Source organism: Pseudoalteromonas sp. S3776, assembly GCF_005886915.1.
Taxonomy (GTDB): domain Bacteria; phylum Pseudomonadota; class Gammaproteobacteria; order Enterobacterales; family Alteromonadaceae; genus Pseudoalteromonas.
In genome coordinates, this window is the sequence record NZ_PNCU01000001.1 from 115343 (window position 1) to 173013 (window position 57671).

The window sequence follows — 57671 nt, forward strand, 5'->3', positions numbered from 1 at the left end:
CGCAGAAGAAGCCGTTCAAGGCGCGCACATTATTACCACCTGCACAGCCGATAAAAAAAATACCACTATTTTAACCAGCGATATGATCCCACAGGGTGTGCATTTAAATGCCATTGGTGGCGATTGCCCTGGTAAAACAGAGCTTGATTCACAGTTACTAGAGCGTGCCACTGTGTTTGTAGAGTACGAGCCGCAAACCAGAATAGAAGGCGAAATTCAGCAAATGAGCGAAACCTTTGCCGTAACAGAGTTTCATAAAGTAATTAATAAACAAACACCTGGGCGTATAAGTAACAACGAGCTTACTATTTTTGATGGGGTAGGTTTTGCAAGCGAAGACTTTACCGCACTGGTTTATATTAAAGACGCGCTGGTGGCTGCAGGTGAGTTTGAACTGCTTGATTTAATTACACAACAAGCCGATCCGCGTAATTTATTTTCGGTACTTAATAGTACACAAACAGCAAAAACGCCTAAGCAAGAGCAAGTGGCATGAGTTATATAAAGCAAGCACCCAGCGCTGTGGTGATGGTACGACCGCATCACTTTACATCTAACCCACAAACTATGTTAGACAACACGTTTCAAAGTACCTGCAACTCACAAAATCAGAGTCAGCATGCCTTTGACGAAGTAACCAATGCGGTTAAATTATTGCAAAACGAGGGCGTAACGGTTCATCTTTTTGAAGACGAACATACACACACGCCCGATTCTGTGTTTCCAAATAATTGGTTTTCTACCCATCAAAGTGGCGAGCTAGTTATGTACCCAATGTACGCAGAAAACAGAAGATTAGAATATCGAAAAGATATAATTGATTTTTTGACTGATCACTATAGAGTGTTGTCTGTGACTGATTATTCATTTTTAGCGAAAGAAAATGCATTTTTAGAAGGCACCGGTTCGCTTGTTATTGACCACCCACATAAGCTTGCTTATGCAGTAGAATCTAAGCGCACTACTAAAACTGTGGTTAATACAGTATGCGAGCAATTAAGGCTGAAACCTGTTGTATTTAATGCCTACGATAAGCAAGGTACTGCGGTTTATCATACTAATGTATTAATGTGTGTAGCCACAGAGTTTGCCATGATCAGCCTAGATATGGTACCAAATAGTCAGCACAAACAATTAACTAACCATTTTATACAAAGCCATTTAGAAGTAATAAACTTAACTAATGCGCAAATAAGTAGCTTTTGTGGCAACGCAATAGAGTTACAAGGTACAAATGGTCGTATTTTAGCACTCTCACAAACGGCGTTTAATGCACTTACAACCGAGCAAAAAGCAGCAATACAAAAAACAGCTAAACTTGTTCCGTTACCTATACCAACCATAGAGTCGGCGGGAGGTTCGGTTAGATGCATGATTGCAGGCATTCATCTGCAAAGTAAATAACCTACCACTAAGTCAACATACTAAGGCAGCATAGCTGCCTTACTCTATGGCTAATATGCATAATTAAATGCCATTTACTCAACCACTTGCTGAGTAAAACATAATAAATACAAAAGGATTAGCCCATGTTCGATACCGTAGTAAAAAGTGTAAATGGCCTATTATGGGGAGAAGGCCAAATACTGATCTACATACTACTGTTTGCAGGTATTTGGTTTTCGGTACGTTTAAAAGCAATTCAAATAGTAAAATTTAAACACATGTTTAGCCTGTTAAAAGGCAGTAGCAAGTGTAAAAAAGACGATATTTCATCATTTCAGGCATTGTGTACTGGCCTGTGTGCCCGGGTAGGTACAGGTAATTTAGCCGGGGTAGCTGTTGCTATTTCACTAGGCGGAAGCGGCGCTATATTTTGGATGTGGGTTATAGCCATACTTGGCATGGCAACCGGCTTTGCCGAAAGTGTATTAGGGCAGGTGTATAAAGTACGCGATAGTAGTGGCGAATTTAGAGGCGGCCCCGCCTATTATATTCAACAAGGTTTAGGCAGCCGTGCCTTTGCCATTGTGTTTGCGGCGTGTTTATTTTTAGGTTATGGCTTTACCTTTAGTGCCATGCAAACCAATACTATAACTGATGCACTTAACTATGCATTTGAAGTACCCACCTTTTATTCAGGATTAGTAATTACGGTATTAGCAGGCTCGATTATACTTGGCGGCTTTAAAGCAATAGCCCGCTTTGCAGAGCGAGTAGTACCATTTATGGGCATATTATTTGTAGCAGCTGCCGTAATTATAACGCTTATAAATTTACCGCAAGTACCAGCCATGCTTAAAGATGTGTTTTTATCGGCCTTTGGTTTACAAGAGGCTGGCGCAGGCGCAATGGGCGCTGCCATTAAAAATGGTATACAACGCGGATTATATTCTAACGAAGCTGGTGCGGGTAGTGTGCCCCATGCCGCAGCAAGTGCAAGCCCTATCCCTAATCACCCAGTAACACAAGGCTACATACAAATGCTTGGCGTGTTTTTCGACACCATTGTACTTTGTAGCTGTACTGCTGTTGTTATTTTGTTAGCCGATGTAGATATAAGCGGCGAAATGGAAGGTATACGTTTAACGCAAAGCGCTATGACTGCGCATTTAGCACAAGGCGGCGTATATTTTGTTGCTGCAGCCATAACCTTATTTGCCTTTACTTCGGTAGTGGCCAACTACGCTTACGCCGAAAGTAACCTGCATTTATTTAAGCTCGATAACAAAGTAGGGCGCACAATTTATACATTACTTTATTTATCAATGATGCTGTGGGGCGCATCAGCGTCATTAAAAGAAGTCTGGGATTTAGCCGATATAGCATTAGGGTTAATGACAGTGGTTAACGTAATCGCTATTATATTGCTCACGCCTACTATTGTAGCTGTTAATCGCGACTACAACACACAAAGAGAAAAAGGCATAGAGCCTGAATTTAAAGTAAAAGACGTAAAAGTACAGGGTAAATGCGAAAGTGGCATTTGGGATTGATTCCCGTATTTTAAGCAATTTTAACGATAAAAAGCGGTTTTATGGCAACATAAAATCGCTTTTTAATTTTGCATAATTATTCAAAATTAGGTTTTGTAAATAGCACAAAAATATAAAAACAATAAGGTAAACTGATTTAATGATCGACATTCATGCAGGGAAAACAGCAGCAAAAATTATTAACGAGCAGGGCTTTAAACCGGAATTATTTACCTCTTTTTTAGGGGCAAGTGGCGGGCCAAAATGGTTTACCTTATTCGGGTTAGACAAATATATTTTTGGTGAATTTTTTAAAAACCGCACCCAACCACTTAACTTAATTGGTTCATCTGCTGGGGCATTTCGATCTGCTTGTTTTGCACAAAACGACCCCGTTGCTGCCATTGAGCGTTTAGCAAAATCGTATTCGCAAACACGCTATTCTAGTAATAAACCAACACCCGCTGAAATTACACTAAAAGCCCGCGCATTATTAGATGATGTATTTGGGGAGCACGGCGTAACCGAAATTTTAAATAACCCTATTTTTAAAGCGCATTTTATAGTGGCTAAGTCAAATGGGTTTATTGCCAACGAAAACAAATTAATTCAGCTTTTAGGTTTATCAAAAAGTTATATGCTCAATCGTGTAAACCGAAAATTATTAGGTTCGCAGTACGAGCGATTTATTTTTGGCACACCAAACAGTAATTTATCAATAACCGATAGTTACAATTTTAAAACCCAAAACATAGCACTTAGCCAAACAAATTTAAAAGATGCCTTACTTGCATCCGGCTCTATACCCCTTGTTATGCAAGGCATAAAAAATATTGCAGGCTCGCCACAAGGTATGTATCGCGATGGCGGAATAATTGACTACCACTTTGATTTAAAAATTAATAACCCAGGCTTAATTTTATATCCGCATTTTAATAGCGAGCCAAAAGCAGGGTGGTTCGATAAAAATTTAAAACGTAAAGTAGCACCACAAAATTACGATAACGTGGTGATGGTTACTCCATCAAAAGAATTTATAGCCGGTTTACCTTACGGAAAAATTCCAGATAGAAACGACTTTACTAATCTCGATGCAGACACACGCATAAAATATTGGAATACCGTGTTTAGAGAAACTGAAAAGTTGGCTGAGGCGTTTGATAATTTATATATGATTAAAAATAAAATATAAATAACAGCATATTAAGGATTAATAAAATGAAAGATTTCAAGGGAAATTTAAGCACCATCTATTGCTATGTATTATTAACTATTGTATTTGCTATTACATTTATTGTAATGATTGGATTAGTACAATTAATATTTACTGGGACTGCTAATATGGAAACAGTTGCTTCATTAATATCATCTTTTAGCAATTTTATCGTAAGTATTTGTAGCATCTTGTTAGTTTGTTATGCTGTGAAAACATATAAAAAATGGAAAGTTGATAAAACAATCAATGAATATAAGCAGCTTATATCTCTTACATTCTGTATTTACCATACAGCAAGGCAAATTTATAATTCATTAAATATATACCAAGGTAATAGTGATAAAATTATACATGAGTATGAAAAATGCAGTAGAGATGAACTAAAAGGGTTTATGGTTAGAGAGTTTAATGAAATTCAAAAGTCATACTGTAAATTATCAGAAATCATAGATGTTTTAGGTGCGATTCATTCTATAGAACAGGAAGAAGAACTTATTCGGCTAAGAGTATATGCTGCTAATATCATGCTTAAAATACAAAAAGACATCTCAAAGCCTGAAAAAACAATGAAGGAATTTAAAGAAACAGATAAAAATAAAGTCTTTATAGATGAAATTTTAAAAATAAAAATTTTTAACATAAATAGTAAAGAAGATTTTTCATTATCAGATTTTAAAAATTCTATTGATCTAAACGTAAGACATCTTTTAAAGTAGTATTGGTAGATTTAAGAGATACTTAATTTAACAACCCATAAATTACGGTACGTAATATTAACGAAAAGGGCAAAAAGCCCTTTTTTATTATCAAGTTATCATCACTGTCACTATTGACAGCTTGGCATTGCCAACCATTTAATTTGAAGATATAGGCAATAATCTCTTATTTTTAATCTATTAATTTCTGTTGGATCTTTACGATATTCGTTTAGAAAAAACTTACAAACTTTGTCGTCACATTTAATTATTGCTTAGTCGGCGGTTTGAATGAAGGCTTATAAGTAGAAATCTGAACATTCTTATTCTGTGAAACTTGGCTAAAGGTTTTAGATGTAATATCTGAAACCAGTTTAAGTTGATATATTGTACATGCTTGGTTTACAAGCCAGTTAGTAAGGCCTGATAATGCTAAGAAAACATATAATTTTAAATAGCCTAATCACATAACTAGTCGTAAAAGCTTTATGATATAAGAATGCATTAAAATCAAAAAGAATATATTGAACTTAAAGATATGTTCTAAAAATTAAGAAATCAATAAAAATCAAATAAGGAAGTTTATGCAAAAATATATTTATTACATGGTTAAAATCTTTGATAAAAGTGAATACGCAGAATCATTTCTAGATGGTAATTTACACTGCAAAAAGCTCTCTTTTTTTAGAAATTTTGATGATGAAACAGAAGGAAATAGAGGTGATAAACATGAAGGTATTATCAACTGGCATAAAACTGAAGATGTAATTATTGAAATAAATGGAATGATTATCAAAGATGTTATTGGAAATGTGGGTATAAAACTGAATAGTCACGACAATATAAATATATTTTGTATTTACGCGTCATACAGTAATGAAGAAATTGTTATTACAGAAGAAACTATTCCTAAATTACTGGAAGAGCTAAAAATTTCTAATAGCTGCTTTGGTCTAGGTAATGAAGCTGTCATTATTACTAATGTAGAAGAATTTGTTAATCGAGTCTGCAATGCTTCTAAAGGTCAAAAAATAGACTTGAAAGCTGAGCTAATTGAATACTACGATCCTGATATGTTCTCAGGAAAGTTTGATGAAGATGAAGCGATATTCAAAAAAAGAATAGAATATTCACATCAAAAAGAATATCGCTTCGCTTTTTATCCTAGAGAAATTACAAATGACGCAATGAATTTAAACATTGGCTCTATTAGGGATATAGCACTTAAAATTGCCCCTAATGAAGTAAACAGTACTATGAAAATCGAAATTGAATAAATCATATTGCCCATTTCCTTACTTAACTGATATATCAGCAATTATGTCTAAAAGTTGGCTTTGTAGGTCAGATAAATATTCATCTTGTGTTTTATTTTGCTCCTTAAGTATTTTGTACATATTTTCAGATTTCCTTGCCGACCATTTATATCGGTGAACTAGTTGTACATCGGATGGTTTAACTTTGCCCCATGGTGTAGTCATTGTGTGGTCGTGATAGGAAATTCTACAATCTGCCAACGGGCCAGTTGGAGGAGATAGGCTAAGTGACTTATTAAAGTTAGCAAATAAATAATAGCTCATAAGTTATGTTATGTTAAATTTAATAATTAATAAGAAAGCGAGCGTGATTATACAAACCAGCCCGCTTTTAGGAGAGTAATTAGGTGTTAATTTAGCTCAGAATCTACCCAAAATTTAGTGCCTTTTAGTACAGCTTGTAGTGCAAGGCCATTTTCGGTTAAAGAATATACGGTAACTTGGTCGGCAATCGCTTCTGCAACCAGTGCTCCACCTTTATCTTCGTATTTTGCTGCTGCATCTGCGTTTCCGCCAAAGGCCCAACCGTGTTCAATAAATCTATTTACTGCCGCTTGGTTATGAAAAACCATAACAACGTTAAAGTCTTTCACACCTAAACCAAGCCCTAAACCGGCTTCGCCCATATTCATGTAGGTTGATTTACCCGTTAAGTTATTTTTTACTACACCGTACCCGCCACCAAAACTAGCTAAAACTACATTTACGTTTGCGTTATCAAAAACGGCGTAACCGGCAGAATTGGTAATTTGTTTTTTAACGTCGGGTTTTTGTGCGTATAATTTGTCGAGGGTATTGTTTTTCATGCTTTGCACTAAAGAGCGTTTTTCGCTAGGTGAAGCACTACCGGTCGTAGCACAACCTGTTAGTAATACACTTATTGTAAGTAGGCCTAACACGATAAATTTTTTCATAAAACTTTCCTTAATACGATTCATACCAATCCACAACAATGTTTAAATAAATCCACTTTCACTATGTCCAATACTAGACAGTATCGGACTTTAACGTTAAGCTGTAAGTCTATTATTTTATTGAATATTTATACATTATGCTTGTTGCTTTAGTTGATACGTTAAAACAATTAAGATATCAAATTGCTCATCTTGACGATGGTACTCTAAATTCAGAATACCCAGAACTTGCATCCTTTATACAGCAAGTTGGCTTGACTGTAACTGAATCAAAGGACGATCTAAAATTTTTATACCAATTTTTATATGTATACGGCCGAAAATCTGAAGCGACATTTAATCGTTTTCGTAATGAGCTTGAACGATTTTATTTGTGGTCTTGGTTAATTGCCCAAAAATCAGTGTTCGATTTAAAACGCGAAGACATTGAAGCGTATGTTGATTTTATGGCTGAGCCAGATAAAAAATGGGCATCAACTTCGGTGCAATGGCGTTACAAAGACGAGCAAGGTATTCGTCGATTAAACCAAAATTGGCGCCCTTTTATATTAAAAGAGTCAATTGCGAGTCAGCAAACATTAGCGGCTATGTTTACTGCGCTAAATGTATTTTATAAGTTTTCTATATTAGAAGAAAAAACGTTTGCGAACTTTATTCCTGTAGTGAAAAAAAATAGTCCCTATTTGGTTGTTCAATCTCAAATTCAGATCCCAGACACTTTAAGTGACATACAATGGGAATATGTATTTGGCGTAACACGCGATTTATGTGAAAAAAAACCAGAGCTTGAACGTAACCTATTTACGCTTGCGTGCTTAAAAGGGCTATATTTACGTATATCAGAATTATCAGAGCGCCCGCAGTGGTCGCCGGTTATGTCACACTTTTGGCAAGATAATGACGGTTTTTGGTTTTTACGAATTATGGGCAAAGGTAATAAGCTACGAGATGTTACGTTAAGTGATGATTTTGTTGAGTATTTAAAGCGTTATAGATTATACAGAGGGTTACCCGCCCTACCACGCGTTGATGAATCTGAACCATTGGTGCATAAAATTCGGGGGCAAGGTGGGATGACCGTTAGGCAAATTAGGCGTTTAGTACAACAAAGTTTTGATTTAGCACAGCAATCTTTACTTGATGATGGGTTTAAAGATGATGCAGAACAACTTGAAGCAGCCACTGCCCATTGGCTTCGTCACACGGGCGCAACACATGATGCGCAAACACGACCGCTAAAACATTTATCGGAAGATTTAGGCCATTCAAAAATTGCCACAACCGATCAAATTTACATTCAAACAAATATTAAAGAGCGAGCAAAATCAGGCGTTAAAAGGAAAATTTAATGGAATACTTAGTAATAGCATTTATTGGTTTTTTATTTTTAGTTTATTCAATTTCAATTAGACAACTAGAGCGCACAGAAATAACAGGGCCTATGTTTTTTGTTATTGGCGGCATGTTTTTGGCGTTTTTACTTCCTAATGAAGGCGAAAAATTAAAAACAGGAATAGATTATTTATTACCACTGATAGAGCTAACGCTAAGTATATTTTTATTTTCTGATGCGGCTAAATCTAAGTTAGGTGTATTGAGGCATAGTTTTCAATACCCTAGCCTATTATTATTCGTTGCCCTACCCTTAACTTTACTATGTGGAATTGGTGTTAGCTTATTTTTATTTGCAGAGTTGTCGTTAATTCAATCAGCACTACTGGCAATTATTCTTACGCCAACCGATGCAGCTTTGAGTAAAGGGTTATTGCAAAGTACACAAGTTCCCGAAAAAATTAGGGAAGGTATAAATACCGAAAGCGGATTAAACGATGGCTTATGCGTACCAGTATTTTTAATTTTTATTTTACTCGCAAAAAATCCTGACTCTGCTATTACTGCTTCACATACCTTAGGTGTGTTTTCAAGAGAGCTTGGCTTAGCATTGTTGATTGCTAGTTTTTCTATTGCGGTATTTATACCGGCACTAAATTTTGCAATGAAACGACATTACTTTGCTAAAAACACTAGCCCATTTTTATTGCTTGGGTATGCGATGGCTGTGTTTTCTATTACACAATATTTTCATGGCAGCGGATTTATAGCTGTATTTGTAGCGGGTTTGTTATTTGATAAATTTTCTAAAACCGATATACGCGCTGAGCTAATAGAAGATTCTGAGCACATAGCTGATTTTACTTCGTTAATGATTTGGTGTTTATTTGGATTTGTTTGTGCGTATTTAGTAATACCAAAATTAAATACAAACATAATTGTGTATGCCCTACTAAGCACTACATTAGTTAGAATAATACCAGTTATGTTATCGTTACAATTTACAGCACTTAATTGGAAAGAACGTTTTACTTTTGCGTGGTTTGGTCCGCGAGGTTTAGCATCTATCGTTTTTACTTTGATGGTAATAGACACGCAAATAGAAAATAAATACGATATTGCCACTATTGCAATGACCACTATTTTATTTAGCGTGTTTATACATGGTATAAGTACAAAGCCAATTGCAGATAGCTTCGTTAAAAAATCTAAATAGCGTTTATAAAAATTAGCGAATTTATTGCTTTGGTATAAACACGTTTTTTAGCTTTAAAATAAATCACTTAACTAAGCGAATTGGTATTAATAAAAAAGGCGTAACTTATTTTTAAGTTACGCCTTTTTTATTTTTAACTTTTACTAGCTAAGTACCTGAGCGAGCAACTCTATTGGGTGCTTTGGTTTAAATTGCTCAAAACGTTTTACTTGGCTGCGACACGAAAAACCGGTAGATAAAAGTTGCTCTGGTTTATTTTTATCTACTATTGGTTTCCAACTCATTTCGTACAGTGCACGGGAATTTTCTTGGTTTTGTGCTTCATGGCCATAAGTACCGGCCATGCCACAACACCCGGTATTGGTTGTATTTAGGGTTAAACCAATATCAGTAAAAATTGTTTTCCATACGCTTGCCGCTTTTGGTAAAGCGGTTGTTTCTGTACAGTGGCTCAGTAATGTAAATTCAGTATCGGTTTTTTGTTTAGCCGATAGAGATTTAAACGATTGAGTTTGTAACCATTCATGGGCAAGTTGTACATGAAACTCGCCGCGATTATTTTCCAAAATTGTATTGTATTCATCGCGATAACACATAACTAACGATGCATCTAAACCAACCAAAGGCGAATTAATATCAGCAAGTTTATTTAAAAACTCTGCGGCATTTTTTGCGGTTACTTTAAACTCATGCAAAAACCCTTTTACATGTTGGGCTTTACCATTAGGTTTAAACGGTAATAGCATCGGCTTTTTACCCAGCGCGATGATAAGTGTTATAAAACTTTGCACTAACTCGGCTTCATAAAAGCTGGTAAACGGGTCTTGCACTATTAGCACATAGTCATTTTGTTCTTCGCTTGAAAGTGAGTTTAATAACTCAAAATCAAATTTATGTGCTTTTGCTACGCGTTTTTCAAGTGAAGGCACACTTAATTGAGGGGTATCGACATACCCTACTGTTTTTTTAATTAAACTACTTACTAAGTTTGTTTTAACAATTGGGTTGATCACGCGTGCAAATTTAGACATTACAGGCGCCGAACTTTCAATGTTAGCGACTAAATAATCTTTAAGTGGGCGCGCGTAATAACTGTGATAATAATTTAAAAAGCGTGCTCTAAAAGTAGGTACATCGACTTTAATTGGGCAAGATGTTGTACACGCTTTACACGCTAAACATTCATCCATTGACTCTTTTACTTCGTGAGAAAAATCGTAGACACCTTTGTTTTTTTCACGGCTATGAACAAAACGCTCCCACCAGGTAATAACTTCGCCTTTGTTAAGCTCTTTTTCTACTTCGAGCAAATCTACATTTTTAGACTCTTGAAGTCGTAACCATTCTCGCATTAATGTTGCGCGGCCTTTTGGCGAATGCCTGCGGTCGCCGGTTACTTTATATGAAGGACACATGGGTGAATTTTCGTCGTAGTTAAAACAAATCCCGTTACCATTACAGGTCATTGCATTGTTAAAACTTGTTTTTACATCGATAGAAATTTGCTTATCGAAGTACGAACGCTTTTGTCCATCTACACTAACTAGTGAGTCTTCACTTTCTATGGGCGTACATATTTTGCCAGGGTTTATTCTATTATTTGGGTCGAACGCGGTTTTTATTTTACGAAGTTGTTTAAATAAATGCTCACCAAAAAACTCAGGGCCGTATTCACTTCGGTAACCTTTACCATGTTCGCCCCACATTAAGCCGCCGTATTTAGCGGTGAGTTTTACAACTTCGTCCGAAATTGTACGCAGTAGTTTTTCTTGTTCTGGGTCGCACATATCTAGCGCCGGGCGTACATGTAAAACACCCGCATCAACATGGCCGAACATACCGTATTGTAAATTATGACTATCGAGTAATGCTCTAAATTCTACAATGTAGTCGGCTAAGTTTTCTGGCGGTACAGCGGTATCCTCAGCAAAGGCCAATGGCTTTTGGCTGCCTTTAACATTACCGAGTAAGCCAACAGATTTTTTACGCATTGCATAAATCTTTAAAATGTCACTTTTACTGCTGGTTAATTGATAGCCAATGACACCATTGGTTTGATTTGCTACGCACTCGTCTAATAATGTACAGAGTGTGTTTACTTTGTCTTTTATATCTTCAGGTGATACTGCATTAAACTCAACCATGTTGAGTCCTTGCATATCTTTATTTGGTACATCGGTTATTAAGTCCGATACTGAATGCCAAATAATATCTTCGCGAGCCAGGTTTAATACTTTGCTATCGACTGTTTCTACCGATGTTGCACGCGCATCAACTAAAAAGGGAGAATGGCGAAGTGCCGAATCAAAACTGTCGTATTTAATATTTATCAGTGTTTTAAATTCGGCTATGGGCGTTAGGTTTAATTTAGCTTCAGTAACTATACCTAGTGAGCCTTCTGATCCGGTAATTAGCCTACTCATATCAAAAGTTTGTAAGTCATCACTTAGCACATGTTCTAGGTCGTAGCCGGTTAAAAAGCGATTTAAGCGTGGAAATTTTTCTAAAATAGCTTGGCGCTCATTTAAAGAAATTTCCAATACTGTTTTGTAAAGGCTACCGATTAATGATTCTTGCTCGGCTATTACTTTAGCTTTTTCTATGTCTATTGGTGATGTCACCATTGGGCTGCCATCGACTAAATAGGTAGTAAGTCCTAAAACATGGTCGCTGGTTTTACCGTACACTAATGAACCTTGGCCTGATGCATCAGTACTGATCATTCCGCCAATGGTTGCTCGGTTACTGGTTGATAAGTCGGGTGAGAAGAAAAATCCGTACGGTTTTAAAAAGTCGTTTAATTGATCTTTAATTACACCTGTTTGTACTCTAACCCACCCTTCTTCAACGTTAATTTCGAGTATTTCGCGCATGTAGCGAGACAAATCAACCACTATTCCTGGTGTGAGTGATTGCCCATTAGTACCTGTACCACCACCACGTGGGCCAAAAGTAAGCGACAAAAATGGGTCGCGAGATGCTGTTTGCAATGCCAGTTGAATGTCTTTTTCGGTTTTAGGAAAAATAACACCTTGTGGAATTTGCTGATAAATACTGTTATCGGTAGAGGCGGTTAAACGTGTTGCATAGCTTGCATCGGTGTCTCCACTAAACCCCTGATTATTAAGTGTACTTAAGTAGTTTGCGACAAGGTCGGTCGCTGCATCTTGCTGTGTAATTGTTGCTATCATGACGGCGATAATTTAAGGCATTTGTGTAATTATATCATGGTGATGGCTAATAGAAATTGAAGATTTTACAGTTTGTAACACTCTTTTTATCGTATTTTGAGCTGCTGTATTTATAATCAAGTTAAACCATAGTGTAGAGCTTTATATGAAAAAATTACTATTACAGATCATAGGTGTATTGTTTATTTTGCTTGGGCTGTTTTTTGCAATCGTGCCAGGCCCGTCGCTAATATTTTTTATGGCGGGGTTACTGTGCTTTTCTTTTTACTACCCAAAAGCCAGGCATTATTTAAAGCTTTGCCAAAAAGCCTTAACTAAATCGTGTAATTATTTAGATAAAAAATTAGCACGGTAATTTAGCCCACACACAAAAATGCCAGCATAATTGCTGGCATTTTTATTTGTTACGGGTACTGATGATTATTTAGCAAGTTTGTCTGCTAGGTATAACCATGTTTCTAGTACTGTATCTGGATTTAGTGAAACAGAATCAATGCCCTGCTCTACTAACCATGCTGCAAAGTCTTCATGATCTGAAGGACCTTGACCACAAATTCCTACGTATTTACCTTTTTCTTTAGCTGTTTTAATTGCCATAGAAAGTAGCTTTTTAATCGCAGGATTACGCTCATCAAATAAATGTGCGATTAGGCCTGAGTCACGGTCAAGACCAAGTGTTAGCTGAGTTAAATCGTTAGAGCCGATAGAAAAACCATCGAACATCTCTAAAAATTCATCGGCAAGTAATGCATTTGAAGGAAGCTCACACATCATGATTACTTTTAGACCATTATCACCACGTTTAAGGCCATGCTCTTCTAGTAATTCTATAACGCGTTTACCCTCTTCAAGGGTACGCACGAATGGGATCATGATTTCAATGTTTGTCATACCCATGGTGTTTCTTACGCGTTTAATTGCTTCACACTCAAGGGCAAAACAATCACGGAAGTCTTCTGAGATATAACGTGCAGCACCACGAAAACCAATCATTGGGTTTTCTTCTTCAGGCTCGTATTGCTCACCACCTACTAAGTTGGCATATTCGTTTGATTTAAAATCAGACATACGCACAATGACACGCTCTGGAGCAAATGCACAGCCTAGCGTTGAGATACCTTCTACTAATTTAGAGATATAAAATTCAACTGGCGACTCGTAACCGGCGATAATGTCGGTAATTTCAGCTTGCAGTGCAGGTGACTGGTCGTCAAAATTTAATAGCGCTTTAGGGTGAACACCAATCATGCGGTTAATTACAAATTCAACACGTGCAAGGCCAACACCTGCATGAGGTAAACGTGCAAAGTCAAACGCGCGGTCTGGATTACCCACGTTCATCATTACTTTCATTGGTAGTTCTGGCATTTTATCAACGCGCGACGTAAGTATTTCAAAATCTAAAATACCTTCGTATATATAACCTGTATCGCCTTCAGCACATGATACGGTTACTTCTTGCCCCGCTTTAATTAAATCGGTTGCGTTACCACAGCCAACTACCGCAGGAATACCAAGTTCACGGGCAATAATTGCTGCGTGACACGTACGCCCACCACGATTTGTAACAATGGCTGCGGCGCGCTTCATGATAGGTTCCCAATCTGGGTCGGTCATGTCGGTAACTAAAATATCGCCTTCTTGTACTTGATCCATTTCTTGAATTGAATCAAGAACACGAACAACACCACTACCAATTTTATGACCAATTGCACGGCCTTCAGCAATGACATTGCTTGTGCCATTTAACTGAAAACGCTCCATAACATTGGCATCTTCGTTTGAGCGAACTGTTTCTGGGCGCGCTTGTACTATGTACAATTTGCCATCGTTTCCGTCTTTTGCCCATTCGATATCCATAGGACGACCGTAGTGCTTTTCGATAATTACAGCTTGTTTTGCAAGTTCTTGCACTTCTTCATCTGTAATTGAGAATTTGTTTGAAAGGCTTGGCTCTACGTCAACAATTTCTACTTGTTTACCGTGTGCCTCATCTGCAGAGTAAATCATTTGAATGGCTTTAGAGCCAATGTTACGACGTACTACCGATGGCAACCCTTTTTGTAATGTTGGTTTATGAACATAAAATTCATCAGGGTTTACTGCTCCCTGTACAACCATTTCACCTAAACCGTAGCTTGAAGTTACAAATACAACGTCTTCAAAACCAGACTCTGTATCAATACTAAACATAACGCCTGACGCTGATTTATCTGAACGAACCATGCGTTGAATACCAGCAGACAGCGCTACACCACGATGATCGTAACCTTGGTGAACACGGTACGATATGGCGCGGTCGTTAAATAAAGAAGCAAATACGTGTTTAATGGCGACCATGACTGAGTCGATACCACGTACGTTTAGGAATGTTTCTTGTTGGCCTGCGAATGATGCATCTGGCATATCTTCAGCGGTAGCTGATGAGCGTACTGCAAATGAAACATCGGCTGATGTATCGCCATGTAGTTGGCTATATGCGTCGCGGATGGCTTGGTCTAGGTTAGGTTGGAATGGGGTATCGATAATCCATTGGCGGATATCGGCACCGACTTTAGCGAGTGTATTTACATCATCAACATCGAGTGTATCTAAAATGTCGTGAATTTTTGCATTGAGTCCAGATTGCTCTAAAAACTCATTGAAAGCGTCGGCTGTAGTGGCAAAACCACCCGGAACCTGTACACCTGCGTTAGCGAGGTTTGAAATCATTTCACCGAGTGAGGCATTTTTGCCGCCAACACGTGGAACATCTTGCATACCAAGCTCTTGATACCAGAGAACGTATTCTTGCACGGGTCTTTCTCCAAAAAAACAAATTGTAGTTGTAACTGTGAGAGTTAAGAAAGAAAACCTTTTATAAAGGTCACCTTCATTCTACACTGGCATTAGACCTCACGTAAACCGTGAGTAAGCCATTTTAGGGATTAAACGTAATAAAAAGGTAAACTATGAGAACTGCTTTTTATATATCAGACGGCACTGCAATCACCTCAGAGGTGTTTGGTCACGCGACTCTGTCGTTGTTTCCGGTTGAATTTAACCACAAAACTATTCCTTTTGTAGAAACAGAAGAAAAAGCAAATGAAATTAAAGCGTTAATAAATGCAACTGCCGCAAAAGAAGGTGAGAAGCCATTTGTATTCTTTACCTTCGTAAATCATAACTTAAGTGAAATTATTAAATCGGCCGATGCAATCGCGTATGATTTCTTGTCTACTTACAGTGAAAAAATAGAAAAAGAGCTTAATGTTGCGCCAGTGCCAAAAATGCATCGTACCCACTCTATTCATGAAAAAAGCTATGACTTTAGAATAGATGCGGTTAACTATGCTCTTATGAATGATGATGGCGGCAATATTAAAAACTTTTCTGAGGCTGATATTATTTTAGTAGGCGTAAGCAGAAGCGGTAAAACACCTACTAGCTTGTACTTAGCGTTACAGTACGGAATTAAAGCTGCAAATTACCCAATAACTGAAGACGACTTAGAGAGCGAGGGATTACCTAAATGTTTGCTCCCTTACAAACATAAGTTATTTGGATTAACGATTGACCCTGAGCGTTTAGCTGCAATTAGGCATCGTCGTATGGCAAATTCTAAATACGCATCAATAAGACAATGCCGAATTGAAGTGCGTGAAGTTGAAATGCTTTATAAGCGACATAAAATTGCATACTTTAATTCTACTCACCATTCTGTAGAAGAAATATCTGCTAAAATCTTAATAGACAGCAACCTTGAGCGACGTAAGTACTAACAAACTAATTTACTATTTTGCTAAAAAAAGCCGCAATATGCGGCTTTAATTTTTTACTTATTACTTACGAGCGTCTTTTAATAAATCAGCTACTAAGAAACCAACTTCTAATACTTGGTCTGCATTAAGACGTGGGTCACACTGAGTTTTGTAACGCTGAGCTAGGTCATCATCTGATAAACCGTAAGCACCACCTGTACATTCTGTTACGTGCTGCCCTGTCATTTCTAAGTGAACACCACCTGCGTATGAACCTTCAGCTTTGTGTACTGCAAAGAATTGGCTAATTTCACGCATGATGTTATCAAAGCTACGTGTTTTGTAGCCAGATGTCGCTTTTTCAGTATTGCCATGCATTGGATCTGAGCTCCAAATTACCTTACGGCCTTCTTGTTGAACACGGCGAACAAGAGCTGGTAGTTTCTCTGGCAGTACGTCTGCGCCCATACGCGTGATTAGTGTTAAGCGACCCGGAATGTTATCTGGGTTAACTGCATCAATTAAACGAATTAGATCGTCTGGGTCCATTCCTGGGCCAACTTTAACACCAATTGGGTTTTTAATACCTTTGAAAAATTCAATGTGTGCATGGTCTAACTGGCGTGTACGCTCACCAATCCACACAAAGTGCGCAGAACAGTCATACCAGTCACCTGATAGGTGATCGCGACGAGTAAGCGCTTCTTCATAGCCTAGTAATAACGCTTCGTGAGACGTGTACAAATCGGTTTCTTTAAGGCTTGGCGCAATAGTAGAATTGATGCCACATACTTCCATAAATTCAAGCGCGTCTTGAATTTTGTCAGCAAGCTGTTGGAATCGTTCTTTTTGCGGATTAGCGGCTACAAAACCCATGTTCCAGCGATTCACTTGGTGTAAGTCTGCTAAGCCACCCTGTGCAAATGCACGAAGTAAGTTTAATGTAGCGGCACTGTTGTGGTATGCCTTCATTAAACGTTGGGGATCGGGAATACGTGCTTCTTCTGTAAATTCAAAGCTATTTACAATATCACCACGGTAAGATGGCAAAGATACACCGTCAATAGTTTCTAAATCAGCAGAGCGTGGTTTAGCGTATTGGCCTGCCATACGTGCAATTTTAACAACTGGGCATTTACCGCCGTATGTTAAAACAACAGCCATTTGTAAAAGGGTTTTAAATGTATCGCGAATATTAGCTGCATTGAAGTCGCTAAATGATTCGGCACAGTCACCGCCTTGAAGTAAAAATGCACGACCTTCACATACATCTTCTAATTGTTTAAAGAGGCTTCTTGTTTCTTCTGCAAAAACAAGTGGTGGAGCACTCTTTAACTGGCTTTCTACTGTTTTCAGTTCTTCTTGATCTGGGTACTGTGGCTGCTGCAGTATCGGCAGTTCTCTCCAGCTATTTGGGTTCCACGATTGCATGTTCTTTCCTCATTCCTACTTTACCTGATATAAAGAAATTAACGTATGCATAGCCCTAAGTTCAAGGACTATATTCACTATTTACCAACTAATTTGTTATGAGTTAAGTATTTATAAGGTTTTTTGTGATTTTATGGCTCTAAAGGCTTAGACCTAAGCGTTGTTTAACGTGGTTATTTTTATTTAAATACAACAAGTTAAACATGTGGAGGTGTTTTTTTAACCATCTCAAACCAAATTGAATTAAAAGCTTTAAAGTTAACAGTTTTATCAGGAACACATCATACTTAAATCGGGTTGATTGTAATCTTGACTTTACAGTGTGCTTTTAATTAAATCAAACAAGCGTATAGATATTCACTCTAAGATATGGTAGTGCGAGATGGGTTGTTAAAAGTAAATAGCTATGAATCCACTTTTTATATGCGGCTAAACAGCTGGGAGCAGATTGCTAGACAATGTAAGTACTGTAATTAAGGCTACTAAAGATAATCTGTACAGACATCGACTATTTTTAATATTAAATTGTAGTAGAGTTTATTTTCACAAAGCTGCCTTCCCCATAACAGGAGCTTGGTATTTTATTAAAAGTACCACTTATAATTACTATACAGTAACTGCGTGCCCACTCAATATTGACTTCAGGCCTTAAGATAAAAGCATTTCACAAAGGTTGATAATATATAAGCATATATCCCCACAGACAATTAGCTGCGTTAAATCAAATTTCTTCATCTAGATAAATATTCACAAGTACATTGATTACACATGGGTTCACTAATTCCTTATATTTTGGATCTCATTAGCGTAATGAAACAGCAGTAAGAACACATCATACCTTAATTATTTAAGTATAAACTTGGCTGCGTCATTATAAATAGACTATTAATAATCAAAGGAAAAGGTTAAACTTAGTAAATAGATAAGTAAGATGTGTTCTTAAGGTGATTATGGTTTCTAAAGTACAAATAAGAAGTCAGTTTGATTTAATGAATGAGTTAACGTCGTTGTTGATTGATGAATTACGTGTCTGTGAATATTCAAAGGCTGAATATTATCAGCTCCCAGATATAACAAGTGTTGATGAAAATATTATTCCCGAGTCAATTCCTGTAAAAAAATTAACCGGTGAAATTGCTCATAGGGCAATTTTAAATTCGTTTACTGATATTTATAAAAAAGAAAGTTTAAGTAGTAGAGTATTAAAGCGCCATCCTGGTCTTTTGGTTCTAAAAAATGCAGATGTCATGGCATTAACAAACCGCATAAAACAAGTTAATAAAGCTAAGGCTGCTTTTAAAGAATGTGTTTTGGCCATCGATAATAATGATGCGCGATTTGAAGCCGTTCATAACGCGGTGCCAAATTTAATCACTCTTGCAGCCTATCGAAAAATTCATTTTCAAAGTGAATCCCCTTTTTCAGTGAGATTTACGTGGATGCATAAGCATGCAACTAAAACTCTAACTAAAAAAATGGCGCTTGAAATGCTCGATAAATCTGCTGGCTATAGAAACCCAAGAATGATCGACCAACAAAAATGGCAAGCCCTTGTTGCACAAGAGCAATTGCGAGTAGCGAGTTTAGGTGATAAAGAAAAGTTAAGAATTCGCCGCCCTACCCGAGTAAGCCCCCAAGTTAATGTTAGGTATACCGCAGAAAATAGGTATCACGTAAGTGCAGCATTGCCGTTCATTTTAATTAATCCACAGCCTGACGTTAAGTTAGGTACTTTGCCAGATTATCAAAAACCTGAGTCTCATCCGAGAAAAAAAGAGTATGACTTTTTAGTTGATAGACTTTACTTAGAACAAGTAGATAAATAATTATGTTAAAAAGGCCACATAGTGTGGCCTTTTTGGTAAGTAGCTTATTATTTTAACTGAAGTTATTTCTCGACTATTTCTTCTATTTTATCTTCGTCAATTAAAACTGCGTTTTCGACAATTCGTTTGCCGCCTTGAATCTCGATACGCTTATTTTGCTTGTTAAGGGTGAGTATCTCATCACAAAACTGATCAGACGGATGCATTTCGTAGGTGTAATCAATAATATTTCCGGTTTTATCATCTTTTACATTAGTAATGCTGTATTCCGAAATAGCCCCTTTTTCAATTAGATCTTTCATTGTTGTGGTCATATCGCGGCGTAAAGCTTTTAGTTTGTTTTCTGTTATATCGTCGGTTGAATAAATTGAGCCGTATTTTTCCATAATAGATAACAATCTGAAGTGATACGTTTTACCAGGCGCGGCATAACGCCAAAGATGGTATAAACGCAACATCATCCAACGTGATAAACCACGTTTTAGTTCTTGTGCACTGTTAAAGTAATATCCTTTGTATTCAAGGTTATCAATCATGTTATGAACAAATGCATTTAAACATGCAACACATTTAACATTGCCGCCTTGGCCTTTTTTACCACTAAAATGAAGAGATGATAAAAAGTTCATATTCGACTCGTAAAAAGAATCATCAATGTCTGTATTTTTAGTATCAGTAGCCGAGTATTTAAATGAAAGCTTAGAACCTTGAAGAGCCTCAAGTGATTCTTTGATTTGTGGATATGGCATTGATTGCCCAACCGCTTTAAGTTCTTGGGCTAATTCGTTCATCGAAAAAACCACAGCATATTGAATACCGGACTTAAAATTGATTTTTACAATTTTACCTTTCGATGCCAAACGAATTAACGCGCGTTCAACTTTTTCTTCTCTATCTGACGGCCATACTAAATATTCTACGTCTTCACCATCTTTACGGGTACTTACAACAGCCGGTGTAATTTTTATTTCGCCGTCATATAAAATACCATCCACTTTTTCGGATATTTTACGCGTAACAATTGTTTTTTTAGGTGCTTCTTCTAATGGCAGTTTTTTATGCCCAGAACGTACAAAACGCCCCCATAAATCATAGTGGTTAAACGTGTTTGAATAAGCACGTAACCCATGAGCGGCATTTTCGATAGAAATTCGCACATCTTTGTTATCTGTAAATAGTGCTAAGCTTTCATTATCTATAGCACTTTCCACCCCGTGTATTTGGCCCCTAAGTGTATCGGGCAAGTTATCTACCGAGATGTTGACCTTTCGGCTCATTGTTCTGATTTCCATTTTTTATTGCGACAGCTAATAACAACACATTAAGCAACAAAAGTTAAATGTTTAAGTTAGTATAAAAGTGATCCATCACTAAATAAACGCATTGGATCATTATTATACTAAGTTACGAGTGATAACCTTAAATTTGGATCACAATTTTACTAAGCTTTGCTTCACAAGTTAAAGTTTTACTAACTCAATTATATTTTTGTCCACTGAAAGCGCTAATTTTAAACTTTTCACACGACAAATATTCGTAAAATATATATCTGCTGTGGATAACAGCAACTCGAGTTAGCATAGATCTGATCTGTACTTACTACAGATCAGATCTATACCAATTAGATGAGCCGTTCTTCGCAAGATTAAGTGTATAACTTTATAATTTACTTAGTAGAAAATTGATCTCACACAGTCATTTTGTACATAACTTTTTGAGTAAGTTGTGTATAACTCTAATATTTAAATTAGGCTTAGTAAAAAGCTGATCTGCATGTAGATATAGATCTGATCTTAACCAAGTATAAAGGTGATCTGCTTTTTTTTACATTATTTATTAATATCATATAGTTACAACACTATTATACACCCTTAACCTTTATTACCTTATATATTTAACCACTTTTAAACTTCTTTATTTATACTAAGCAATCTTAAAGGTGTAAAAATATTTTTAGATGTCTTCTTATTAAAATGCATGTCGTCATAAATAGTTATTTACAGCTATTTGAATGGACATTATACTAACTGCCTAACTTTGAGGAAGAAAGTATGTCTATCAATAATAATGCGCTAAGTACTTACCGGCTTTTAAAAGCAACAGCCGAAGTTGCTGAAAAATCTCTAAAAGGACGCATACAACATTATCGCGCTCACCTTAAATCAGAAGAAAAAGAATTAAGAACATATACCCAAAAAGCAGCAGCTGATTTACTAGGGTGTAATAACCGTACCTTAAAGCGTCGTCATGACAATGGTGACTTTGATGATTTAAATATCAAGCGTGGTGCAAATGGGCACTATGCGTACACCTTGGTTAATATTTTTGCTATGGCTGATATCATGGATATTCAGCCAGATCACCGTACTGCTAACGATAAGCTTCAAGTTATTGTTATTAATTCACTCAAAGGTGGCTGCGGTAAAACAACGAGTATGGTTAATATTGCTGCTGCGTTAGCTACCACTAATATTAAACGTTACCGAATTGGTATTATTGATTTAGATCCTCAAGGGTCGTCTTCAAGCTTTTTCCCATCAAACGATCATGACCCTGTTACGGTAGGCGACTTAATGCGTGATTGCATTGATTTAGATGAAGGCGAAACATGGCCAGAGTTTGTCTCGAGTGCTTTTGTGACTACGCATATCCCAAATATCCGTGTTTTACCCTCAGGTATGGATGACTTTTACTTTGAGCATGAAACCGCTACGCTTTTAAAAGATACCTCTAATTATGAACAAACACGTCATTATCATAAACTGTTAGAGAAAGTTATTGAGCCGGTTAAAGATGAATTCGATATTATTTTAATTGATACTGCTCCTACTCTTAACTTTATGTTTTACAACGCCTTAATGGCCTCTACAGCAATGCTTATTCCAGTTCATCCAGAAGCTGTAGATTTTGATGCTAACAACAAATATTTAAAGCGTTTAGGCGAGATTTACCACACTGTTGCAGCTCTAGGTCATGAAGGTTGGGACTTTATGCAGTTTTTAGTAACCAACTACGTTAAGGGCAATCATTCACAGCGCGATATTGTTAAAGATGTACGCAGTGCGTTTGGCCGCCAAGTAATGAGCTACCCTATTAACCACAGCTCAGCAATTACGGCTAGTTCATCATCTTTTAATACCATATTTGATCAAAAAGCATCGGATAGTTTAGCAAGTCGCGAGTCTTTATTACGCGCGCAAGAAAATATTAAAGATGTTGTAGACGAATTAGAAATGCTTATTCGTTCTAATTGGGAGTCAACCCAATCATCACTTAACAACACTAAGTAAGGATGTTAAATAAAAATGGCTAAAAAACGTAAAAACGACACCCGCTTAGATCCATTTGCAACTGTTGTAGGCAATAGCAGTCTCGATGCATTACTTGAGCAAGCAAACGCTGGCGATGTAATTAGAATGCCTGCGCCTAGTGACCCTACACGCGAAATTACTTTAGTGTGTAAAGTTATAGCCCATGCAGATATAGAATCTAGCACCACGGTTTACGGTAAAAACCGCCGTGTTCAAGCACTTTTAAACGAAAAATCGGTTTCTGACATTTTACCTGCAATTACTGAAGATGGGCGAAATCAGCACCCTGCTTTACTTTGGGATCAGGGAAATACTAACTTAGTACTTGCAGGTTCTCGTCGTCGTAAAGCCTGTATTTTGGGTAATGCCGACTACTTAGTATTAAGCTCTCCAGATTTTACTGAGCAAGACGCTAAAATTTTAGCAGTATCTTCAGATCAGTACATAGCTCCGAGCCTTTGGGAGCTCGGACAAGCTTACCAACAAACTAAAACCGATCTTATTGAGCAAGGTAAAAAAGGCTCTTATCGTGAAATTGCTGCCATTGAAGGTGTATCGCACACCGCAATTGCAGATGCCATTAAAGCGTACGAGCAAATACCGGCTGATGTAATTTCACTTTACCCAACGGCTAACCATGTAGGCAGAGAAGTAGCTAAAAAGCTTGTTAGTGCAAAGGAGCGAGATGAGCAGGCATTTAACGCGTTAGTTAGTGAATTGCACAACGATGATGAGATTAACGCCATTACAAGCGACGACAAACGCGCAATGGCTATTACTAAACGTTTAACGACCGAGCCTAGCGCGGTTGCTAAACGTGAAGCTGTGTTTGAAAACAACTTTATAAACGTACAACGCAATTTAAAAAGTGGTGACGTATCTATTAAAATAGATAATAAAGTGTTGACTGACAAACGCTTAGAACAGCTTACTAAGCTTTTAAGCGCGTTTAATTAGTACCTTACTGCTTAGTAAAATAGTGATCTTTAAAGCCTGTTAGGTTAGTTAAATTCTGATCTAATGGGCTTTTTACTTAGTAAAATCCTGATCTTTTTTGCTATTTATAATCCATAAATCCCTCATTTTTGCTCTTAAGATCACATTTTTACTAACTGGATTTAGTTTTTACGACTATTTGATGCTGGATTTTAATTTGTTAGTAAAAAGCTGATCTGTAAAGCCCCTACGTTGTTAATAAGTTGTTTGTAACATGTGAGATTGCTGTTTACCTATTTTTATTTTGGCAGATAAATTACCTCAAACTACGTATAAACCGATTTTTTACTAACCTAGCAGCTCCAACCAGTTTATATAACGTTAATATTACTTTTGCTGTGCGCAGTTAAAGAATATACTGGCAGAATTATTTTAAAAATTTAATACTTAGAGTGACATGTCTGCTAACTTATCAAAAAATGATTTACTGGCTATTTTTGAAGAAATAAAAAATGAGCAGGCAACCTTGTTTCCTCTTTCCGAGCGATTTATAAAAAAGCTATTTAGGCCTAACGTGCTCGATAAAGGCAAAGAGTATTATAAAAACGGCCAAATTAGTTGGTTAGAGTTCAGTAGTGATTTTGCTGTTATTGACTCAACTGTACAAAGCGCTACCGGATCAGCATTTAACCAACGTATTGAAATCAGTAAAGTACCGACTGGTTACTCTGTAGATACGCATTGCTCTTGTAATGCTAAAACTAAATGTAGGCACTTAGCTGCTGTATTATTTAAACTCAAAATAGAGCACTCAGGTGAATACGGAGAAGACTACTTTATTAATGATTGGTTTAGTGAGCTGTCAGCACTTAAAAATTTAAATACTAAACCTCCTTCGCAAGTTCTTCTATTTGTATTAGACATTGAAAATAATAAAGTTTTTTTAACGCCAAAAATTGCTAATTACGACAAAAATAATAACTACACGCTGGGCCGTAATCTTACGGAGCAACAATTAAATAGTTTTGTAACGCCTAACGATTTGCTCGAAAGTGACTTTAGACTATTTAGTTGGATTCGCTCACAAAATGCAGTGGGTAATTTAGAGCTAAAAGCACAATGGGGCTTTAGCGCTTTACAACAATTAATTGCAACTGAGCGATTGTTTTTGCAGCGTTCGCGTGTGGCTATTAAAGCCCAAACAGGCCAGTCGCTGAATTTTAAATGGCAGCAAAAAAACGAGTTATCGCAATTAATTACTGAGCTTGAACACAGTAAAAATTGGGCACTGATCAAAACCACGCCGCCTGCTTATTTAGATCTTGATCACTTTAAAGTTGGCCGGATCAGAACGCAGCTTAGTGCTGATGAAATAGCACATTTACAATCAATTCCTGCACTACATGATGCAAATTTTGATCGTATTTATAAACAACTTGCAGACAATTTTGGAGCCGGTGTTATACCGCATCCGAACAACGAACAAGTCAACGTTAAGCAACTTGGTAATGCTGTTTTAAAAGCCACTATGGATGAGCAAGCCCTTAAAGTCTCGCTACTGTTTAAATATAAAAACAAAAATTACCCAGCGGGAACAGCGCCATCGAGTTTAATAAATAGTGCATTTGAAAACACTGTAACAAATGAGTTAGTAAATTTAGGCTTTGAGTTTTGTAAAGGGGGTTTACAAAGTGAGTTTATATTTAATAAACAATCACCTATACATTTACATTGGCTTGTTTACGAAGTATTCCCTGGCTTCAAAAAGCGTGGCTGGCAAGTAACTCAAACCAAAGTAAATGTAGCCGACCCTCAAGGACACGTTACACTCGATGTAAACCGTGCTGCAGGGCACCAAATGCACTGTAAAGTGCAATTAAGCGATGCCAAAGCCGGTGTACTTTTTAATACCGATGATGCCACTTATCAATCATTAAATCGTCAAAGTGAGCTGTTTTATTACTACCCTGTTGGGCGTCAATTTGGTGTTATTAGTAAAGATGCGATTAATTTACTAACAGAATTTAAACAACGCTTTGAGTTTGTAAAAACACGCGAAGAATTTAATATCCCGCTTTCTTATTTGCCTGAGCTGGTAAAGCATACCGCAGTCACTATAGACCTTCATGATGACTCTCTTGAGCGTTATCTCGATGAGTTAAATAACACCGAGCAAGCAATGCCAGTGGCACCCTTACACGGTTTAAATGACTCGGTAGCACTACGTGAATACCAGCAACAAGGTGTTGATTGGCTTAGCTTTTTAAAGCGCCACCAATTAGGCGGCATACTTGCTGATGATATGGGTCTTGGTAAAACGCTACAAGTTATTGCTTTTTTAGCCAGCAGTTTTAATCGCCCGCAAGCGGGGCCGACCCTTATAGTGTGCCCTACTAGCTTGGTAAGTAATTGGCAAAACGAAATAACCAAATTTGCCAAAAGCCTTAAAGTAACCACTATTTTTGGCTCGCAACGTAATGAGCCTTTACAACATTTAGCGCAAGCGCAATGTATTTTAACGACTTACCCATTACTAAAACGTGATATTGCTTATTACTCGCCACTTTATTTTGAAAATATTATTTTAGATGAAGCGCAATATATTAAAAACGATACTGCACAAGTCTCGCGGTTAGTTAAACGTTTAAATGCCGATTTTAAGTTGTGTTTAAGCGGTACGCCAATCGAAAATAATTTATTTGAGCTTAAGTCGTTACTCGACTTTGCCATGCCTTCATTACTCGGCTCGCAGGCACATTTTAAACAGCACTTTCAAACACCTATTGAGCGCGAAGCCGATTCTGAACGCGCTGAGCAACTAAAGTCGCTTATTATGCCGTTTATATTACGCCGAACAAAAGCGCAGGTAGCGCAAGAGCTCCCACAAAAAACAGAGCTGCTAAAAGAGTTTGAGTTTGAGCCCAAACAAAAAGATATGTACCAAGGTATTACGCGCGCATTAGAAGAAAAGCTCATAGACTTATTTGCTGAGCAAGGCGCACAAAAAAGTAAGCTCGCATTTTTAGAAGCGCTATTAAAGCTTAGGCAAATTTGTTGTCATCCAAAATTAATAGAGCCAGAAACACAAGCAGGTTCAGCAAAATTAGAATGGCTAACTACGCATTTACCGTTAATGCTCAGACTTGGTCGTAAAGTAATTATTTTTAGCCAATTTACTTCTGCGCTCGATTTAATTGCAGAGCGTTTAAACGACATACATATTAATTTTAGTATGCTAACTGGGCAAACGCGTCATCGTGACAAAGTTATTGACGAGTTTACTAGTGGCAAAACCTCGGTATTTTTAATCAGTTTAAAAGCAGGCGGTACTGGGCTTAACTTAACCCAGGCCGATACTGTTATTCATTTTGATCCATGGTGGAACCCTGCTGTTGAAAAACAAGCCACCGATCGCGCTTATCGCATTGGCCAAACAAATCCAGTGTTTGTTTATAAATTAATTATGAGTAATTCAATTGAACAAAAGGTATTTAAAATGCAGCAAGATAAGCAAGCGCTTGTTGATGCATTATTTACCGATAAATCAATGAGCTTCACATCGTTTGATGAGCAGCAAATGTTATCACTTATAAAAAGTTAAATTTTTAAATAAACAGTTGAACTAATTTAATACGAGGGCGTCTACTATTATGCTTGTTGAATAATTGCAGTTATTACAAGCTTCATGTTGATTTCCCTGTTTGGTTACTAATTTTAGTAATGATTAAGCCAGCCCTTTTAGCTGGTTTTTTTATGCCTGTAAATAACACCTTAAATTGTATTTTTTTATAAATTGTTTGAACTAAATTTAAAAACACGCGTCTACTATTGTGCTTGTTGAATAATTGCAGTTATTACAAGCTTCATGTTGATTTCCCTGATTGGTTACTAATTTTAGTAATGATTGAGCCAGCTTCTTTTAAGTTGGCTTTTTTTATGCCCATATTTTAATTTTTAAATTATTTATATTTTTATGTGAACTTAATTTCATGTGCGACGTCTACTATTATGCTTGTTGATTAATTGCAGTTAACACAAGCTTCATGTTGATTTACCCCGTTTAATTACTAATTTTAGTAATGATTGAGCCAGCTCCTTTTAAGCTGGCTTTTTTTATACCCGCATTAGCCTCCTAAATTGCATTTTTTATAAATTGTTTGAACTAAATTTAAAACACGGCGTCTACTATTTTGCTTGTTGATTAATTGCAGTTATCACAAGCTTCATGTTGATTTCCCGATTAGTTACTGAATTTAGTAATGAATAAGCCAGCTCCTTTTAAGCTGGTTTTTTTCTGTCTTAAATTAGCCTCTACCCCCCACAAGTTTTATTCGTTATGATGGCATGTCTCTAAATTTTATAAGTTTATTTTATGTTTACTCAGCTAATAACGCATATTGATTGGTTAAGCGCCGGTGCAGGGATTACAACTGGGCTTGTACTCTATGGCCTTGTTTCGCTACCTTCTCGGAACAAGTTAAAAAAGCAAATTAGCGAACAACAGCAGCAGCTATCGTTATTACAAAACCAGTACGACAACAAGCAGCAGCAATACACTGCTTTATTTGATGAGCATGAGCTACTTGAGCAATCACACCAAGAGCAGCGCGATGAAGCACAGCACTTTAAAACTCGCTTTAGCGAGCAAGAAAAACAAAGTATTCAATACAACCATTTCTGGCGTAAAGCCGAAGGCGAGCTAACCGCTTTGCGAGAGCAATTTAACCAACGCGATATTGAGCTTAATAATATGCGCACTACGCTTGAACAAAAGCAGCAAAACTTTACCGAGCAGCTTGCTCAAATAGAGCAAAGCAAAAGTGTGCTTAAAAAAGAGTTTGAAAACCTAGCTAATAAAATTTTAGAAGAAAAGTCGCAAAGCTTTAAAACGCTAAACCAAGAAAGCATTGAGCAACTATTAAAACCTGTTCAAGGGGAGCTAAAAGGTTTTAGAGATAAAATGGAATCGATTCACGTTGAAGATTTAAAGCAACGGGCTGCTCTTAAAACAGAACTACTGCATTTACAAGCCAAAAGCCAAGCTATTACCGAACAAGCCGATAAACTCAGTAATGCCTTACAAGGGCAAAAAAAGACCCAAGGTAATTGGGGCGAACTGATGCTCGAAAACGTACTCGACAGCGCAGGCCTGCGCGCGGGAACGGACTACAAACGCGAAGTTTCGTTTAATACCGAAGACGGCCGACTGCGCCCCGACGTAGTGGTGTATTTACCTCAGGGCCGCCACTTAGTGATTGATGCTAAAACATCGCTAAATGCTTATACCCGCTACGTTAACGCCGAAAACGAATTAGAGGCTAGCCAAGCAATTAAAGAGCATGTACATGCTGTTACAGCACGTATTAACGAGCTTGCCAGTAAGTCGTATGATCGACTCCCTGGTATAAACTCGCCTGAAGTGGTTATTATGTTTGTGCCTATAGAATCTGCATTTGTAGAGGCGCTTAAATATCAAAGCGATATTTACCAACAAGCCATCGAAAAAAATATTTTAGTTGCTACACCAACTACCCTACTTACAAGCCTTAATATTGTTAAACAGCTGTGGCGCTTTGAAGAGCAAACTAAATACTCTAAAGAGCTGGCGAATCGTGCAGAGCGCTTTTACAACAAACTCAATGGCTTTTTAACGAGTATGGAAGGTGTTGGCAAACAACTTGACCGCGCAAAAGAAAGCTACGATAAAGCCTTTTCACAACTTTACCGTGGTAAAGGTAACTTAATTAAACAAGCGTCTGAATTTAAAGAGCTAGGTGTATCGGTTCAAAAAGAGCTACCAAACGAAAGCGTAGAAAAAGCTCAATTAGAGCTGGATTAGCTCTACTTTTTATAAGCAAAAGGTTTATGGTTCTCTTTGCTTAGGTTGCAATTAATTGAGCTCTCGGTTAAAAAATATGAAAACGATTTTAAATTTGTTAGATGAAATCATTATTCAATTCCCTGAAGTTAAAGCGTTAATGAACATATATGATGAAGATGAAACCTCGTTTAAAATGGAGGCATTTTCTAAAGCCACAACGCAGGCTTTTGCTCTTGGTAATGTGGAGCAAGCCCTGTGTTATTTAAATTACGTGGCTGAAAAACTAATAAACGCTAAGGCAAAAGTAATTGAACACATAGACGTATATTACGTAGAAACATTATTTTGGGGCGCAAGCCCCCATACTATTGCGCTTGGGTGGCCCTTGGTTCCGGAAAGTTTACAAACGCTTTATATCAATTTTCATGGTAAAGCGCCGTAAAACTAACACAAGTAAAGCTCACATGTACTCGCTTACGGCTTTAATATTCCAACTCATTTAATAACTCATTGATTTTTTCATCGCCAATACACCCGCCATTAGACCAGCTTGCATCTAGTAGGGTAATTAAACTACCTATACGCTCTGATTTACGCTGTAGCTGCTTTATTAGTGCGTTGGCCTCATGTTGTTTTTGCTTGAGGCGCTCAATAATGGCGTTGTGTTCAAGCTCCTCATTAGGCTTACGCAGGGAGGGGATCTCTTCAAGCGAAAACCCTAAACTTTGTGCAAACTTAATTATTTTAAGTTGCTCGACACTATTTGCCGTGTATTGGCGATAGCCATTGCTGCTACGCACACCAGCTGGAAGCAAACCTATGCTTTCGTAATACCTTATTGTGCTGGCTGCTGTACCACTTTGTTTTGCAAGTTCACCTATTTTCATTGTTGTTTATTAGCCTAAGATGACAGTTGACCTTAAAGCTGACTTTAAGGTTATAGTGACTGTAATGTCAATTTATGGTTTACCTTATGTCTGAAAATAAACAACACCCTGTATTTACCCCTTTTACCTTACCAAGTGGTTTAACCCTTAAAAACCGAGTAGTAAAAGCCGCTATGGAAGAAAACCTCGCAGAGGCCGATTTAACACCTTCGCAAGTGCTTAAAAATCTATACAGCGAATGGGCTAAAGGTGGTTGCGGGTTAATTATTACTGGCAATGTTATGGTTGACCACCTTGCAATGACAGGACCTGGAGGCCTTGCACTTGAACAGAAAACCGATATTACAGCTTTTGCAGAACTTTCACGTCTAGCACAGCAAAATGATTGTAAAATTGTCATGCAAATAAATCACCCTGGCCGCCAAGTATTTAAAAAAATGGGCGGTAAAGCGCTTAGTGCTTCTGATATCGCGCTTAATATGGGCAAACACTCGCACTATTTTGCACAGCCAAAAGCGATGGATAAAAGCGAAATTTATGATGTTATCGCCCGATTTACTCATACGGCGCAACAAGCTGAGAAAGCTGGGTTTAATGGTGTACAAATACATGCTGCACATGGCTATTTACTAGCACAGTTTTTATCTCCACTAACTAATAAACGTAATGACGAATGGGGCGGTAGCCTTGAAAACCGTGCCCGCTTATTACTCGAAATTACCAAAAGCGTTAAAGCGCACTGTAGCGAGCGGTTTTCTGTATCAGTTAAGCTAAACTCTGCTGATTTTCAGCGCGGTGGTTTTGAGCCAAGTGACGCGCAAGCGGTTGTAGATATGCTAAGTGCACTAAAGGTTGATTTTGTAGAGCTTTCGGGCGGCAGCTACGAAGCACCTGCTATGCAAGGCCAAACAGGCGATGAGCGAACACTTGCGCGTGAGGCATACTTTTTAGAGTTTGCTAAAGCAATTAGCGAGCAGTCAAACATACCTATTATGACCACAGGTGGTATTAGCCGATTAGAGGTGGCAAATAAAGTTATTAGCTCAGGCGTTGCGCTCGTTGGTATGGCAACAGCACTGGCATTTCAGCCAAACTTAGTTAATAGTTGGCAAACACAGCTAATGCATAACCCACTTATGCCGCGAGTTACTTTTAAAGACAAAACACTCGCTGGGCTTGCCACTATGGCACTGGTAAAAAGGCAGCTTCGTCGCCTTGGCGAAGGTAAACACGTTAAGGCAAATACCTCGGCTATTTTTACTATAATAAGCGACCAAATACGTGCTGCAAAGCTTACCAAGCGCTACCGAAAACGCTTTGCTAAAGAGCTTAATTAAGCTTTTAATTTTGCTTGTTAATTTTTACCTTTTGTTTAGTTATGTATACATTGTAATAAATGTAACCACTTACATATTGTGTTTGTTGGTATTAAAAGGTGCACCAAGGTGGAAGTATGCTTTTTTATCAAGCTATTAAAGTGCACCACTTTGTACATGTTCAATTACTGTACTAATAAGCTAAACAATCATTCAGTAATGTTAAACATAATGTTTGTTCAGTGTCTGTTAATTTTTCGCATCTTATTGATAATATTGAACTTTGTTGTAGCTGCTTTTGTTGTTTTTGCTTGAAAATTATACTAGCGTATAGCGTAGATATTTAACGTTACTCAAGGAGAAAGGTTACATGGTATCTCGCAGAAGCTTTATAAAAGCAGGAGCAGCTTTAAGTTTGGGCTCTATTTTTAGTTCATCAGCATTGGCTGAGCAGCTAAAAGTAAAAATGTCTCAAGGGCAGCTTATGCCAACTAAGGGCCCAATTGATAAAAGCGCAGCCCTTCCAACTAACGATGTTACGAACGCTAAACACTATCGCCCTGAAGCTAGAATGGGGTTAGGCGGTCTAGCCGCTGGTAATGGCTTTAACACCATATCTAGCGATGCAGAAATTCTAACAATGTTAAATGCTGCGTGGGACGCAGGCATAAGACATTACGATACTTCCCCTTTTTATGGCTTAAGCTTAAGTGAAAGACGTTTTGGGGATTTATTACGCAATAAAAAACGCGAAGACTTCGTATTATCCTCAAAAGTAGGCCGCTTACTTACACCTTCCGCTGAGCCTTTAGAAAATAGCTGGCACTGGGCCGATCATTCACCGTTTCATTATAAGTATGATTATTCAGCCTCGGGCACGCGTCGTTCAATAGAAGATACTCTACAAAGAATTGGAGTGGCGTCGCTTGATATTGTTTATATTCACGATTTATCGCCTCAAAATAGTGATATGGGCGACGATTGGCTTAAATACTTTGATCAAGCAGCAAAAGGCGCAATTCCTGAGCTTACAAAAATGCGCGACGAGGGAATAATTAAAGGTTGGGGCTTTGGTGTTAATACACCACATGCCGTTTACAAAGCGCTTGATATGTCAGATCCCGATATTTGTTTATTAGCGCTGCAGTACTCTATTTTAGATCACAAAGAAGCACTTAATAAAACCTTCCCTATGCTTGATAAGCGTGGGATCTCTGCCGTTATTGGTGCGCCACTCAATGGTGGTTTTTTAACTGGGCGAAATCGCTTTAATTACTCACCTAAAATTCCTGCGCCTATGCAGCAAAAGTATAATGCAATTAGTGAAGTTGCTACTAAACATGGCATCGACATTAAAACAGCTGCGCTGCAATTTGCAGAAGCGCCATCCACTGTGGCCTCAATAGTGCCAGGTGCGCGTACTGCCGATCAAATTAATGCAAATGTTGCGTCAATGAAGGTAACCATTCCAGATGAATTTTGGAGTGAGTTAAAAGCTAAAAACCTCATCGAGCAAAATGCGCCTGTATAATTACTCACTCAGAGGTGTGCTTTTGATTAAGCACACCCTTTTAAGCTACATTCGACAATGAATGTGCTGATTTTTTATAATCTGCATACGCCCAGTTAACGCACTCTTGCGCTAAAATAGCGATGGTATCTAAGCAGGTATCTGGTGATTGATTAGCTTGTTCATCTAATACTAGCGGTATTTCGGTGCAGCCAAACAATACGCAATCTGCACCTTGGGCAAGCATTAAATCGTAAGCTTTGCTTAATAAGTTACGCCCTGTATTTAAATCCCCCGCCTTTACGGCGGTTATGCCATCCATTATGTCAGCTTGTTGTTGAGGGTTTGGTTCAACAAAATCAATCTTATGTTGCTTAAACGCATTTTGGTAAATGCCCATATTTAGAGTGGCTGTAGTAGCTAGAATACCCACCTTTTGCTTATTAGTAGCTTTAACCTTTTTAAGAACACTTTTTACAATACTAATAGTGTGTACATCGGCATTTTTAGTGAGTGCATCGTACCAATAATGCGCGGTATTACACGGAATAACAATACAACTTACACCTCAGTTTGATAGTTCTTTAAAGCCCTTTTTTAGCTCAAAAAATGGATTTTCATCTTCAATACCCATTAAAAATTTTGTTCGATCAGGAATTTGCGGGATATTCCTTATAAACATAGGTATGTGCTCTTGATCATTTTTAGCAGGTGATAACGCAATTACCTGATTCATAAATGAGGCGGTAGCCAAGGGCCCCATTCCGCCTAATACGCCAAGAGTTCTAAGCATGATTACATTCCAGTTATTGAGTTTATAGGCTTAATTTATCGTGTTTTATTTAGTTTGAATAATGCTATTATTTTACCACCCATGCACGAATTGCATAACTTAGTGGTCGCTATGAATATTGAAAGTAAATGGTTAGAAGATTTTTTAACGCTCTCGCATACAAGAAGCTTTTCGCAAGCGGCAAAGCTCAGGCATGTTACACAGCTTGCATTTAGTCGGCGTATAAAAGCCCTTGAAGATACGCTTGGCGCAGCGTTAATCGATCGAGAAAATCTGCCTATTACCCTTACCCCAAGCGGCAAAATATTTCATATAACAGCGCGTAATTTAATAAACCAAATGAATACCTCAATCAGCATGCTTGAGGAGTTATCGGTGCAGCAAAATTATTCTGTAAAGGTTGCGGCTGCCCATTCTTTAGCGAGTTTTTTAACCTTAAAACTCGCTAATTTTCAAACGCAAGATGAGCGAGATATAGTACTCAACCTTGAGGCAATAGACGTAGATAAAGCCACTGAAGCATTAGAGCAAGGTGAATGCGACTTACTTATCGCCTTTGATAACGAACGCCTTAAACTGCCGCCATTTAGTCATCAAAAAATAGGGAATGCTAAGTTATTACCTGTTAGCGCTTGTGACGAGCAGGGCAAAGCCCTGTATAACCTAGAAAGCGCTGCGTCTATACCGCATTTAGCCTACAGCCTCGACTCCTACATGGGCCGGCAATTAGAGCCAATTATATCGGGTGCTAAGCTAAAAAAAGTGTTTGTTTCATCCATGACGGAGCTATTAAAAATACACGCTGTTGCGGGTAATGGTATTGCTTGGCTGCCCGACTACGTTATATCTAATGAACTTAAAAATAATACACTCGTAGTTGTAGGGAGTGAGCACCACTGCGTGCCTATAACTTACTGCGCGTATAGGTATCATGCGGCTTTGCACCCCGGTGGCGAAAGTGTGTGGAATAAATTAACCGAGCTTAATATAACTTAACTGTAAACCCCCGTTACAGTTAAATAGGCGTTATTAATTTAACGCGCTCAAAGCAATATGAATCTGTATTTTACTTATTTTCCTATTTAATTATGGAGTTTTATTTCCATAATAATTGGGCGTTTTGTCTCTTTTTTAATAGCGTTGGTAAAGCCAAAATAGCGTCATCAACACAGAGTATTAACTAGCTAACGAGGCAACTCCCATGAAAGCAATTGGATATCAAAAAAGTTTACCTATCGAAAACGAACTATCACTACAAGACATTGAACTTGAAACGCCAACAGCACACGGCCACGATATTTTAGTTGAAGTTAAAGCGGTATCGGTTAATCCGGTTGATTTTAAAATTCGCCAAGCAATGCCAGCAGCAAATAGCGAATATAAAGTAATTGGTTGGGATGCAACTGGGATTGTTAAATCGGTTGGCGAAAACGTTTCGTTATTTAAGCCAGGCGACAAAGTATGGTACGCGGGCGACATAACGCGCTCAGGCAGTAACGCGCAATTTCAATTAGTTGACGAGCGTATTGCTGGCCATATGCCAAGTTCGCTTTCGTATGGCGAAGCCGCTGCATTACCGCTTACCAGCATTACTGCGTGGGAATTATTGTTTGACCGTTTAAACGTATCTAAAAACGATGATTCTAAAAGCATTTTAGTTATTGGAGCCGCCGGTGGTGTGGGTTCAATTATGGTGCAGCTGTTAAAGCAGCGCACTAAATTAAATATTATTGCCAGCGCCTCTCGCCCCGAAACAATATCGTGGTTAGAAGATTTAGGTGCCGATACTATTGTTAATCACCGCAATCCATTAAGTGAAGAATTTGCAGCTAAAAACTTAAGCGAAGTAGATTACGTAGTAAGCTTAAACAATACAGAGCAACACTTACTTGAAATTGAAAAAGTAGTGAAGCCACAAGGTCAATTTGCACTTATTGATGACCCTGAAACACTTAATATTGTGCCATTTAAAAATAAAAGTGTGTCGGTACATTGGGAGCTTATGTTTACTCGCTCGTTATTTAAAACCGACGATATGCAAGAGCAACACATTATTTTAAATAACGTAGCCACTATGATTGACCAAGGGCAAATTAAAACCACTGTAGGTGAGCACTTAGGTAAAATTAACGCAGCCAATTTACGTAAAGCGCATCAGCACCTTGAATCGCAAACCGCTAAAGGTAAAGTGGTGTTAGAAAGCTTTTAAGGCCTTTAGCTAATAAAGCTGTTTGTAATTAGGAATATGATTAACCCAAAATGCTGGGCTGCCAATATACCCTTGTACCGTTTTTATAAATTCACTTACCAGTGGCGTTTGCTTACGGTGCGGGTAAAGCGCATAAATACCAGTGCCCGATGCGCTAAGCTTATAATTGGTTAAAAGTGGCACTAACCCCATTTCGTCTATGGGTTTTTCTAGGTTAAATAAATCAAGCATCACATACCCTAAGCCCGCTTTAGTGGCATCAAGCATGGTGCGTACGTCACTTACTTTATAATTGCCCTTCATTTTGTGGGTTTTGAATTCATCACCATGAGGTTGGGTGCTTAATAGGCTTACATCGCCATTGCCGTAAACTATTGCAGGTAAAGCTAAAAGCTCCTCAGGTGTATTTGGCATACCATGGCGCGCTATAAAATCGTGCGAGGCAACCAAGGCAAAATGCATATCAGATATTTTTTTTGCCATTAGGTTTGAGTCGTCAAGTTTGCCAATTCTAAACGCTAAATCGTAATGGTCGCTAATAATATCGTTGCGCTTATCATCAAGCATCAGGGTAATTTTTACCTCTGGGTACTTTTGCATAAATATATTAATAACAGGCTGAATATATTGCTGCCCAAAAAACATGCCCGAGGTTATGCGTAAAATGCCTTTAGGTTTGGCTTGGTAGGAGTCGGCAATATTGTGAATATCACTAAGGGTATCTATAAGAATGTGCGCTTGTTGGAGTATTTCATCCCCTGCCGAGGTAAGCGAAAACGAGCGCGTAGACCGGTTAAGTAATTGCACACCTAAGCTACTTTCAAGCTTTTTAATTTGTTTAGAAAGTGACGAATTATCCATATCGTTTAACGCGGCAGCCTTAGCAAATGAGCCTTGTTGCACTACATCTACAAATAACGCTAATTGATTGGTGATCGACATGTCATTCTCCTAAATCCCAATAAGGCACATCGCCATAATAGTCACTAGTAAAGTCAACAAATGCGCGCACTTTACTAGGCAAAAACTGCCTGTTTGCGTACACCATATAAAGCCCCATAGGCTCAGGCTCAAACTTTTGTAAAATACGCACAACTTTACCCTGCGCGAGTGCCTCACCAGCTATAAAGGTAGGTTGAATAGCAATGCCGCCGCCTGCAATGGCTGTATTTAGTATTAAATCGCCATTGTTGGCCACTAAGTTACTTTCAAGTTTAAACTCGCTTTTAAGTTCATTAACCCCTGTAAGCCTTTTAGCAGGCTCTGCGTTGGCGTAGCGTAAATAATTATGTTGTTGAAGTTCTTGCAATGTAGTGGGTGTACCGTGCTGCTTTAAATATGCAGGCGATGCAAAGACCGCTAAGCGAATAGGGGCTATTTTTTTAGCAATAAGGGATGAGTTTTTTAACACCCCAATACGCAGCGCTATATCAATACCTTGTTCAACAATATCTATAAATTGGTCAGTGAGTTTTAAATCTAATTTTAAATTTGGATACTGCTTTTGAAACTCAACCAGCAGAGGTGCTAAATGCTTAACCCCAAACGACATAGGCGCACTAATACTCAGCACACCCGATACGTTTTCGCTTAAGTTATTAAGCGAATTTTCCATGTCGTCTATATCGCCAAGTACTTGTAGGCAGCGAGTAAAATAGTGATCCCCCGCTTCTGTGGTGCTTACTTTTCGTGTGGTGCGGTGCAATAAACGGGTAGACAGCCCCTCTTCCAGTGCTGATACATATTTACTCACCAATTGCGGCGATATATCGAGTTTATCGGCGGCTTTAGAAAATGAACCCTCTTGCACTACACTCACAAAAGTTTTCATGGTGGTTAGCTTGTCCATAATTAACAATACTTTGTTTGTAATTCATAAATAAATAGCACATTTATCACCAAATTAAAAAGTAATAAAACGGCTATATCAAAATAGACTAATGCATGATTCAGCCGCTTTCTTTGTTTCACTTGGCTCGCCAATGATGGCAATTAAACAATCGCTACCTCTGATTTTTTAACATCGCTTGGGCAGACGCTTTTAGCGCAAGACATTGCTGAACTGTAAGATTATTAACCCAAGCACCCCACGAGTTATTTAGCCACCCTACTTTTATTTACCGCAATGGGCGCGTGCGGCATACTGGTTTAAAAGGTTTTTAGTGATACCTAAATGGATATTTTAGCGCTCGATGCGTATAAGTTTTATTAATTTTAAGCAGTACAGTGCAAGCACCTAGTCGTTTATTTAACCAAAGTGTAATGGGGGTTTACAAAGCGCATGTTGGGTTAAGAGCAGCAAAGGCCAATATAAATTTATAAAATGGGCTTTAACGCAGCTTTTTAATGTAATTAGATGTGGCATTATTTTTATGCGCTTCACCATAAATAGTGGGCGACGGGTAGTACTCTGCGTCTAACTGTATATTTGAGGCTACATCATCACCATAATAATCAGCAATAAAAGCGAGACACATATCCATACCCGCCGAAACGCCAGCTGATGACCAAATATTACCATCTTTAACAAATCGCTCTTCAACAACAGTTACCGTGTTATCTTTTTTAAGGTGCTCTAAAAAAGCCCAGTGGGTGGTTGCTCTTTTGTGCTTAAATAGCCCTGCTTTTTGCATTAAATACATACCAGTGCAAATAGATAAAATACTGTGGCAGTTTTCAGCTGTTTTTTTAAGATAATTAATAACATCGGTGTCTTCCATTGCTATACGCGCACCACTGCCGCCGGGTACAATTAATACATCAGGCTGTAATGAGTCAGTAAAGTGATAATCGGCATTAAAACGCAACCCGTGCTCACCGGAGGGAGTCATAGAGTTTAGTGATATTAACTTGGGTTTGTCACATAGCCCCTTTTCTGCCAGCAAGCCTATTAGTTCCCAAGAGCCAACTAAATCCAGTTCTTCAACTTTGTCATAAATTAAAAAATATATTTTCATACTATGTTCCTTAGTCCTTTAATTTTTATAGCTTTTAAATAATTTGCACAATAGGGCTTTCACATAATTGTGCAAGCCTTTTTTATTTTAAGCTGTAGAGAGCCACAATTTTATTCGTTATTACATTATTGCTTAGGTAAACTACATTAATTTGAGCAAGTGTTCAAAGTAAGTTAAGCTCAGAGCGACTAACCTACAAGTAACTTAAACTTATTGGGAGCAAATATGGCAACCACACTTGCATTTGACGTATACGGCACGCTTATAAATACTCACGGCGTATTGTCATTACTTGAAGATATGATTGGCGATGACGCGCAAAACTTTTCAAATACATGGCGCGAAAAACAATTAGAGTATTCGTTTAGGCGTGGGTTAATGCAAAACTATATACCGTTTTCGTTATGTACCAAACATGCCCTCGATTACGCGTGTTTGGCGCACAAAACGCAGCTGAGTGACGATCAAAAACAGCAGTTGCTCGAGCAGTATAAAATTTTACCGGCCTTTGACGATGTTAAAAAAGGGCTTGAACAACTTAAAGCGCAAAATTACCGATTGTTTGCATTTTCTAATGGCGCTGCTGATGCGGTTAATAAATTGCTCGAAACCGCAGGTATTAGTGAGCTTTTTGAAGGTGTAGTAAGTGCCGACGATATGAAAACATTTAAGCCAAATCCAGGTGTTTACAGCCATTTTTTACGCGAGACCAATTCAACGGGCGCAAACACGTGGCTTATTTCGAGTAACCCGTTTGATATTACCGGCGCTATTTCACATGGTATGCGCGGAGCATGGATAAAACGCTCTGAAGATTCTATTTTTGATCCGTGGGAAATTCAGCCAACCACCGTAGCCACCGATCTAGTGGATTTAAAAAATAAGCTTGAAGATATCAATTAAGCTGCATTTTTACTTTTATATCCCTCTTTAGCACTTAAGGTTTAACCGAGTTGTAAAGGGGGTTTACTTCTTATAGTGGTACTGCCCCCTTATAATACGTCCGCTTTTAGCTACCCCCCCATTTCTCAACTCTTATATTTCAACTATCGAACTATTTTACAAACTGTCATTATTTAGCACACATTTTGGCACCCTCTCATAGCTCATTTTATATACTTTGTTAGTTTTTAAAGTAATTTCTTATAACTAATCAGTCACTCCTAATTGCGAAAATAAACCGATATCTAACCCTTAATTATTATTGTAAATGCAAATTGTTACTATTAAGATCCTCAACCCCAATACAAGTACAACCAAGGAGCGAATATGTCACAATTACAATCGGCGCAGCTCAGCCCTGTCGAAAATAAAGCAATATTTGAGCAAAACGGGTTACCTCCTCAATTTAATCTCGAACAATTTATTAACTACCAAATAGCGTCGTTGCAGGGGCTTTCGGCTGTACAACAAGCTATGGCTAAAGCGCAAAAGCCGTTTTCTGGCGTGTCGGTTAATACGCTTGCCGCCACTGTAAATGATGTAGATTTAGCTAAACCTCTCGCTGATTTCCCGGCGGTATTAAACGAGCTTAAAAGTGTGTATTTAGATCACGCTGTGTATTTTCATCATCCGCGTTATATGGCGCATTTAAATTGCCCCGTTACGTACCCTGCAGTTGTAGCAGAGCACATCATTGGCGCAATCAATACCTCGGTAGACACCTGGGATCAAAGCGCTGGCGCGACCCTTATTGAACAAAAATTAATTGATTGGAGCTGTGAAAAAGCAAAGCTGCCAAGCACTGCCGATGGCGTTTTTACCAGTGGTGGTACGCAATCGAACTTAATGGCCATGTTAGTTGCACGCGAAGTAGCTGTGAGTCGTTATGCACCAAATCATGAAGTAAAACTACAAGGTTTGCCTGATGTCGCCTCGCGTTTTCGTATTTACTGCTCAGAGGTAGCGCATTTTAGTATTCAAAAGGCTGCGGCGTTATTGGGCTTAGGTTATAACGCGGTAGTACCTGTGGCCACAAACAATAAAATGCAAATGGATATGGACGCGCTTAACCACGCAATTGCCGATTCTAAAGCTAAGGGCGATTTACCTATTGCCGTAGTTGTTACCGCCGGTACCACCGATTTTGGCTCAATTGACCCAATTAAAGACATAGCAAAGCTTGCCAAAAAAGAGCAGCTTTGGTGTCATGTTGATGGAGCATACGGCGGCGGATTACTAGTAAGCGAGCACCATCGCAGTGCTTTAAACGGCATAGAACAAGTAGATTCAATTACCATTGATTACCATAAATCGTTTATGCAACCGGTTAGCTGTAGTGCGTTTTTATTAAGTGACAAACGCCACTTTAGCCATATTACCCTTTACGCCGACTACCTAAACCCATTAGCTGAGGCCGGCAATGGCACGCCAAATTTAGTTGATAAAAGCTTACAAACCACACGCCGTTTTGATGCCCTAAAGCTTTGGTTAACACTGCGCACCATGGGCGAGGCGCCACTTGGGCGAGCGTTTGATAAAGTAATTGGGCTTGCTCGTCAAACCCACATTGTGCTTAACGACCACCCTGATTTTGAAGTTATAAACTACCCAGAGCTTAGCGCACTGGTATTTCGCTTTGCGCCAGAGGCGCTAAAACATAACCCCGATTTACTCGACTCCCTAAACCTGCACGTGCGCCAAACTTTTTTAAACACCGGCGACGCAATGATTGCGCGCACCAAAATTAACGGCCGACACTACCTTAAATTTACGTTACTTAATGCCCAGTGCCAATTGAGCGATGTGCGCGCTGTGCTTGAGCAAATTAGCACTATTGCGTGGCAAACGTATAAGGAGCAAAAATAATGAGCAACCAACCTTATGATTTTATAGCCATTGGTCTTGGCCCGTTCAATTTATCGTTAGCGTGTTTAAGTGAGCCACTAGAGGGCGTTAAAAGCTTATTTTTAGAGCAGCGTAGCCAATTTGATTGGCACCCCGGCATGATGCTAGAAGGTGTTACTTTGCAAACGCCGTTTATGTCTGACTTGGTGACTCTTGCAGACCCTACCAGCAAGTACAGCTTTTTAAATTATGCCAAGCTTAATAACCGCTTATACCCATTTTATATTCGCGAGAGCTTTTTTTTACTGCGTAAAGAATACAATCTCTATTGCCAGTGGGTGTGCTCGCAGCTTAGCAACGTAAGCTTTGAGCAAAGTGTAACTCAGGTTGAATTTTGCCCGCAAAGTGAGTGCTATACCGTTACCTGTAACACCCCAAATGGGGAGCAACACTATGTTACGCGCCACTTAGTGCTTGGCACTGGCCCTGCCCCATACGTTCCTGATTGCGCAGTGCAAAGTAATTCTAATAACGTAATGCACAGTAGCGATTTTTGCCATCGCCTTGATGAGCTAAAAGCAGCCAAACGCGTTACGGTTGTAGGTGCTGGGCAAAGTGCTGCCGAAATTTATCACACCCTATTACAACAAGCTGTGCCACAAGGTTTGCAACTAGATTGGATTGCGCGATCGCCGCGTTATTTCCCGCTGGAATACACTAAACTTACGCTAGAGATGACCTCACCTGAGTATGTAGATTACTTTTATAATTTAAAAACCGAGCAACGAGATTGGCTTAATCAAAATCAAAAAAACTTATTTAAAGGCATTAATGGCGATTTAATTAATGACATTTTTGACACCCTTTACGCGCAAAGCTTAGATGGGCCAATTTCTACCACATTTAAAACTAACAGCAAGCTTACTAATACACGTAAAAGTACTGGGCGCTTAGTGACTGAGTTTTACCATCAAGAACTAAATGAAGCCTTTGAAATAAAAACCGATTATTTAATTTGTGCCACGGGCTTTAAATACAAGCGCCCTGCTTTTTTAAACCCTATTGCGCAGCAGCTCCCAGAAGATGAACAAGGCCGTTATATAGTTAGCCGCGAGTATGCGGTAGACACCGACCAAAAACGTATATTTGTACAAAATGCAGAGCAGCATACCCATGGTTTTGTAACCCCCGATTTAGGCATGGCGTGTTATCGCAACAGTATAATTTTGCGCGAAATACTCGGTTATGCGCCGTATCAGGTTGAGCAAAAAATTGCTTTTCAGTGTTTTGATTTAAGCGATGTAGAAACCCATTCACAGCAAAAGAGTAACGCCGCATGAGTTTACGTATAGCACTTATTTTGCTTACGGTTATTTCGGTGGTGTGCGATACCTTATTACTGCCGTTTTATCCGCAGTTTTTTGCCAGCGAATTTTCTGTAAGTAACCCCACGCTTATTGGTGTGTTTGTAGCTAACTGTTGTATTACGGTTATGTTGGCATTACCGTTGTGGGCAAAGGTTGCCAAAAAATACCATGAGCTGGCTCTTTGGCTTGTAACGCAAGTGATTGCCGCATGCTTTGGTTTGCTTTGTTACTTTGCAACTAATGTGTGGGAATTTTGGTTTTATTACCAGTTTATGTTGGTGCTTAAAGCCAGTTATCTGCTTATTTACCCGTTTGCACTGCGTTTAGAGCAGCAAAGTAAGCACCTTTCTATTATTGGCTTGTTTTCGGTGCTTATGCACTTTGGCGCCATTGGTGGCGCGTTAGTGGGCGGGTATTTTTTTAGTTTAAACGAACCGCGTTATGCATTGTTATTAAGTGCTGCGGGCGATGTAATACAAGTGCTGCTGTGCGCCTATTTAATGCTGAGCTTAAAGCTAGGTATTTATCAGCAAGCGATTGAAAGCGAAAAACCGCGCACTCGCACCCCCTATTTTATATGGCAATTTTGTTTTATAAGCGTGGTTGTTTACTTTAGCGCGTTCTTAATTAGGCCGTTTTTTACGACCCATTGGCAAGGAATGAGCGCGCAAAGCAGTGCGTTTCAAAGTGCGCTTGTGTACGCCATTCCTGCTTTTTCAGCCCTACTAATGCTGTTGTTTAACCACTTTAGGCAGCGCTTACCGGTACCTACGCTTAGCCGCACCAGTACATTTTCGTGCGCGCTTATTTTTGGCGCTATTGGGCTTTATTTACAGGCGCAAGAGTCGGTGTGGTTAGTTGTCAGCTCGCGCATTCTTTACGGTATTGCGCTGTTTCAAGTCATGGTTTTATTAGAGGTTATGTTATTTGCCAAAAGTGAGCCTGCTCACTACGGCAATGATTTTGCCAAAGTGCATGTTGCGCAAAATATTGGCGTTATTTTAGCGTCGTTATTGGTGGGAATGAGTGTGGAATATTTTAATACCAACGTGCCTTTTTACTTTGCTGCCATTGGCTTTGCAAGCCTTGGCGCTATTTTGCTCTGGCGCGTTAAATTTGTTAGCCAAGCCGCACACACAGCCACTTAATAATTAAAAAGATTTAGGAGTTTTTATGTATTTTTCATCTTTTGTAACCACGTTACAACACACAGGTAATGTGACTATGCGGTTACTAAAGCAAAGCGACATGCCTATTATTTGTCAGTGGCTTACCCTGCCTTATGCGCATTTTTGGGGTATGAGTAAACACACACCCGAGCAAATGTGCAGCGCCTACCAAGATATAATAAACAACCCGCATCATCATGCGTATGTTATTGAGCAAAATAATGAGCTACTTGCCCTTGTTGAGCTTTACAGCCCAAAGCACGAAAAGCTACTCGCAGCTGCCTATGAGGTAATGCCAAACGATACGGGCATGCATATTTTACTTGCCCCAAATACACAGCCAAAACGCCATTTTAGTTTTGAAATAATGCAGTGCGTATTGCACAGTATTTTTACCCATAACGATAATGCGCGCGTAGTGGTAGAGCCCGATATTGCCAATAGTAAAATTCATACCTTAAATAAGCGTTTAGGCTTTGTGCATACTAAGCAAATAACCCTTGGTGAGAAAAACGCATACCTTGGGTTTTGTAATAAAGCCGCGTTTGAAACGCATGTTGATTTACATTACAAATCGCAAACGCCAATAAACACCGACTATGTAAAGTTTGATCATTGGCAGTGGGCTAACAGGCACTTACAAAGTAAAGCCATTAGCGAACTTGTACACGAGCGCTTATTGGTTGCAGAGCAAACCCTGCACGGTTTTAAAGTAAATATTGAAGGGGGTTACTTTTTATTTAACGGCCGCGCGATGGCGCTTAACCACATAGATATAGACGAGCCAAGCTTATGCTTTTATAACCTTAACAATGAGCAAGTAGCGCTTGATGTGCTGCACTTTTTTAGTGTGCAAGGCCCTGCGCTGGGTTTAACCGGCGAGCGTTTAGCCACCTACCTTGAAGAGCTTAATGCCACACTTGCCAGTGCCTGTTATAAACGCGAAAACAACACACTTAGCGCAGCCGAACTTGCGAAATTAGGGCTGCAACAAATAGAGGCGGCAATGAGCGAAGGCCACCCTGCGTTTGTGGCTAATAATGGCCGAATTGGCTTTAGCAAAAGCGACTTTTTACGCTATGCGCCAGAAGTAGGCAAACCGTTTAAAGTACTTTGGTTAGCGGCGCACAAAACAGTATGTGATTTTGCTTATAGTGAATATTTTAGTGACTACCCAAGCCATATTAGTGGCGAGCTTGATTTAACGACCCGTGATGCGTTTAACAAAGCGCTAAAAGCGCAAAACCTAAACCCAGACGACTACCTATTTATGCCTGCCCATCCGTGGCAGTACCAACATAAATTAAGTGTGGTATTTGCCAACGAGTTTGCCAATAAGCGCTTAGTGTATTTAGGAGAAGGCGACGATTTATATCAAGCGCAGCAATCTATTCGTACGTTATATAACTGCTCACACCCACATAAACCGTATTTAAAAGTGGCGTTGTCTATTTTAAATATGGGCTTTATGCGCGGGCTTTCGCGCGCTTATATGGCGGTAACCCCGGCCATAAATGATTGGGTGTTTAATAAAGTAAACCACGACCCAACACTGAGCGCGTGTAACTTTACAGCGCTTAGAGAGTACGCCACGTTAGGGTATGCGCATCACACCTTTGAGCAAAGCGCATTGGGCGATACGCCGTACCGTAAAATGTTTGCGTGTTTATGGCGCGAAAACCCAAACCATAATTTACAAAATAATGAGCAGCTCACCACCATGGCCGCATTGCTGCACCTAGATAACCACGGTAAAAGTATGGCAGGTGCATTAATAGATCAAAGCGGCTTAACTGCAAACGCTTGGCTACAAAGCTATTTTAACGCCTATCTTATTCCGTTAGTGCATTGTTTTTATGCTCATAAACTGGTGTTTATGCCCCACGGCGAAAACCTCATTTTAAAGCTTAAAAATTCAGTGCCTGTGGGTGCTTACATGAAAGACATAGGCGAAGAAGTGGCGCTACTTAATAGCACTGAGTCTTTACCTGAAGAAGTGTCGCGTATTCATATTGCTATGCCTAAAGAGCTTGAATTACTGAGTATATTTACCGATGTATTTGACTGCTTTTTCAGATACCTAGTGGCTATTTTAGTAAGAGAAAAACGCATAACCGAGCACGATTTTTGGAACGGCGTTGCGCAAAGTGTAAACGCGTATCAACAAGCCAACCCGGCCTTAAATGCGCGCTTTAAAGAGTATGTCTTTTTTAGTGATGAATTTGCACACTCTTGCTTAAACCGCTTACAGCTTGACAATAATAAGCAAATGGTTGATTTAACCGACCCAGCAGGCAGCTTACAGTTTGCCGGAAGTTTAGATAACCCGGTATCGGCAAAGCTGTATGGCTAAGCCCATAACCCTTGCGCACTTTTTGTTTTGCCCAAATGAGCCGGTTGCTGCGGCTCATCCAAGCTTAAATTTAGTGTATGTATTGGCTTCACATTGCAAGGCGCATTACCCCCATGCGCCTACGCAATTTATTAGCCGGCATTTATATTTGCAGCTTTGTTGGCAAGCTATTTATGCCTATTGTTATTGGCATACGTGCAAACACAACGCGCATAACCCAATGCAGTTACAGTTAAAAATGAGCGGCGCGTATAGCCGAGGGTTTACCCTTATAGGCGCGCCTTTATTAAGCAAAACTAAGCAAAATAATGTTCTTATTGAGTTTATTAACTGTGTAGGTAAGTGGATAAATACCGATTATGCGCTGAGTAATAAAGAGCAAGGGCGCTTATTACTCGACACCCTAAACAGTGCATTTGCGCGCGCTCATAGCTTAAATTTAGCCAATGCTGAGCACATTACCCATAGCCATCAACAGCTACATAACTTAATTAGTAATCACTTTAATTTAAACACCCCATGTAAATTAACGCCTAAGCGCTTAACGTGCTGTCGTTATTATTTAGCAGGTTACAAAAAATGCCAAACCTGCCCAAAAAAGGATATTAAAACCAATGAACACACGTCTTAAAACGATTGACCTTGCCCGAGGTGCGAGCGTTTTTATTATGATTTTAGTCCACACGTTATGGATGTACTCAAGCACGGAGCTTCAAAGTGAAAGCCTATTTGGCGCTGTTATTCATATACTTGGCAAAGGTACCGCCTCGTTTTTAGTGGCAATGGGGCTGTCTATGGCGCTTTCGCGTAGGCAAACACCCCTGCTGTTAATTAAGCGCGGCGTACAACTTTTACTACTTGCCTATTTAATGAATGCAGCAAAGTTTTGGCTACCCATTGAGGTATTTAACACCATGCCAGAGGCGTTTATAAATGCGTATAGCTGGCAAAGCCCATTGAGTGCTGGGCAGTTACAATTTATGGTGTTAACGGGGGATATTTTACAACTTGCCGGGGTTAGCTTATTGCTGTTTGGTGCGCTTAATATTGCCCGCTGGAAAACCCCATGGATTGCTTTTTTGGCCGTTGCTATTGCACTTGTAAGCCAGTTTGTAAGGGGGCTGCAGTTTGCGCTTTCGCCGTATATTAGCGATTTGTTTTTTGCTAATAACTACCAAGTTTATTTTCCGGTGTTTCCGTGGATAAGCGCTATATTAACCGGGTATGTGCTTGGGCGTTTATACATAAATAGCCAGCATAATGCAGCGTACTTATTTAGCGTGTGCGCAAAGTTAGGGGCTGCGTTACTAGTTATTGGTTCAGCATGGTTATTTATTGATTTTAATGGTCAGTTTGGTAACTTTTTTCACCTAAATGGCGGCGGTATTATTTATTTAATCGGTTTAAATTTATGTGCTTTAGCTTTTATAGAGTATGTATTTGCTAATAAATTTAATGGCCCTATCATCCGCGCTCTTTTATATGCGAGCAAACATGTTACCGCTTTGTATGTTATTCAGTGGGTGCTTATTTGCTGGTTTATGGGCGTGTTTGGTTATCATACACAGTCGCTTGTGCCAACGTTGTGCCTAATGGCGCTTATGAGTTTACTCACTTTTGCAGTACACAAAATGTATTTGCAAACTAAGTTAACCCTACTTGGTTTTAAGCAAAAAGCTAAACGTGCAGCATAAACTGTAAAGGGGCTTTACGGGCGCAGTTACACGCGCCCTAGCCTGTTTTTATTGCTTCAATTACGGTATTCATACGTTTTGCCATTGGCCTATTGCGATGATGGCACACATAAATATTTTCGCTGATTGGGTTAGCTAAATGATGCGTTTTAATAAGCGCAGGTTTATTAAATGCGCTAACGGCGTGCGCAGGTAAAACCGTAAACCCCAGCCCTAAACTTACCGGTTCCAGTATCAAACTTATTTGGTTAGAAAACCCCGTGCACTTAAATTGATCAACATGTTCAAACTCACTGTAGTTTTCGCTAAGTAATAGCTGCGCGTGGTGTTTTGCATCGGGGTGGCCAATAAAGCCAAGCTCACATAAAACCTCCCATGTTGGGTTTTTAATATGTGCTGGAGTTACTAATAATAAAGCTTCTTGACCAATTTTGTGGCTAGTAACTTCGCTAAGCGTGGGAGCTTGAGTTAAAAAGCCTATGTCGGCACTGTGGTTTGCCACAGCTTGCTCTACACTTGTATTAGGTGCAAAGCGATAATCAATATTTAGCTCGGTATGCTTTGCTTGTAGTGCTAATAACTGGCTATAAAACTTAAGCCCACAACTACCTGGCGATTGTATTTTTACTAGGCCGCTGTAAGGCGAGTCATCTTTTAATTGCTGTTCTAAAAATTGCCATTCTTTTAATAGCAAACTGCCTTGCTGATATAAGTTTTGCCCATGTACGGTAAGGGTAAATTGTTTGCCGTGGCGCTCTAATAGCGCGCAGCTTACTTGTTGTTCTAGCTTTTTAATGTGCTGACTTACGCCCGATTGGGTCATAAATAAGCGCTCAGCGGTTTGGGTAAAGTGGTTTACCTCAACCAACGTACAAAACGTGTTTAACCATGTCGGGTTTATCATTACAAAGCGTACTCAAAATGATGATTAATGATAATTTTACTTAATAACGGTTGATTCGTAAACTAACTCCATCAACTAATCACAGTTAAAGAGGACATATTATGAGTCATACATATCCACGTAGTTTTTCGCACATTGGTATTTCAGTACCGGATGTTGAAAAAGCCGTAGAGTTTTACACTAAGGTGATGGGCTGGTACACCATAATGGAGCCTACCGTGATCACTGAAGATAACAGCCCCATTGGCGAAATGTGTACCGATGTATTTGGTCCAGATTGGGAAAAATTTAAAATAGCGCACCTTTCAACAGGCGACCGTATTGGTGTCGAAATTTTCGAATTTAAAAACCAAGAAAACCCTAAAGACAATTTTGAATACTGGAAAACAGGCATCTTTCATTTTTGTGTTCAAGACCCAGATGTAGAAGGCTTAGCAGATCGTATTGTTGCTGCAGGTGGTAAAAAACGTATGCCAGAGCCTCGTTACTACTACCCTGGCGAAAAGCCATACCGTATGATCTACATGGAGGACCCGTTTGGTAACATCCTTGAGATTTACAGCCACAGCTACGAGCTTATATATAGCGCAGGCGCTTACTAAACGTAGCTAATTTAAAAAAGTTTAGCTAAAAACATCTAGCTAAAAACAAAGGCCGCAGTATTTATTATTGCGGCCTTTTTGTTTACTACATGGTTAAATTTTTAAAGGTGCTAACTTTTAGCGCCAAGCGAACTGTGTAGGGCATTTTTATAAGCCTCATACGCGGGTATAGCTGAGGTAATAATAGCCGCAACAGTAATAACGGCGATTACTTTTAAAGTATCTACATTAAGCATGTTTGCATTTAAAAATAAGCCGTACCTGGTGCCTAGCCAATCGCCTAAAAGCCATAAAGTTAAACCTAGTAAAGCCGTTGCAGCTGCGCTTGCTAGTATTACTAAAATTAACGCCTCTACCAGTACTAAGCTAAAAATAACGCTTGGCCCTGCGCCTAATACACGTAGCACGGCAATTTCGTTTTTACGCTGCGCCATAGAGGCAAGTAACATGGTTGATAAGCCAAATAACGACGATACCAACACCAAAATACCAATAATGCGTAATAGGTTTTCAACGGTTACCATCATTTGCCAAAGCTCGGTCATGGCAACACCGGGTAACACTGCCATTAACCTGTCGGCTTTATAATTGTTTATATCGCGCTGTAATTTAAAGGTAGAAAACTTAGATTTTAAACCCAGCATTACTGCAGTAATGCTCTCGGGTGTGGTGTTTACCGAGTCTACATTATTAAGTAATTTAGCTTGTTTTGCCGGTGATAAATGTATGGCCTCAATGGCGTTTAAGCTTACATGTATGGTTTTATCAACCGGTGTACCTGTTGGGCTAAGTATGCCCTTAATTATAAAGGGGGTGTTGTCGTGATGGGTAAAGCTTGTGTTACCAATACCATGAGCAATCACTACGCTGTCGCCAATTTTATACTTGAGTTTTTTGGCTACATCGGCCCCTATTACCGCTTCAAATAATGTGTTAAATGGCTGGCCGCTACTAAAAGTAAGTGGTTGCTTAGTGCCGTATTTAAAGTGTTCAAAGTAGCTGTTATTGGTGCCCATAACTCTAAAACCACGGTGCGAATCGCCAAGCGAAATAGGAATTGCCCATTTTACTAATGAGCTGCTCTTTAGGGTTTCATAGCTTTTATAATTAATATTACTGGTGGGGCTGCCCATTCTAAATACCGAATAAAGTAAAAGGTTTAATTGCCCGCTAGGTGCGCCCACAATCATATCTACATCAGAGATGGTTCTGTTAAAGCTCTCTTTGGCTTGCTGGCGAATATGCTCAACACTTAACAGCACGCTAATACTTATAAGTAATGATAAAAACGTAAGTATGACCGATTTGCGCCTACTGGCTAAGCTGTTCCACGCTAACGATACTAGCATTTGCTGCCCTCCTCTTTTAAAAGCGAAGTTACATTTACGCTGCGCTCAAAAAATTGTTGTAAGTGCATATCGTGGCTTACAAATACAAGCGTTATGCTGTGCTGCTTACATAAATCAATTAGTAAGGTCATAAATGCATCGCGCGATGCGGCGTCTAATGCTGAGGTAGGTTCGTCAACTAATAACAGTTTAGGTTTATTTATTAAAGCACGGGCAATAGCCACACGCTGCTGCTGGCCAACACTCAATGTATTTGCTGCTTTGTGCAAAATAGTCGTTGGTAATTTAAGCGCTAAAAGCAGTGCTTTAGCGTCTTGCTCTATTTGCGTATTGCCCGTTTTTGCAAAGTAGTTAGCAAGTTGAATATTTTTTAAAACACTTAAATACGGTATTAAATTAAATTGCTGAAACACCACACCAATGTTCTGCGCTCTAAATTTGTCGCGCTTTTTTGATGAAAGCGTTGAAAATGCTTGCTCAAGTAACGCTATATCACCACTTTGCGGTGTGAGCACCCCTGCTAATAAATTAAGTAATGTGGTTTTACCTGAGCCAGATTCACCGTGTAAAAACACTTGTTCCCCCTGCTTTACTTGCCAGTTAGGAATATAAAACGCGGTTTTATCGGCTTTGTGGTACTTATAATTAAGTTGATTAATATGTATGGCAAAGGGAGTTGAGGCCGAAGAGACTGTATTAGGCAAAGATGAGACTCCTATGGTTTGATAAGTGTTGATATGTTATAACGTTTTTAGTTAAGCAATAAGCTAATTGAGATGAAAATATGTCAAAGAATGTAACTAACATGGTTGCTTGGTGTGTTATTGCCTTGGCCAGTTTTGTATTTACTGTTGAGTCGGCGGCTCAAAGCACACGCTACGAAGAAATAGAGTGGATTCAGTTAATGCCTAAAGACGATTTAGACGCACTGCTTAATCCGCCAGAGTATTTAACCGAAATTGAAGATGGCTCAGAGCAAGACACACTAGATAGCCTAGACGCTAAGCCGTTTGAAAACGATAAAGATAAACGCTATCAGCAAGCATTAAGCTCAGCTCGAGTCATTGATAGCTATAACAATAAAAAGATTCGCGTGCCTGGTTTTATTGTGCCGCTTGAATCAGAAGAAGGTAAGCGCATTAGTGAGTTTTTTGTAGTGCCTTACTTTGGGGCGTGTTTGCATATGCCGCCACCGCCGCCAAACCAAATAATTTACGTTAAATTTGAACAAGGCGTTGAGCTTGAAAGCTTATACGACGCTTTTTGGTTTGAAGGAAAAATAATAATTAATACCGTAGAAAATGAATTAGGTACATCGGCTTACGAGCTTAAGTTAGACCGAGTTTTACCGTACGAGGAATAATATGAATAAAAAATATCTGCTTTGCTCATTCGTTTTGGCAAGTGCGTCTGTTGGCGTTAATGCGTGCGAGTTTCACTCCGGGGTTGGTTTAAATCAGTTTCATCCGTTTGCTCGCCAAAGCTTCCAAACTCCTATACTTGAGCGTTTTTCTGTAAAGCACGCTAAACAAGCAAAAGTAAATGTTGGCGATACAAGCACAGCTAATTTTAGCTACTTAGTGCCTAAACGTTACAGCGCGGTAAGTGTAAAATTTGTAGCGCCAAAAGGTATTAAACTTACCGGCGAGCCTTCAATATTATTAGAGCGTACACGCGGAATACACAGTTTAAAATACGTAGCTAATAAACCCGGTAAATCAGAGATTTTGGTACAAATAAGCGGCCTTTTAAATGAAAAGCCTTTTACGCTAGAGCAAAAAATAGAAGTAACAGCGAGTTAAATACGCTGAGCTTAGAAATTAATAGGGCTAACATTACGCTAGCCTTTTTTTTACCTAAATTAAAAGCAGCTTTGCTGCAATTTATGCGTTTTTACCACAACACTTTTTATATTTACGGCCATTACCGCATACACACGGATCGTTTCGCCCTACTTTAGGCGTGCCACGCGTAATAGGGCTTTGCGGTGGTGGGCAGCAGCTTGTGTTAGTGCAGCCTGAACTGGTTGCCGTTGAAGTCTTATCTGTCATATTACTGTTCCTTTTAAATAGTATTTACCACGAACCATACATAGGGTTTGGTAGTAAAAATAATGATTTACCAAGCTTGGGTTGTAGCGTTTTTATATTGGCGGTTTTTTGTGTTACGCCGCTAAAGTCTTCTATGTTATCCCCCACCTGAAACTTAATAACTTGTGGCTGCTGCCAGTTATTATTTTGCCCACTTGGTGAAAAACAATCGGCTGTGCCTTGTGTTATTTGTTGGCGGCGCAAGTCTTTATCGTTAATAAATTCGTTGTTATTAACGGCGTTTTTGTCAGCCTTAGATCGGCCAATTAAACAGGTGTTTTCAACCGTTATAGGCAAGCCAACGGCTTTAAGGTTATTCCATGTGTGTACATCGTTTTGCTTATTACGGTTAGTTACAAGCGCTATTTTTCCGCCGTGTTTATACACTGTTTCTATAAACGATTTAGCACCAGGTACCAGTGTGGCTTTTTCGCTTGTAACCCATGCCTGCCAAGATTGTGGTGTATATCCTTTACCGTTAAGCTCGGTTTGTTTTTGATAAGCTGAGTTATCAAGCACGGTTTCATCAACATCCATCACAGCTACCCAGTTACTTGCAGTGTTTGGCAATTGCATTACCGCAGCTTTTGCTTGTTCATAGGTTGTAGTTGCTAGTGCTTTGTACTCTTTACTGGTTGTTTGCCATAACACTGCCGACGACAGTGAGTGCGCATTAGCAGCAAGCGAAACCGATACAGCGCAGTGGTCACTCAACATGACTTTGTTATCCATATTTTTGAATTTGTGCACCTGAGCCGACTTTGTAATATTTTGCGCATTCATACCGCCAACAATAATGTGATCGATAGGCGCCGGATAGCGTGCTTGGCACCCTAACAATTGGCTGGTTGTAATACGAGTTGAGCGCTCATTACTTAATAAAGTGCGAGTTAGCCTATTATAAGGTGCTGATATACGGTGGTTAAAATCACCTAATATTACGTAAGGCGTGCCTGCTGTTTCGTGTTTTTCAACCCAGCTATTAAGCACTGGTGCTTGCTTCGCATAGGTTTTACACGCGGGTGAGTCGCTTTTTAAGTAGTCGTCTACAAAACAGCCGCTTTTCATGTGTACGTTAAGTATATCGGTTGGCCCTTGCTGTGTATTAACGGTTATTTGCAATCCGTAGCGCAGCCCTGTTTTTGATAGACCAAGTGGTTCAAAGGGTTCAATATTTAATACAGGCACTGTTTTTTTAACCGCAAAAGCGACTTTCTGTTGGGTAGATTTAGCCCCTGTTTTTCTACACGTATATGCAGGGCTAGGTGCTCTACTCGATACCATTAGTTGCCAGTCGTCTTCAGAGAATATTTGCTCTAATGCCTCTTTCGAAGCCACTTCTTGCAGGGCGATTACATCAGCATTTAAGTTATTTGCGTAGGCTTTCATAGCCTCAATATCGCTAGGCGTTCTGGCTCTACAGCCTGTATCTATTGGGTATGCAAGGTGTTCAACGTTCCAAGTCGCTATTTTTAAAGCTGGTAGAATTTGAGCGTGTAGCTGCGAGGCCGGCTGCGCTGAAAAACTTTCATTAGTATTTTTGGTTAGGTTAGATGTACAGCCAACACTAAGCGCACTGACTAAAGCAATGGTTAATGCATTAAATGTGTTCATGGTTGGTTTTCTCTGAGTTGGTTTTATTATTAATTAAGCAGTTCATGAGTTGTTGCGCCCACATAGAGTTAATTTGTATCGCTATTATTTCTATACGACTTTCTTGGCAATCGTTTAAGGGGGTAACGGTTAAGGTTTGCTCCGCTAGGTTAAAGCCTACAAACCCTTCGTCTGTTTTTATAACAGCTTTAATTCGCTCTACTTTTAAGTTGCTAAACAAAGCGTGCAGCGCGGTTTTACTAAATATGTGTGCTGCACTAATACGCCAACCAATACTTTGATAGCCTTGAGCGCTATTTTTAATGCACAGTATGCCATTTGTGGATAACGGCACTTCACGGGTATTAATGCCTGACTTTGTATGTGTATGCGCAGTGCAAGGCGCCAATTGATTATAGCCGCACTCACCTTGTAACAACTCGGGCGCTATTTCACCTTGTGTAGTAAATACAATTTGCTGTGTTTGGTTTGCGCGGCTTATTACGTAATCAGTTAATGTTTCAGTGTCATTTTGAGCGTATAAATCGTGCTTGTTACCTACAATAATATCTGCAATATCAATTTGCTGATTAAACGTAGCATGGCTTGTATAACGCGAGTCGTTGAGCTTTCTGGCATCAACTAAAGTAATTGTTTTTTGTAAGCTCAGTACACTTTTATAATGCGATGATGAAAGTGTTTGTAATACTTCTTTTGGGTGGCCAAGGCCTGTGGGTTCAATTAAAAGCCTGTCTGGTTTTGCTTGTTTAAGCAGCTGATTAAGTGCAACTTGCATTGGCACGCCGGCGGTACAGCACATACAGCCACCGGGTACTTCGCGAATAAATACACCGCTGTTTGGGCTTTGTTGCCCATTAAGTAGCGCGCCATCAATACCTACTTCGCCAAACTCGTTTACTAATACTGCCCAGCGTTCAGTACGTGGTTTGGTTTTAAGTAGCGATATAATAGCGCTGGTTTTTCCGGCACCTAAAAAACCACTAATAATATTAGTAGGTATCGCCTTTAGCGTTTGCTTATTAGAGTTCATTAGCCAATTTTTTGTAACCTTTTACCAAATCGTGATTTGCAGACACCACCGACTCAGAAAATGTTGAATACTCTGGCGGCACTTTACTTATGCTGTTTAAATCAAAGCCAGGCTCTATATTGGTCATTGGCGGTACATGAAAATTTTCAGGTAAATCGAGTCCATCAACAACGCAGTTATGCCTAACTACACAACCATTTCCCACATGCGATCTAAATACTACCGAATTAAAACCAATAAATACATCATCCCCTACGCTGCACGGGCCATGAATAATAGAGCGATGCGCTATAGATGTACGCTCGCCAATAGATACCGCCGCCCCCGATTTAGAATGAATAACCACGCCATCTTGTATGTTTGAATTTTTTTTAATAATAATTGGCTGCATATCGCCGGTGTCGTCTACTTCATCGGCGCGAATAACCGCATAAGGGCCAATAAATACGTTGTCTTCAATAATTACTTTGCCACACACAATGGCTGTTGGGTCGATAAATGCGCTTTGTGCGACGCTTGGCATGTGGCCGTTTGGGTTTTTTCTTAACATGTTTATTCCTTACTAATTAATGCTTTTGCTATGCAAATTTTTGGTCGTACACTACGGCATTGTGCGCATGTAGGCTTTCTTGGTGCTCAACTTTAAAGTGGTAGTCGCAAATATCTGTATTTTGCTCAAGGGCGTGCTTTAACCTGCGGGCGGCATCTTCACAAAACAGTAGGTTTTCGGCGTTTAATTTAGCAAAGGCTTGCTCGTCTTCTCGTTTTACTGCGGTTTGTACTGGTGTGCCTATGGCTTGTTCCATTTGCGCAATAAGAGTGGGTAAATCAGGAAGTTGCTCACCTAGTAAGCTCATAGTTATATACGCATACGAGCGTTGGCTGTGCGGGGTAGCTACGCTGCCTTGCTGCGATGTAAGCCATTCTAATAAAGTGTTTTTATCAAGCTGCTGCTCTGTAAACTGCTCTGCTACGGCGTCACTTAACGCTTGCCTAGAAAGCGCGGCCGAACAGGGGCACGTGCTAGAATAAGGAATTGTGAGGCTAAGCTCGGTATTAATAACGCCATTTTTAATGGTTTTGCTAATAGCCACCGGATACGCCTGAAATCCAGATTGATTAGATAAAAGCGCCGGCTTGTTTATTACAAGCTCAAAAGCTAAATCTACTTTGGCACTTA

Annotated in this window: 49 protein-coding genes (2 of these 49 running past the window's edge); 30 read left to right on the plus strand and 19 right to left on the minus strand. The window is 39.1% G+C overall.

All coding sequences use genetic code 11. The annotated features are described in order from the left end of the window. The 6 genes from ocd to CWC16_RS00550 all read left to right on the plus strand — a co-directional run. Positions 1-496: the 3' portion of an ornithine cyclodeaminase gene (ocd, locus tag CWC16_RS00525; RefSeq protein ID WP_138540060.1), read on the plus strand. It extends 587 nt beyond the left edge of the window; only the last 496 of its 1083 coding nucleotides appear in the window; its start codon lies beyond the left edge, outside the window; it ends in the stop codon at positions 494-496. Next, entirely contained in the window at positions 493-1404 is a 912-nt protein-coding gene (gene ctlX / locus CWC16_RS00530) for a citrulline utilization hydrolase CtlX (protein WP_138540061.1), read from the plus strand. The genes ocd and ctlX overlap by 4 nt, the downstream gene beginning before the upstream one ends. 125 nt (positions 1405-1529) lie before the next feature. Further along, positions 1530-2936, plus strand: coding sequence for an alanine/glycine:cation symporter family protein (locus tag CWC16_RS00535; RefSeq protein ID WP_055013593.1), 1407 nt, complete (start codon positions 1530-1532; stop codon positions 2934-2936). A 139-nt stretch (positions 2937-3075) separates the two neighbouring features. Continuing rightward, the gene (locus CWC16_RS00540) at positions 3076-4107 is read left to right on the plus strand and encodes a patatin-like phospholipase family protein (protein ID WP_138540062.1); all 1032 of its coding nucleotides are present in this window, start codon (positions 3076-3078) and stop codon (positions 4105-4107) included. A 26-nt stretch (positions 4108-4133) separates the two neighbouring features. Continuing rightward, positions 4134-4847, plus strand: a complete 714-nt coding sequence (locus tag CWC16_RS00545; protein ID WP_138540063.1) for a hypothetical protein — start codon at positions 4134-4136, stop codon at positions 4845-4847. Between the two features lie 563 nt (positions 4848-5410). Further along, complete coding sequence (locus CWC16_RS00550; RefSeq protein ID WP_138540064.1) at positions 5411-6103, plus strand: hypothetical protein; 693 nt, start codon at positions 5411-5413, stop codon at positions 6101-6103. A 389-nt stretch (positions 6104-6492) separates the two neighbouring features. Here CWC16_RS00550 and CWC16_RS00560 read toward each other — a convergent pair whose 3' ends face one another. Continuing rightward, positions 6493-7056 carry a lipid-binding SYLF domain-containing protein gene (locus CWC16_RS00560; protein ID WP_138540066.1) on the minus strand — a complete coding sequence of 188 codons (564 nt, stop codon included), beginning with the start codon at positions 7054-7056 and terminating at the stop codon, positions 6493-6495. 137 nt (positions 7057-7193) lie between these two features. Between CWC16_RS00560 and CWC16_RS00565 the strand changes: the two genes are divergently transcribed. Both CWC16_RS00565 and CWC16_RS00570 read left to right on the plus strand, forming a co-directional pair. Next, positions 7194-8405 carry a tyrosine-type recombinase/integrase gene (locus tag CWC16_RS00565; protein WP_055017063.1) on the plus strand — a complete coding sequence of 404 codons (1212 nt, stop codon included), beginning with the start codon at positions 7194-7196 and terminating at the stop codon, positions 8403-8405. After that, positions 8405-9604, plus strand: coding sequence for a cation:proton antiporter (locus tag CWC16_RS00570; protein ID WP_138540067.1), 1200 nt, complete (start codon positions 8405-8407; stop codon positions 9602-9604). The genes CWC16_RS00565 and CWC16_RS00570 overlap by 1 nt, the downstream gene beginning before the upstream one ends. A 143-nt stretch (positions 9605-9747) precedes the next feature. On the opposite strand, the gene ydiJ is transcribed toward CWC16_RS00570, so the two are convergent. Then, positions 9748-12795 carry a D-2-hydroxyglutarate dehydrogenase YdiJ gene (ydiJ, locus tag CWC16_RS00575; RefSeq protein ID WP_138540068.1) on the minus strand — a complete coding sequence of 1016 codons (3048 nt, stop codon included), beginning with the start codon at positions 12793-12795 and terminating at the stop codon, positions 9748-9750. Positions 12796-12940: 145 nt separating this feature from the next. On the opposite strand from ydiJ, the gene CWC16_RS00580 reads away from it, so the two are divergent. Continuing rightward, positions 12941-13150 carry a PGPGW domain-containing protein gene (locus CWC16_RS00580; RefSeq protein ID WP_089349815.1) on the plus strand — a complete coding sequence of 70 codons (210 nt, stop codon included), beginning with the start codon at positions 12941-12943 and terminating at the stop codon, positions 13148-13150. A gap of 65 nt (positions 13151-13215) precedes the next feature. Here the strand turns inward: CWC16_RS00580 and ppsA are convergent, their stop codons facing one another. Beyond that, positions 13216-15591: a phosphoenolpyruvate synthase gene (gene ppsA, locus CWC16_RS00585; RefSeq protein ID WP_138540069.1), complete on the minus strand. Its 2376-nt coding sequence runs from the start codon at positions 15589-15591 to the stop codon at positions 13216-13218. A gap of 155 nt (positions 15592-15746) precedes the next feature. Here ppsA and ppsR point away from each other — a divergent pair, with 155 nt between their 5' ends. Further along, positions 15747-16556 carry a posphoenolpyruvate synthetase regulatory kinase/phosphorylase PpsR gene (ppsR, locus tag CWC16_RS00590; RefSeq protein ID WP_004586305.1) on the plus strand — a complete coding sequence of 270 codons (810 nt, stop codon included), beginning with the start codon at positions 15747-15749 and terminating at the stop codon, positions 16554-16556. Between the two features lie 60 nt (positions 16557-16616). On the opposite strand, the gene CWC16_RS00595 is transcribed toward ppsR, so the two are convergent. After that, positions 16617-17966: a class II 3-deoxy-7-phosphoheptulonate synthase gene (locus CWC16_RS00595; protein ID WP_138540070.1), complete on the minus strand. Its 1350-nt coding sequence runs from the start codon at positions 17964-17966 to the stop codon at positions 16617-16619. Between the two features lie 950 nt (positions 17967-18916). On the opposite strand from CWC16_RS00595, the gene CWC16_RS00600 reads away from it, so the two are divergent. Next, positions 18917-19792 carry a DNA replication terminus site-binding protein gene (locus tag CWC16_RS00600; protein WP_138540071.1) on the plus strand — a complete coding sequence of 292 codons (876 nt, stop codon included), beginning with the start codon at positions 18917-18919 and terminating at the stop codon, positions 19790-19792. A 62-nt stretch (positions 19793-19854) separates the two neighbouring features. On the opposite strand, the gene CWC16_RS00605 is transcribed toward CWC16_RS00600, so the two are convergent. Then, the gene (locus CWC16_RS00605) at positions 19855-21069 is read right to left on the minus strand and encodes a hypothetical protein (RefSeq protein ID WP_055013583.1); all 1215 of its coding nucleotides are present in this window, start codon (positions 21067-21069) and stop codon (positions 19855-19857) included. Between the two features lie 774 nt (positions 21070-21843). On the opposite strand from CWC16_RS00605, the gene CWC16_RS00610 reads away from it, so the two are divergent. From CWC16_RS00610 to CWC16_RS00630, 5 genes are all read left to right on the plus strand, one after another. After that, entirely contained in the window at positions 21844-23082 is a 1239-nt protein-coding gene (locus CWC16_RS00610; protein WP_004586301.1) for an AAA family ATPase, read from the plus strand. Positions 23083-23097: 15 nt separating this feature from the next. Then, a complete protein-coding gene (locus CWC16_RS00615; protein WP_138540072.1) occupies positions 23098-24060 on the plus strand; it encodes a transcriptional regulator in 963 nt (320 codons plus the stop codon). 436 nt (positions 24061-24496) lie between these two features. Then, positions 24497-27640 carry a DEAD/DEAH box helicase gene (locus tag CWC16_RS00620; protein ID WP_138540073.1) on the plus strand — a complete coding sequence of 1048 codons (3144 nt, stop codon included), beginning with the start codon at positions 24497-24499 and terminating at the stop codon, positions 27638-27640. A 771-nt stretch (positions 27641-28411) separates the two neighbouring features. Further along, positions 28412-29878 (plus strand): DNA recombination protein RmuC, encoded by a 1467-nt coding sequence (locus CWC16_RS00625; RefSeq protein ID WP_055013580.1) that lies wholly within the window; start codon positions 28412-28414, stop codon positions 29876-29878. A gap of 76 nt (positions 29879-29954) precedes the next feature. Next, entirely contained in the window at positions 29955-30302 is a 348-nt protein-coding gene (locus CWC16_RS00630; RefSeq protein WP_138540074.1) for a DUF7674 family protein, read from the plus strand. Between the two features lie 40 nt (positions 30303-30342). On the opposite strand, the gene CWC16_RS00635 is transcribed toward CWC16_RS00630, so the two are convergent. Beyond that, positions 30343-30747: a MerR family transcriptional regulator gene (locus CWC16_RS00635; RefSeq protein WP_138540075.1), complete on the minus strand. Its 405-nt coding sequence runs from the start codon at positions 30745-30747 to the stop codon at positions 30343-30345. 86 nt (positions 30748-30833) lie between these two features. On the opposite strand from CWC16_RS00635, the gene CWC16_RS00640 reads away from it, so the two are divergent. Next, the gene (locus tag CWC16_RS00640; RefSeq protein WP_138540076.1) at positions 30834-32084 is read left to right on the plus strand and encodes an NADH:flavin oxidoreductase/NADH oxidase family protein; all 1251 of its coding nucleotides are present in this window, start codon (positions 30834-30836) and stop codon (positions 32082-32084) included. Positions 32085-32433: 349 nt separating this feature from the next. Next, the gene (locus tag CWC16_RS00645; protein WP_138540077.1) at positions 32434-33594 is read left to right on the plus strand and encodes an aldo/keto reductase; all 1161 of its coding nucleotides are present in this window, start codon (positions 32434-32436) and stop codon (positions 33592-33594) included. 40 nt (positions 33595-33634) lie between these two features. Here the strand turns inward: CWC16_RS00645 and CWC16_RS00650 are convergent, their stop codons facing one another. Then, entirely contained in the window at positions 33635-34129 is a 495-nt protein-coding gene (locus tag CWC16_RS00650; RefSeq protein ID WP_212747435.1) for an aspartate/glutamate racemase family protein, read from the minus strand. Between the two features lie 12 nt (positions 34130-34141). Further along, a complete protein-coding gene (locus CWC16_RS20045) occupies positions 34142-34366 on the minus strand; it encodes an aspartate/glutamate racemase family protein (protein WP_212747433.1) in 225 nt (74 codons plus the stop codon). Positions 34367-34477: 111 nt separating this feature from the next. Between CWC16_RS20045 and CWC16_RS00655 the strand changes: the two genes are divergently transcribed. Further along, on the plus strand, positions 34478-35362 hold the full coding sequence (locus tag CWC16_RS00655) for a LysR substrate-binding domain-containing protein (RefSeq protein ID WP_138540078.1): 885 nt from the start codon (positions 34478-34480) through the stop codon (positions 35360-35362). 205 nt (positions 35363-35567) lie between these two features. Beyond that, complete coding sequence (locus CWC16_RS00660; protein ID WP_138540079.1) at positions 35568-36575, plus strand: zinc-binding alcohol dehydrogenase family protein; 1008 nt, start codon at positions 35568-35570, stop codon at positions 36573-36575. A gap of 9 nt (positions 36576-36584) precedes the next feature. Here the strand turns inward: CWC16_RS00660 and CWC16_RS00665 are convergent, their stop codons facing one another. The 3 genes from CWC16_RS00665 to CWC16_RS00675 form a co-directional block, all read right to left on the minus strand. Further along, entirely contained in the window at positions 36585-37517 is a 933-nt protein-coding gene (locus CWC16_RS00665; RefSeq protein ID WP_138540080.1) for a LysR family transcriptional regulator, read from the minus strand. A 1-nt stretch (position 37518) separates the two neighbouring features. Next, positions 37519-38424: a LysR family transcriptional regulator gene (locus tag CWC16_RS00670; RefSeq protein WP_138540081.1), complete on the minus strand. Its 906-nt coding sequence runs from the start codon at positions 38422-38424 to the stop codon at positions 37519-37521. A gap of 481 nt (positions 38425-38905) precedes the next feature. After that, positions 38906-39532: a DJ-1/PfpI family protein gene (locus tag CWC16_RS00675; protein ID WP_138540082.1), complete on the minus strand. Its 627-nt coding sequence runs from the start codon at positions 39530-39532 to the stop codon at positions 38906-38908. Between the two features lie 225 nt (positions 39533-39757). Between CWC16_RS00675 and CWC16_RS00680 the strand changes: the two genes are divergently transcribed. The 7 genes from CWC16_RS00680 to CWC16_RS00710 all read left to right on the plus strand — a co-directional run bounded on the left by CWC16_RS00680 (position 39758) and on the right by CWC16_RS00710 (position 48902). Continuing rightward, positions 39758-40435: a haloacid dehalogenase type II gene (locus CWC16_RS00680; RefSeq protein WP_138540083.1), complete on the plus strand. Its 678-nt coding sequence runs from the start codon at positions 39758-39760 to the stop codon at positions 40433-40435. Between the two features lie 366 nt (positions 40436-40801). Then, positions 40802-42340, plus strand: a complete 1539-nt coding sequence (locus CWC16_RS00685; RefSeq protein ID WP_138540084.1) for a pyridoxal phosphate-dependent decarboxylase family protein — start codon at positions 40802-40804, stop codon at positions 42338-42340. Further along, positions 42340-43659 carry a lysine N(6)-hydroxylase/L-ornithine N(5)-oxygenase family protein gene (locus CWC16_RS00690; protein ID WP_138540085.1) on the plus strand — a complete coding sequence of 440 codons (1320 nt, stop codon included), beginning with the start codon at positions 42340-42342 and terminating at the stop codon, positions 43657-43659. The genes CWC16_RS00685 and CWC16_RS00690 overlap by 1 nt, the downstream gene beginning before the upstream one ends. Next, positions 43656-44834 carry an MFS transporter gene (locus CWC16_RS00695; RefSeq protein WP_138540086.1) on the plus strand — a complete coding sequence of 393 codons (1179 nt, stop codon included), beginning with the start codon at positions 43656-43658 and terminating at the stop codon, positions 44832-44834. Before CWC16_RS00690 ends, CWC16_RS00695 begins: the two co-directional genes overlap by 4 nt. Positions 44835-44859: 25 nt before the next feature. Further along, the gene (locus CWC16_RS00700) at positions 44860-47208 is read left to right on the plus strand and encodes a GNAT family N-acetyltransferase (protein WP_138540087.1); all 2349 of its coding nucleotides are present in this window, start codon (positions 44860-44862) and stop codon (positions 47206-47208) included. After that, positions 47201-47839: a hypothetical protein gene (locus CWC16_RS00705; RefSeq protein ID WP_138540088.1), complete on the plus strand. Its 639-nt coding sequence runs from the start codon at positions 47201-47203 to the stop codon at positions 47837-47839. The genes CWC16_RS00700 and CWC16_RS00705 overlap by 8 nt, the downstream gene beginning before the upstream one ends. Beyond that, on the plus strand, positions 47823-48902 hold the full coding sequence (locus CWC16_RS00710) for a heparan-alpha-glucosaminide N-acetyltransferase domain-containing protein (protein ID WP_138540089.1): 1080 nt from the start codon (positions 47823-47825) through the stop codon (positions 48900-48902). The genes CWC16_RS00705 and CWC16_RS00710 overlap by 17 nt, the downstream gene beginning before the upstream one ends. Positions 48903-48939: 37 nt before the next feature. Here CWC16_RS00710 and CWC16_RS00715 read toward each other — a convergent pair whose 3' ends face one another. Beyond that, the gene (locus tag CWC16_RS00715; RefSeq protein ID WP_138540090.1) at positions 48940-49806 is read right to left on the minus strand and encodes a LysR family transcriptional regulator; all 867 of its coding nucleotides are present in this window, start codon (positions 49804-49806) and stop codon (positions 48940-48942) included. 101 nt (positions 49807-49907) lie between these two features. Here CWC16_RS00715 and CWC16_RS00720 point away from each other — a divergent pair, with 101 nt between their 5' ends. After that, positions 49908-50408: a lactoylglutathione lyase family protein gene (locus tag CWC16_RS00720; RefSeq protein WP_138540091.1), complete on the plus strand. Its 501-nt coding sequence runs from the start codon at positions 49908-49910 to the stop codon at positions 50406-50408. 110 nt (positions 50409-50518) lie between these two features. Here CWC16_RS00720 and CWC16_RS00725 read toward each other — a convergent pair whose 3' ends face one another. Together CWC16_RS00725 and CWC16_RS00730 are read right to left on the minus strand one after the other, a co-directional pair. After that, positions 50519-51757, minus strand: coding sequence for an ABC transporter permease (locus CWC16_RS00725; protein ID WP_138540092.1), 1239 nt, complete (start codon positions 51755-51757; stop codon positions 50519-50521). Further along, positions 51751-52461, minus strand: coding sequence for an ABC transporter ATP-binding protein (locus CWC16_RS00730; RefSeq protein WP_502705064.1), 711 nt, complete (start codon positions 52459-52461; stop codon positions 51751-51753). Before CWC16_RS00730 ends, CWC16_RS00725 begins: the two co-directional genes overlap by 7 nt. An 80-nt stretch (positions 52462-52541) precedes the next feature. On the opposite strand from CWC16_RS00730, the gene CWC16_RS00735 reads away from it, so the two are divergent. Both CWC16_RS00735 and CWC16_RS00740 read left to right on the plus strand, forming a co-directional pair. Further along, entirely contained in the window at positions 52542-53120 is a 579-nt protein-coding gene (locus CWC16_RS00735; protein WP_138540094.1) for a DUF3299 domain-containing protein, read from the plus strand. 1 nt (position 53121) lies between these two features. Beyond that, positions 53122-53559 carry a hypothetical protein gene (locus CWC16_RS00740; RefSeq protein ID WP_138540095.1) on the plus strand — a complete coding sequence of 146 codons (438 nt, stop codon included), beginning with the start codon at positions 53122-53124 and terminating at the stop codon, positions 53557-53559. Positions 53560-53640: 81 nt separating this feature from the next. Here CWC16_RS00740 and CWC16_RS00745 read toward each other — a convergent pair whose 3' ends face one another. The 5 genes in view from CWC16_RS00745 to folE2 are tightly spaced (at most 28 nt apart) and all read right to left on the minus strand, a layout consistent with a single transcriptional unit that may run on beyond the window. Further along, positions 53641-53808 carry an SEC-C metal-binding domain-containing protein gene (locus tag CWC16_RS00745; RefSeq protein WP_138540096.1) on the minus strand — a complete coding sequence of 56 codons (168 nt, stop codon included), beginning with the start codon at positions 53806-53808 and terminating at the stop codon, positions 53641-53643. Between the two features lie 24 nt (positions 53809-53832). Beyond that, a complete protein-coding gene (locus CWC16_RS00750) occupies positions 53833-55461 on the minus strand; it encodes an HAD family acid phosphatase (protein ID WP_138540097.1) in 1629 nt (542 codons plus the stop codon). Beyond that, positions 55448-56491 carry a CobW family GTP-binding protein gene (locus CWC16_RS00755; protein ID WP_138540098.1) on the minus strand — a complete coding sequence of 348 codons (1044 nt, stop codon included), beginning with the start codon at positions 56489-56491 and terminating at the stop codon, positions 55448-55450. The genes CWC16_RS00750 and CWC16_RS00755 overlap by 14 nt, the downstream gene beginning before the upstream one ends. Then, positions 56481-57041, minus strand: coding sequence for an LbetaH domain-containing protein (locus tag CWC16_RS00760; RefSeq protein WP_138540099.1), 561 nt, complete (start codon positions 57039-57041; stop codon positions 56481-56483). Before CWC16_RS00760 ends, CWC16_RS00755 begins: the two co-directional genes overlap by 11 nt. Positions 57042-57069: 28 nt before the next feature. Then, positions 57070-57671: the 3' portion of a GTP cyclohydrolase FolE2 gene (gene folE2 / locus CWC16_RS00765; protein WP_138540100.1), read on the minus strand. 307 nt of this gene lie beyond the right edge of the window; only the last 602 of its 909 coding nucleotides appear in the window; its start codon lies off the right edge, out of view; it ends in the stop codon at positions 57070-57072.

Coding starts and splice junctions, on each gene's coding strand:
- ctlX (WP_138540061.1), top strand. CDS start 493: ATGAGTTATATAAAGCAAGCACCCAGCGCTGTGGTGATGGTACGACCG.
- CWC16_RS00535 (WP_055013593.1), top strand. CDS start 1,530: ATGTTCGATACCGTAGTAAAAAGTGTAAATGGCCTATTATGGGGAGAA.
- CWC16_RS00540 (WP_138540062.1), top strand. CDS start 3,076: ATGATCGACATTCATGCAGGGAAAACAGCAGCAAAAATTATTAACGAG.
- CWC16_RS00545 (WP_138540063.1), top strand. CDS start 4,134: ATGAAAGATTTCAAGGGAAATTTAAGCACCATCTATTGCTATGTATTA.
- CWC16_RS00550 (WP_138540064.1), top strand. CDS start 5,411: ATGCAAAAATATATTTATTACATGGTTAAAATCTTTGATAAAAGTGAA.
- CWC16_RS00560 (WP_138540066.1), bottom strand. CDS start 7,056: ATGAAAAAATTTATCGTGTTAGGCCTACTTACAATAAGTGTATTACTA.
- CWC16_RS00565 (WP_055017063.1), top strand. CDS start 7,194: ATGCTTGTTGCTTTAGTTGATACGTTAAAACAATTAAGATATCAAATT.
- CWC16_RS00570 (WP_138540067.1), top strand. CDS start 8,405: ATGGAATACTTAGTAATAGCATTTATTGGTTTTTTATTTTTAGTTTAT.
- ydiJ (WP_138540068.1), bottom strand. CDS start 12,795: ATGATAGCAACAATTACACAGCAAGATGCAGCGACCGACCTTGTCGCA.
- CWC16_RS00580 (WP_089349815.1), top strand. CDS start 12,941: ATGAAAAAATTACTATTACAGATCATAGGTGTATTGTTTATTTTGCTT.
- ppsR (WP_004586305.1), top strand. CDS start 15,747: ATGAGAACTGCTTTTTATATATCAGACGGCACTGCAATCACCTCAGAG.
- CWC16_RS00595 (WP_138540070.1), bottom strand. CDS start 17,966: ATGCAATCGTGGAACCCAAATAGCTGGAGAGAACTGCCGATACTGCAG.
- CWC16_RS00600 (WP_138540071.1), top strand. CDS start 18,917: ATGGTTTCTAAAGTACAAATAAGAAGTCAGTTTGATTTAATGAATGAG.
- CWC16_RS00605 (WP_055013583.1), bottom strand. CDS start 21,069: ATGAGCCGAAAGGTCAACATCTCGGTAGATAACTTGCCCGATACACTT.
- CWC16_RS00610 (WP_004586301.1), top strand. CDS start 21,844: ATGTCTATCAATAATAATGCGCTAAGTACTTACCGGCTTTTAAAAGCA.
- CWC16_RS00615 (WP_138540072.1), top strand. CDS start 23,098: ATGGCTAAAAAACGTAAAAACGACACCCGCTTAGATCCATTTGCAACT.
- CWC16_RS00620 (WP_138540073.1), top strand. CDS start 24,497: ATGTCTGCTAACTTATCAAAAAATGATTTACTGGCTATTTTTGAAGAA.
- CWC16_RS00625 (WP_055013580.1), top strand. CDS start 28,412: ATGTTTACTCAGCTAATAACGCATATTGATTGGTTAAGCGCCGGTGCA.
- CWC16_RS00630 (WP_138540074.1), top strand. CDS start 29,955: ATGAAAACGATTTTAAATTTGTTAGATGAAATCATTATTCAATTCCCT.
- CWC16_RS00635 (WP_138540075.1), bottom strand. CDS start 30,747: ATGAAAATAGGTGAACTTGCAAAACAAAGTGGTACAGCAGCCAGCACA.
- CWC16_RS00640 (WP_138540076.1), top strand. CDS start 30,834: ATGTCTGAAAATAAACAACACCCTGTATTTACCCCTTTTACCTTACCA.
- CWC16_RS00645 (WP_138540077.1), top strand. CDS start 32,434: ATGGTATCTCGCAGAAGCTTTATAAAAGCAGGAGCAGCTTTAAGTTTG.
- CWC16_RS20045 (WP_212747433.1), bottom strand. CDS start 34,366: ATGCTTAGAACTCTTGGCGTATTAGGCGGAATGGGGCCCTTGGCTACC.
- CWC16_RS00655 (WP_138540078.1), top strand. CDS start 34,478: ATGAATATTGAAAGTAAATGGTTAGAAGATTTTTTAACGCTCTCGCAT.
- CWC16_RS00660 (WP_138540079.1), top strand. CDS start 35,568: ATGAAAGCAATTGGATATCAAAAAAGTTTACCTATCGAAAACGAACTA.
- CWC16_RS00665 (WP_138540080.1), bottom strand. CDS start 37,517: ATGTCGATCACCAATCAATTAGCGTTATTTGTAGATGTAGTGCAACAA.
- CWC16_RS00670 (WP_138540081.1), bottom strand. CDS start 38,424: ATGGACAAGCTAACCACCATGAAAACTTTTGTGAGTGTAGTGCAAGAG.
- CWC16_RS00675 (WP_138540082.1), bottom strand. CDS start 39,532: ATGAAAATATATTTTTTAATTTATGACAAAGTTGAAGAACTGGATTTA.
- CWC16_RS00680 (WP_138540083.1), top strand. CDS start 39,758: ATGGCAACCACACTTGCATTTGACGTATACGGCACGCTTATAAATACT.
- CWC16_RS00685 (WP_138540084.1), top strand. CDS start 40,802: ATGTCACAATTACAATCGGCGCAGCTCAGCCCTGTCGAAAATAAAGCA.
- CWC16_RS00690 (WP_138540085.1), top strand. CDS start 42,340: ATGAGCAACCAACCTTATGATTTTATAGCCATTGGTCTTGGCCCGTTC.
- CWC16_RS00695 (WP_138540086.1), top strand. CDS start 43,656: ATGAGTTTACGTATAGCACTTATTTTGCTTACGGTTATTTCGGTGGTG.
- CWC16_RS00700 (WP_138540087.1), top strand. CDS start 44,860: ATGTATTTTTCATCTTTTGTAACCACGTTACAACACACAGGTAATGTG.
- CWC16_RS00705 (WP_138540088.1), top strand. CDS start 47,201: ATGGCTAAGCCCATAACCCTTGCGCACTTTTTGTTTTGCCCAAATGAG.
- CWC16_RS00710 (WP_138540089.1), top strand. CDS start 47,823: ATGAACACACGTCTTAAAACGATTGACCTTGCCCGAGGTGCGAGCGTT.
- CWC16_RS00715 (WP_138540090.1), bottom strand. CDS start 49,806: ATGATAAACCCGACATGGTTAAACACGTTTTGTACGTTGGTTGAGGTA.
- CWC16_RS00720 (WP_138540091.1), top strand. CDS start 49,908: ATGAGTCATACATATCCACGTAGTTTTTCGCACATTGGTATTTCAGTA.
- CWC16_RS00725 (WP_138540092.1), bottom strand. CDS start 51,757: ATGCTAGTATCGTTAGCGTGGAACAGCTTAGCCAGTAGGCGCAAATCG.
- CWC16_RS00735 (WP_138540094.1), top strand. CDS start 52,542: ATGTCAAAGAATGTAACTAACATGGTTGCTTGGTGTGTTATTGCCTTG.
- CWC16_RS00740 (WP_138540095.1), top strand. CDS start 53,122: ATGAATAAAAAATATCTGCTTTGCTCATTCGTTTTGGCAAGTGCGTCT.
- CWC16_RS00745 (WP_138540096.1), bottom strand. CDS start 53,808: ATGACAGATAAGACTTCAACGGCAACCAGTTCAGGCTGCACTAACACA.
- CWC16_RS00750 (WP_138540097.1), bottom strand. CDS start 55,461: ATGAACACATTTAATGCATTAACCATTGCTTTAGTCAGTGCGCTTAGT.
- CWC16_RS00755 (WP_138540098.1), bottom strand. CDS start 56,491: ATGAACTCTAATAAGCAAACGCTAAAGGCGATACCTACTAATATTATT.
- CWC16_RS00760 (WP_138540099.1), bottom strand. CDS start 57,041: ATGTTAAGAAAAAACCCAAACGGCCACATGCCAAGCGTCGCACAAAGC.